This is a genomic window from Mesomycoplasma ovipneumoniae, from assembly GCF_024758565.1.
GTDB classification, from domain to species: Bacteria; Bacillota_I; Bacilli_A; order Mycoplasmatales; family Metamycoplasmataceae; genus Mesomycoplasma; species Mesomycoplasma ovipneumoniae_B.
This window is the reverse complement of sequence record NZ_CP079199.1, coordinates 775,858-833,528: the sequence shown is the minus strand read 5'-3', so window position 1 is coordinate 833,528 and position 57,671 is coordinate 775,858. Positions and strand designations below refer to the sequence as shown.

The window sequence follows — 57,671 nt, the reverse complement described above, 5'->3', positions numbered from 1 at the left end:
ATTCATCTTGATTTGGGGCGGTACTTTGAATTTCTGGACGAGGCTCAACAGGAACTTTGTCATCAATTCAACGGAATTGTGATTTTCTTGGAGGAACTACTTCTGGTGCTGGTTTTTTCTTGTCATAAATTGAATTAGCAAGAATTTGTAAATGACCAAATTTTTCAGCATCAAGAATTAATGATTGACTTGAAAGTGGAGCATCATCAATCATTTGGTTTAAATTATTTCTTTGTTTTACTTGTGCCTCAGATTGTCCTGATGTACGAACAAAAATAGTCTGGGGTGTTGATGAAATAACATCATCAACAAAATTGCCAGCATTATCGTCAAAGCCAACAACATATTTGATACTTAGACCAATTATGTTTGAATCTTGAGTGTTAGAAGTCTGGGCATCTTCTTGAATTTCAAATTTAATTGAAGGACGTGCTCCTGAGTCTTGATATTCATTTCAATTATTAGTTAAAGCAGCTTGGGTATAAAAGGCAAAAACTAAATCTTTAAGACTAGCAATTTTACTAAATTGACTATCTTTAAATGGAACTTGAGATGAATTACCATCAAGAGTATTTCAAAAAGCTGGTTGTTTAGCGATTTTAATTGCTTCTTGATAATTATTAAGAATTTTAGTTGTTAGTTTTTGACTGTTGTCTGGGGCTTTTTCTTGGCCAATAATTTTATCCCAAATTGCAAAAGGTAATTGGGCTAATTGGTCGCCAACAAGTTTATTAGTAATTTCAGTTTTTCAGTCTTGTTGAGTGGTTGAATCACCTGAACTTGGTTGGCTTGAAGTTGACTGAGTTGAACTAAAATCTAGACTTGAAGGTAAAAATAAAGCCATTCCTTGATTTGGACTTTTAATATCATTAGCAAAATAACCATTAAAATCAAGAAGCTTAAGACCAAATTTTGTTACATTAAAGTCTGTTTCTTGTTGGTTAACAAAAGCTTGGGTGTGTTGGTAGTTATCAAATTGAGTATGAATTTTTACTTTTGCTAAATCAGCCAGAGTTGGATTTAATGGTAAGTCTTGGTAGCCTTCAAATTCAAGACCAATTTGGCTACCTATATCAACAAGTTTTTTAACTGCTTCTTTAGGATCTAATGATAAAAGATGGCGAAAATAAGCAAATAAAGAAGCACGATTTTTAAATGCTGAAGTTGAAACTGAATAAATATCAGCATTTTTTAATGCCTGAGCTGAGTCAATTGTTACATTTAAATTAGCAATTTCTGTCTCACTAGGAACTTGAATACTTTGGTTTGCTAAAGTTGAACCTAATTTAAAGTCAATATTATAACTATTTGTAGCACTTAAGAGCTCAATTAGTTTTTTATAGTCTTTTTGGTTAATTAATTGTTGAATTTCGAATTTTGAAAGTAAATAAGACTCAGGTGCACCTTGACTGATATCATAAGGATTTTCTTTAGTTGCCCCAAGGGTTTTGCCTTCTCATTGAGACTGAATTGGCGAAGTATCAGCAAGTTGCTGAGCTTGTTGGCCGCTTTGAGCCTTTTTAAGTTCTTTGAGTTGCTGACTAAGTTCAGGATAAAGGCTAGCTAAGGCATCTTCGATACTTTGGTCACGGAAATTATCAAGTTTAAAACTTACAGTTTTTTCCAAAACAGTTTTAATGTCTTGGCCGCTGTCGCCAAAAATTGAAGATTTAAGTTTAATTTTAATTGGCAGTTCAATAAATAATTTTTTTGAAACTGAATTTTGACGAATTTTAGCATTTGAAACTAAAAAGTCATAATCAAGATGTTGGCGTAAATTATCAAAAAGTAAATCGTATTTACCAAATGAAAAAGTTAGACCGCGACTTAGGCTAGCATCAACTATATCTTTAATTGCTGCTGGCTTACTTACAAGTTCTTGAAGTTGTTTATAAAAATTAATTGCATCATAACGAAACAAAGAAAATTTACCAATTGATCCAGAAGACTCTCTTAATGAATCACGTTGAAAAAGACTAAGTGATGAAGGAAGTAAAGTCTCAGGTTCTTGTAGTGCATCAGTCTGAGGCTTATCTGGATCAACAAAATAATCAGAAGCATCAAGTAAATTAACATCGAGTTGATCGCTTAGATCTTTGGTATTAGCAAATCAAGTAGACTTATCTTTGCCAATTAAGTCAATTGAAGTTAAAAATGACTCGTCTTTATTTTTGTAATTAGCTAGTGTTGCTTTTGCCTGACTAGTAAATTCAGTTTTTAAATATAATCTAACAGAAGGAACTTCTTGGTTGAGACTTGTTGCTCACTCATTTGGATTTTGTGGATTTTTAACAAAACTAAATTCAAAAGGCTCTTCTAAGTCACCTTTGGCAAAACCAAAACCTTGGGACTCAAGACGAATTTTAGCTTTAATTGCCTGAATATCAAAAAATTTGCTTAAATGAGACTCAAAATCCTCAAGTGATTGAAATTCATTTAATGTTTTTGCAAAATCATCAGCACGAGTTAAGGCTAAAGGTCTAACAGAAGTAGATGAAAAATGAGAAAGCGGACTTGGGACTAAATTAGCAAAATTTGAGTCAACAATATCACTAAATTGAGCCAGAGCTGCACGCGGGGCATCAACTACCGAAAGGTAAATTGATTTTGTTGCCGAGCGGGCAACATTTTTGTCTTCAAGAGTTTCTTCCAAATGAAATGAAAGGAAAAAACGTTGTTGTTCGTCTTGGGCTTCAAATTTTTCAATAACTACTTTATATTTGTTTGGAATTGCTAAAACACTACGGCCATTATTAGTTAAAAAATTGAATTTACTTGCAAAATCGCTAAATTCACTGCTTTGGGCATTAAAAGTTTTACCGCCTAAAAGTGCTTGTTTAACAGTTTTATAATCACTTGTAAAGTGAGCAACAGTGGGCTTAAAGCTGACTGAATCAATTAGTCCAAGTTGACTAACAACACCTTGGGTAGGATTAACTCCGCGATATCTAGTTTTAGCAGCAAGGCCGGCAACAGTTCCAAAGACCGTCGACATTAGTACAATTGCAGCGGCACTACCGATCAATATTTTTGCCTTATTCTTTTGCATAAAAACCTCCGGGTTTTTTTACTATATTATTCTTTTAATTTAGTTATTTTTTAAATAACTAAATACTTAATTTAAATTTATCACTTTTATTATTAACAATGTTAATTAATTTCTGATTATTTAAAATATTGATCAATAAAAGCTTTACGTACCTCAAGACGAGCTTTGTCATCTTTAAGTAGTCTCTCACCTTTAAAGACAGCAAGAGATTTGAATGTGATTCCATCACGTTCATTGGTTGAAGAATCATCAAGACTATTAATTATTCGATCTCCAATTTGGGAATAATCAATTCCACGTCCAAACAATACACCAATTGGGGTATCAGGGTTAATATTGCGTTTAGCATCTTTATAAATTGATTTTAGTTGACTTGTTCAAACATATGGATCTTGGTTTGGTTCTCTTTGGGCAATCAAACTAAATGTAACTGAAGAATCATCAATACGAACTTCTAAAATTAGGGTTTTATCTAAAAATGACTCAAGTGCAACATTTCCGTTTGGTCTTGTGTGATTAAATCAGATACCATCTTGATACAATTGTCCTTGACCTTGGGCGAGGAGGGGAGTATTGTGACCTTCAGGTCAGAAGTTTTTAAAAATTTCATTTACGTCTTCAGGTTTAATGTTTGCTGATGGTTGAGAAGTTTGGGCGCCGGGTGCGCTGCCTGCGCTTCCTGAACCCCCTGCACCACCTGCGCCACCTGAACTATTTGTACTTCCAAACAATTTAGCAGACTCTTTGAGTGCTTCAAATTCACCTTGCTCTAATTTTTCAATTGTTTCTTTTCCATAATCATAAAGTTTAGATGAAGCATCTGGACTTGTTGCATCTGCATCACGGAAAACAACTAGTCCTTTTGTTTGTCAATCATGTTCAGTTGTTGGAATTTGACTCTTGTCAATTGACAATGAACGAGCTTTATTAATTGTTCAACCTAGATTTAGTGTTGTAAAAATTCCAGTGTCGTCTTTTTGATCAAAAGTACGGAATAATTCAAGATGAGTTGCACCAAATGCACCATTTATGGCATCTGGAGCAGTTGATAATAATTTATATGATTGATTTAGGAGTGTATCTGGTTTTGCTAAAACATCGCTAAGTTTAAAGGTGAAATATAAAACCCCTTTATCCATTGTTGATTTCTCAACTTGGCGTCCGAGTCCTTTGGCAATTCGTTTACTTTCACCGTCAAATTCATAAATAAGCGGTTGCTTAATTGCTAGGCCTTTTCCGTTAGCGGCTCTTTGGTTATAAAAGCCATTGTCTTGAAGTAAATTATCAAGTGCACTATTGTCAGTAAAATTATTTACTTTAAATTGGAATGCTGTGTTGTTTGCTGAGCTAATATTAGTTAAAATTGGCTTAGATGGAGTTCCATCATGAGCATGATATTCAAGCCCTGAACTTCCATCAATGAAAACATCTGGTCCATATGGAAGCGATTTTCTTAGGGCGCCATTATTTTTATTTATACCAACAAGTCCAAATACTGATGAGGCAATTGCATCATTATCGCTATCACGAACTTCAAAAACAAAATTATATGAACGATTTTTTTCGTCATATTGACTTGATATTGCTAATTTTTGACCTTGTGCTAATGTAAATGTTCCAAACTTATCAAGATAATTAATTAAATAATCACCAAAAGCAAATGTTTCTTCTTTTTCTTGAGCTGGAGGAGTTGCTGAATCTTGGAAAGGTGTTGCACTATTTGCTACCGAAGATGCAGAAGTTGCTGCAGCGGTTGAACTTGAGCCAGAAGAAGAACTTGAACTTGAACTTGAGCTAGAAGAAGCGTCTGAACTTGAGCCAGAAGTTGAACCTGAAGCTGCTGAACCACCTGAACCTGAAGCCGGTGGATTTGCCGGAGCCGGTGGATTTGCCGGTGGATTTGCCGGTGGATTTGCAGGAGCTGCCGGTGCCGGAGCTGGGGCAGCTTCAACTTTAGGTTTTTGCAAGCTAGTTGGATTACTAATTGGATTTAGTGTTGATTTTAAATAAGCTTTGGCTTGATTTTTTTCACTATCTGAAAGACTAAATCATGAATCAAGTTTTGCAGTTTTGAAAATATTATCTAAATCTGATTGGAATAATAAATAAGGAAGTGAATTATTGAAATCTACTTTGTGATTATTACCAACTAATTTTTCAAGTTCTTGTTGAGTTTTAGAACCTTTAAAATCGATTGTGATTGGAAATGTTCAACCTGTAAATTTATATGATTCTGGAGCTGTAGTTGTTGCAACAGCAACATTTACTGTTTGAGACTCAGTGCTTTGAACTTTTGGTTTTTCAATACCCTCATAAACTTCTAAATATGGAACATTTTCAGGACTTACTTCTAATTTGAAATTAGAATCAGCTTGAAAATTAACATTAAGTTTTAAAGTTTTAGCTGAACTTGGCTCACCTTGATTTTGATCTATTGAAAAATCAAAATTATAATCACCAACTTTAAGATTACTGTTAGTTTCAAATCAAAAATCTATTTGATCTGGGGTAACTAAAACAGATTTGTCTCCAGACTGCATAGTTGGTAATTGATAATTATAAATTTCAAAATAAGGTGCGTAAAAGGCTTTATCTTTTTTAGCTATGTCTTCAGCAGTTGGCTCAGTTTGTTGCTGTTGAGTCTGAGTTTCTTGTTGTGCTTGCTGTTCTTGTTGTTCTTGAACTTGAGATTCCTGTTGTTGCTGTTCAACATGCACTTCTGGAACTTGAGATTCTTGTTGCTGTTCTTGCTGTTGAGCCTGAGGTTCGGTAGTTGAGCTAACTGCTGCAACTGAAGCTTGAACTGCAACAGGTTGGGTTTCAGCACCCCCACCAGAAGTTGAGGTAGTTGAATCTGGGACATCAATATTATATTCATCTTTTAAATATTTTTTGACTGCATCCTGTGAATTCTTTTCTCCTGCTGAAGCAAGTTCTTTTAATTTTTTGTCAAATTCACTTTCAGAAGATGCTGATTCAGACCCAGTTGTAGACTCAGGCATAAGTGCTTTCTTGATTTTATCATTATCTTTATGATATTCTTCAAAAACTTTAGCCACCATTGAGCCTGCAGCTGAACTTTGTTTTTGATAATCAGAAATTAATTTAGCAAGACTTTGGCTTGGATTTTTTCTAAAATATTCCGCAACTTGTGGTTTTAGACTAATATATTTATTTTGATTTTTGTTTATTTTTGCAAATATTTTATTTTGAACTGATTCAACTGAACTAAGACCAGTAATGTCTAGTCCAATTAATTTTTCTTTGTTGGATTGATCCAATAATTTTAGTCAAATTTTTGCAGTACCTTTTGTGTCATCAATATCAATTTTAACTAGTGATTTTTCAGAAGTAACTGGTAATAAAGTATACTCATTTGGAATTAAACTTTGTAGTCCAGAAGCAGCAATTAATTCAAGTCCACCAAATGATTCTAAAGTTTGTTTAAATGCAAGTTCAAGATTAGAATTTGTTGGTTTTAATGTAGAAACTAAAGGAACTTCAGGAGCCTTAGGTGCTTTAGGAGCTTCAGGTGAAGGAGTGCTTACGCTTGGTTGATTTGCACCATTTTGGGCTCCAGCGCCTGCTCCGTTTGAAGCAGTGTTACCATTTGTTCCTCCGGTTGCTCCGGTTGATGCTCCATCTGTCCCACCTGCGGCTGTTCCTCCGCCAGTTCCTGCTCCTGTTCCTCCATTTCCACCAGATCCGGTTGATCCAGTTTCTTGAAACTGAGTTGCCACTCCAGAAGCAGCACTAACTGGGCTGGCAGTTGCTCCACTAAAAATTTCAGGAGAAATCTTACGAAGATTGGTTAGTAATTGATCTTGAAATTTAAGGGCAAAAGCTGAAGGAAAAATTGAATCTGAAGCAAACTTTTTAGTTAGTTGAGATTTATCAAGATTGTATTTTGAAGACTCGGCAATGAAATTTTCAAGAAAATCTTGGTTGGCAATAGCACTAAATCCAGAAAGACTAGCACTAAAAGCACGACTTGCTACTTCTTTTTTTGTTTTTTTATCAAAAACAAAAACGGTTAGGTTCTTAATTGAATTTGACTCAACCTTTGTTTCTTCAGTTACTTGAATGTCAAAAAATAAATCAGAAAATTTATTATCAACTTTTGAAAAATCAACTGCTTGACTTAATTTAAAAGCATATAATGGATCTGTATGTAATTTAAATGCTTGTGAAGCTGAAATTTTGCTTCATTCAGGTTTTAGACTAAAATTGCTGATGGCAGCGACCAAATCAGCATCGTTTATTGGCGGGTTTAATTTCGTTTCGGACTTATCATTATCAAATAATGCTTGATATGACGAGTTAAGTGCTGATCGTTGAAGACCAATACCAACTCCGGCTGTAATTCCGATGAAACTAAGTCCCGCTAAAACTATTAATACTTTGTTGCGAATTTCTTTTTTCATAATGTAAAAAATTATACCAAAAAAAATTAATTTTTTTTATTTTTGAAATACTTAATTATCCTTTTTTTTTTTTTTTTGCAGGTTGTTTGAATTTCGAAACATATTATAAATTATTTTTTTGACTAATGAATGATTTTCTCCTATTTTTTTAAATTATAATTTTCATAAATAGTAAAATTATACCAAAAAGAAAATTATTTTTTCCTTTTTATTAAAAATATGCTAAAATTAAGGCATTTTCCACGCTCATAGTAAGACCAAAGCCAAACTAAACAAGCCAAAAACTAGCCTAATAAATAAAATAAAAATAAATTATATATTATTTTAAAAAAATGGTATAATTCTAAACGGTTAATAAATGCAAGAAAAGAATGAGTTAATAAATTAAGGGGCAAAGCGATCTAATGAAAAATGTTATCAATTTTTTTAAGACTTCTTCAGAACTACGGCTTGCATACCGTCTTTTAAAGCAGATTAACCAAAAACGCGGTTATTATGGTTCAATGACCGATCAGGATCTTTCAAATCAAACAAATGTTCTAAAAAAGCGCCTGGCTAATGGTGAAAAACTTAAAGATATCAGGGTTGATGCCTTTGCCGTGGCTCGTGAGGCAACAAAAAGAATTCTTGGAAAAACCCCATATGATGTCCAAATTCTTGGTGGACTAATTCTTGACATGGGTTCGGTTGCTGAGATGAAAACTGGAGAAGGTAAGACAATTGCCTCAATTGCGCCAGTTTATCTTAATGCACTTTCAGGTCAAGGAGTTATTGTCTCCACTGTAAATGAATATCTATCTGAGCGGGACGCTGAAGATAATGGTAAAGTTTATAATTTTTTAGGTCTTTCTGTTGGAATTAACAAAGCTGAAATGGATCCGGAAACTAAAAGAATGATGTATGGCGCTGATATTACCTACTCAGTTCATTCAGAATTAGGATTTGACTATTTGCGGGACAACATGGTCTATAGTGCTGCTGAAAAAGTTCAAAGAGGACTAAATTTTTGCCTTATTGATGAAATTGATTCAATTTTAATTGACGAAGCTAAAACCCCTTTGATTATTAGCGGCGGAAAATCTAACCTTCCAGCTCAATATTTATCTGCCAACCAATTTGTAAATACACTTGTAAATGAAGATTTTTATATTGACCAAGAAACAAAAGGTATTAAATTAAATGACAAAGGTATTGACAAAGCTAATGCTTTTTTTGGTTTGCGCAACCTTTATGAAATTGAAAACTCTGAGCTTGTTCACCGAATTCAAAATGCCCTTCGTGCCAATAAGGTAATGAAAAAAGACGTTGAGTATATTGTCCAGGACGGTAAAATCGAGCTTGTTGACCAATTTACCGGGCGGATTATGGCTGGAAGATCTTATTCTGAAGGTCTCCAGCAAGCCCTTCAGGCAAAAGAAGGAATCGAAATTGAACCTGAAACAAAAACCTTAGCAACAATTACTTACCAAAACTTTTTTCGTCTTTTTAAAAAACTCTCAGGAATGACCGGAACTGCAAAAACCGAAGAACAAGAATTTATCGATGTTTATAATATGCGTGTAAATGTTATTCCAACAAACAAACCACTGGCCCGTAGAGACGAAAAAGATGAAATTTTTGCCACAATTGAACAAAAAAATAAAGCAATTATTGCCGAAGTCCAACGAGTTCATAAAACTGGCCAGCCAATTTTAATTGGAACCTCCCAAGTTGTTGACTCTGAGACTCTATCAGAAATGCTTAACCAAAAAGGTCTGTTTCATACAGTTTTAAATGCAAAACAAAACCAACTTGAGGCTGAAATTATCGCAAAAGCAGGCCGTAAAAATGCAATAACAATCGCAACTAATATGGCCGGTCGGGGAACAGATATTATTCTTGAACCTGGAGTTATTGATCTTGGCGGACTTTATATTTTAGGGACAGACAAGGCTGAATCAAGAAGAATTGACAACCAACTTCGTGGTCGGGCAGGTCGCCAAGGTGATATTGGTGTCTCAAGGTTTTTTATTTCCCTTCAAGACCAGTTATTGCGCCGTTTTTCCAATTTTGAACAAATTTTTGATAGCTACGGGCAAACTGCTGGGGCAATCAAAGGAAAATATATTCACTCGGTTTTACTAGCGGCCCAGAAAAAAATTGAAGGCTTTAACTTTGATATGCGAAAAACCGTGCTGAGCTATGATGATGTTATTCGCCAGCAACGTGATTTAATTTATACCCAACGTGATATTTTGCTCCAGATTGAAAATTTTGACCACTATATTAAAAAGATGATCTTCAGAGCTGTTGAAGTTATTTTAGGTTATGACTTTATTTTGCTACCAAACCAGGAAATTCACTATAAAAATTTAATCAATTTTCTTAATGATAACCTTTCAAGAATAACTAGACTTGATTTTGCCAAGAGCGGAATTGAAAAATACCCTTTTGAAGAGCTTAGTAACTTTTTAGTCCAAGAACTAAATAAAATTTATTTTGAAACTCTCCAGCCAACCTTAAAAGAAAATATTGGCCAAAACTATTTTCAATCCGAGCGGCACATAATTTTATCTGTCCTTGATAATCACTGGCAAAATCATATTGACACAATTGACAAACTTCGCTCTTCGGCAAATTTAGTCCAATACTCACAAAAAAATCCTTACCAAATTTTTACCGAACAAGCTACTTCAAAATTTAACATTTTAATTTCTGAATCTGCCTATCAAGCAATTGTTGCCCTTTTTAATAATTCTAATGCTGAAAAAATTGAATATGTCCAGGCAATTCTTTCTGATGGAAGTGCAATTTCTTATCCAGCTAATACTCCTGAGCACATTGTTGCCCAGTTGATTGCAACTAATGAAGACCGAATTGCTTATGCAAAACAAATTGAAAAAGAGTCCCAGCCTGAATTTATTTATGAACAACTCAAAAATAATAACATTCAAAGACTCGATGCTAGCGGCGGATTTGAACTTTGACAAATTGCCAACAATAAACTTGTTAATCTCAAAGAAGATATGCCACTCGAGGAAAAACGCAATATTTTACTAAGGATGAATCAAGAACAACTCGAGCTTCTGTCTCAAAAAGAGCTCCAAATTGACTCAGAAATTCCTGAACAGAGACAAAATACTCAAAACCTTTTTGAGACAAGCGACCAAAACCAAAACAAACAAGCCAACCAAGATGACTTTTTACCTTCAAACTTCTTTTTTGATGTAAAAGACGACCCTGATGCGCTCATGAAAATGTTAGAACTTGACAGACAAAAAGAAATGGCCAGAGCTGAGCAAAGCAAGCAGCAAGACTTAGAAAATCTGGAAAATCCAGAAAAACCCGACCCAGATCAGGGTTCTGACTTGCAAAATTCAAGCGACTAGGACCCCCCCTAAAATTAAAGAAAAACTTTAGAATGCAAAGAAAATAAGAAAACTTGCTTGTTTTTACTTTTTTCCTTGTTTTTCATTAAAAAGCGCTAAAATTGGCAGAAAGGTTAAAATCAAAGGATGCTAAAAAACACTAATATTTTGCTTTTATTGGCGAAAATTAGCTATTTTGTGTCGCTGCTGGGTTTTATCTTTTCTATTGTAGAAAATTTTTTCTACTACTGGTTCTTTCAAAACTTCACCTTTGCAATTTTTATTGGCCTTAGTGGTCTTGCTAGTTTTTTTGCTTTTTTGTTGATTTTTTTGCTGCTTGTGCCAAAAATTGCGCCAATTTATTGAAAAAATAGTTTATTTAATGACAAAAGATTTCAGAAAGATTTGTGCAATTTTTGACAGAAAAAAAGTAAATCCTTTTTAATTGTAGTTTCTTTAACTTTTTCATGTTTAATTATTTTCAATTTGGTTAATTTATTGTTGTATGGGATTGTTTATTATAGTTTTTCGATTGTTTTTGGTTCTTGCTTTAGTCTCTTTTGGATTAAGTTTCGAATTTGCGCAAAATGTTATGCTGTTTAGAAATGATTTTTAACATTTGCAAAAAAAATAAAAAAAATGTTTGGTCTAAAAAAAATTTATGTTATAATAACTTTCACTAAGAATAAATTAATAAATTTTGAAATTGAATTAAGGGGGGAATTGATTATTTTTTTTGCAATGAAAAAATCAGAAAATGCGAATTTTCCATTATATTTTTAAATATGATGGAATGCCTTAAATTTAAGTGTTTAGAAATCTATATAAATTTAGGGCTTTTAGTTATTGTTCTTTCAAAACTTCATATATTTTTTAGGCTCAATTTAAATAAAAGCGAGTTTTCTATTTACATTGAGTTTAAATAGTAGTTGTACTTTTTATGGGTTTTGTTATTTTATCCATAAATTGATTTTTGCCAGTGTTTTAGCTAAAAAGGTAGGGATTATTTATTATAGTTTTTCGATTGTTTTTGGTCTTGCTTTAGTCTCTTTTGGATTAAGTTTCGAATTTGCGCAAAATGTTATACCGTTTAGAAATCATTTTTAACATTTGCAAAAATTTAGTGGGCAAAAAATTTTTTTATATTATAATATGCCTAAGAGGAGAAACATGACACCACATATTGAAGCTAAGAAACATCAGATTGCGCCAGTTGTATTAATGCCCGGAGATCCACTTCGTGCAGAATTTATTGCTAAAAATTTCTTAACTGACGCCAAACTTGTTTCAAAAGTCCGTAATAATTTAATTTTTACCGGCAAATATAAAGACAAAGAAGTAACTATCGCTGCCTCAGGGATGGGTTCTGGTTCTATTGGTATTTATGCCTATGAACTGTTTAAATTTTATGATGTTGAGAAAATAATTCGGATTGGATCAGCTGGCTCTTATGATAAGGATCTTGAAATTTTTGACCTTGTTATTGCAAAATCAGCTTGATCAGATTCTTGTTCATTTCCGGCACTTTTAGGTCAGGGTCAATCTCATTTAGGTTATCCTGATTTGGAACTTGTAGCAAATTTATTTCATAGTGCTGAAAAATTAGGTTTGAGTCCGACTTATACAAATATTCACTCAACTGACGTTTTTTACTCTAGCCGCGATTTATCAAAAACAATCCAACTTTCAAGAGCACAAGCAGTAGAAATGGAATCTTTTGCTCTTTTTACAATAGCTAATCATTTGCAAAAAAAGGCAGCATCAATTCTTACAATTTCTGATAGTTTAATTACCAAAACTTCACTTGATCCTTTAGCAAGACAAGAAAAATTTGAAGAAATGATTGAAATTGCCCTTGGAGCTATTTAAAATGAATTTATTTGAAATTATTGAAAAAAAAGTCAAAAAAGAACATTTAAGCGAAGAAGAAATTCACTTCATGATTAATGGGTTTTTGTCTGGTCTAATTGCCGACTACCAATTTTCTTCTTTTTTAATGGCAATTTTAATTAATGGCCTTGATGATGATGAACTTTATTTCTTTACTCGCGAAATTATTGCATCAGGTAAAACAATAAATCTCAGAAAAATTAACGGAGTTAAAATTGACAAGCACTCAACAGGCGGAGTTGGTGATAAAATATCACTAATAATAGGACCAATTTTTGCTGCTCTTGGCTACAAAGTTGCCAAAATGTCTGGAAGAGGTCTTGGATTTACTGGTGGTACAATCGACAAACTTGAGTCAATTCCAGGTTTTCAAACTCAACTAACTGAAGCTAGTTTTTTGGATCAAGTTCAAAAAATCGGAATAGCAATTACCGCACAGTCAAATGCAATTGTTCCTGCTGATAAAAAAATTTACGCGCTTCGTGATGTTAGTGGAACAGTTTCGTCAATTCCGTTAATTGCAAGTTCGATAATGTCAAAAAAAATTGCTACTGACACAGATGTTATTTTAATTGATGTAAAATGTGGTAGTGGCGCTTTTATGACTGATCTTAGTCAGGCAAAAAAATTAGCAAGTAAAATCAAAATGCTCGGAAAAAGATTTGGGAAAAAAACAATTGTTAAAATTACCAATATGGAAGCTCCACTTGGAAGAATGATTGGGAATAAAAATGAAATTATTGAATCATTAGCGATTCTTCAAGGTCAACAGTCCCAACTCGCTGACTTTGCAAAAGAGTTAGTGGCCCAAACACTTTCTGAAATTGAAAAGCTAAAAATAGAAAAAGCTCGTGAAAAAGTTACTAAAATTATTGAGTCAGAACTTCCAAATGAAATTTTCCTAAAAATGGTTGCAGCCCAAGGTGGAAATCCGGCAACAATTCAGTCTTCAAACTTCTGAATTCCAGCATATAAGGAACAAATTTTTGCACCACAAAGCGGATATATAAAATGGGAAAATGCAATAAATTTTGGGAAAATTGTTGCATTTTTAGGCGGAGGTCGTACTAAATTAAACCAAAAAATCGACTATGAAGCCGGAATTTGTCTAGAAGTTGAATCTGGAACATATGTTCAAGACGATCAGTTAATTTTTAGCCTTTATTCCTCTAATCCGATTGATTTGAGCAAAATTCAGGATTTAATTGCAAAAACTTTCTCAATTAAGCCTAAACCAGAAGTTGAAAATATGTTTTTAAATTAGCCTAATTTAAAAACATATTTTTTTATTTTAAAAGGAGATTTATGAATTTCAATAAATTAATCGATCACACAATTTTAAAAGCCCAAACAACTTCTCAAGATATCAAAAACCTAATTGCCGAAGCAAAAAAATACAATTTTGGCGCTATTTGCATCGCACCTACTTGAGTTAAATTAGCAAAACAAGAACTAAAAGACACTGATATTAAAATTGTCACTGTAATTGGCTTCCCGCTTGGAAATCAAGTTAGCGCTGTAAAACAAAAAGAAGCCAGTCTTGCCATAATGCACGGGGCTGATGAAATTGATATGGTAATGAATATCGGCAAATTTAAGGAAAAAGAATTTGACTTTGTTATCAATGAAATTAACCTAATAAAAAAAGAAATTGGAACAAAAATTCTTAAAGTTATAGTCGAAACTGCACTTTTATCAGCGAATGAAATTGCCGAAGCTACTAAAATTGTAAGCAAATCAAATGCAGATTTTATTAAAACATCAACAGGATTTTCTTACCGCGGGGCAACTATTCAAGACATTGAAATAATGAGTGCTAATAAAAGTAAAAATTTACAAATAAAAGCAGCAGGCGGGATTTCGACAATTGAAGATATTAAAACATATTATAAATTAGGCACTACTCGTTTTGGGACTTCTAAATCTGTAAGTATTATTGAAAATTTGGACGATAAAAAATCTGAATATTAGTCTTCGAATTTTTTAAATTATGTTATAATTTAAAAAATTCGAATTTCAAAGTTAATTTTAAATTTAAAGGAAGAATTATGCAAGTAAATGTTAGTCATCCTATAATTGCTAGTGAAATTGCTAAAATAAGACAAAATGTTTCCTTAGTTGATTTCCGGGCTGCAATTGAGAAAATTTCCTATTTACTTGCCTTTCCTGTTTTAGCCAAACTTAATTCAACAAATTTTAATGGCACATCTGTTCTTCAAGAGCCTTTTTCTGGAACAAAAATTAGTGATTCTGTTGTTTTTGTGCCAATTTTACGTGCTGGATTTGCAATGTTAGATCCTTTTTTGAATCTAGTTCCTGATGCAAAAGTTGCACCTGTGGGAATGAAACGGAATTTAGATCTTTCAAATACAACTTACTATCTAAATTTGCCTAAGGCTAGTCAAAATTCAGTTGCAATTATTTTAGACCCTATTTTAGCAACAGGAAATTCGATAATTAGCACGATTGACTACCTTATTGAAAAAGGGTTTGACAAAATAATTATTGCCACAATTTTAACTGTTCAAGAAGGTCTTGATAAAATTGCCAAAAAATATCCGCAAGTAAGTATTTTTTTTAGCCAAAAAGATGAAAAACTTAATGAAAAAGGTTACATTATTCCTGGAATTGGTGATGCCGGTGATCGTTTTTTTGGGGATTAAAGTTGAAAACTTCGATTTCTTGAAATTCAAATTTGAATTTCAAAATAGCAATTACTGGAATTTTATTTAGTCTTTCGCTACTTTTTTTTAGTTTTTCACACAATTATTTGTCCTGACCGTTTTTTCAAAGTCTTGGACTAAAAATTGACTTATCTACCCTTTTTTTAGTACCAATATTCTTACTGGCTAATTTTTGGTTAGGTTTTTGTTGCCTTTTGGTTAGGTTTGCAATAGGTCCTTGACTTATTTTTAACCGTTTTGGTGGAATTGATATTATCTATTTTGGCCATTTTGTACTATTTTTAGCTTCAGTAATATATATTTTTTCATTTTTAGGTTTTCGTTATCTTTTTATCAAAACTTTTAAAAACTTCTCTAAAATAAAAATGTTTATTATTTTATCGCTAATTATCTCAATACTTACAACCGATTTAATGATGACTTTTTTAAACGGGATTTTGATTTTTCCAATTTATCTAAAACTTTTTAATGTAATAAATTCAGTATCGCTTAACTTAGTTTATAAAAAGTGAGATGATATTCAAAAAAGTTTTTCTGAAAACGCAAATTTTTCGTATTGGTCTTTTATATTTAGTGTTTTTATTCCTTTTAATCTTGTAAATTTTGCTGTCCCATCAATTTTAGCCTTTCCTATTTACATGATTATTGAACATTTTCACAAAAATAAGATGCTAAACTAAGTGATTTATAAGCTACAACTTCTTTATAATAAAAATATTTATTTATAGTTTTGCTAATTTTTTTGAGTTGTTAAAATTTTTTAGTTTTTGCGATATAACTATCTAGAAAAATTGAAATAAACAATCAAGGCACATTTGAGAAGTTTTTATTATACCAGTTCATTCATACCGATTTTTTTCTGAGTTTTCCAGTTTGATGAGATAATCTTTAAAACGTGTCCGGTTTTTGGGCACTTTTTAACTTTTTTGTCAAAAGTTAATTACCTTTTTTTCTGAGTTCACCAGTTTGATGACAAAAAATTCAATTTTTAGTGATTATAAAAAGCAAAAAATACCCGTAAATCCTGGTTTTTTGAGGCTAAAATCTTAATTATTATCATTTTAAAATTAAGATTTTGCAAAAAAAAAAAAAAAAATGCTTGGTCTAAGAAAAAATTATGTTATAATAACCAACACTAAGAATGAATTAATAAATTTTGATATTGAATTAAGGGGGACTTGATTATGTTTTTTGTCTAAAAAATCAGAAAATGCGAATTATCCATTATATTTTTAGATATGATGGAATGCCTTAAATTTACCCGTTTAGAAATCTATAAATTTAAGGCTTTTAGTTATTGTTCTTTCAAAACTTCATATATTTTTTTTAGGCTCAATGTAAATAAAAATGAGTTTTCTTTTTGCATTGAGTTTAAATGTAGTTGTATTTTTTTATGATTTTTGCTTTGATAGTTATTTTCCTTGAGTTTGCCAAAAAAAATTAAAAAGCACTCAAAAACCGGACACTTTTTAAGATTATCTCATCAAACTGGGAAACTCGGGATAAAGATATTTATTTATAATTTTACTAATTTTTTGAGTTGTTAAAATTTTTTCAATTTCTTTAGTTTTTGTGCTATAATTATCTAGAAAAATTGAAATAAACAATCAAAGGACATTTGAGGAGTTTTTATTATGCCAGTTCATTCATACCGATTTTTAGTTGCATCAGATGATATTTATTTCCCAAACACCGCTCAGCAAACTATTAGTTTTAGTGACCCTGAATCAATTAAGATTCTCAGGGAAATTTACCATTCAACTTCACGAACAACCTTAACAAACAAAGAATTGTTAATTGTTTACCGTAAAGAAAATGAAGAAGTAGATTTGTTTGAAGAAGAAATTATTGATGAACAACTTGACAAAAAAGGTGCTGAGCAAAACAAACTAGGTGTTGCTGATGCTTCTAAGTCTAAAACTTTAGAAAACGAAAAGATAACTGTAGATCGCAAAATTGAAAATGACTTTTCGCCAAGAATTGTCGACATTGATGAACTTTCTAAATATGCTTCTCTAATTAGAGTTCAAAGTTATCGCGCAAAAACTAGACCTGATAAAAGCGATTGACAAACCGTAATTTTAGATTTTACTGTTCTTGAAAAAGTCCAAGTTGTAGATTTAATAACTGACCCAAATAATGTAAAAGTTGACCAAATAAGTATTAAATCAACTCGCGAAATTATAAAAAATCGGGAAATTCATGTAAATTTAATTAATGATTTACTTGAATTTGGGCGAAAAACAAAAAACTTTAAGATGCCAGGTGAACTTCTTTTGGTTGTTGATAAATTTCAAAATAGTAACACCGAAGTTGAAAAAAATGAATTCATCAAAGGTGTAACAAATACATTATCTTCATCAGTTAGTCTTAGTTATCAACAAAAATACCATTTATTTGCTCTAAATTCTTATGCTTCTAAAATTAAAAAATTATACGAGCATGTTCATACCTTTAATGAACAAATTAGACTAGAAGATGAAATTAATGTTATTCTTAAATCTAACCTTGACAAACAACAAACAGAATTTATCCTAAAAGAAAAAATTAAAGCAATCCGTAAAAAATTAGGCGAAGATTCCCGTTATGAAGATGAAATTGAAGAGCTTTTACACTCTGAAATTGGAAAATTAATTTTCCCTAAAGAAGTTGCAAAAACAATAAAACGTGAAGCTAACCGTTTAAAATCAATGATGGCTACTTCACCTGAATCTAATATTACTAAAAATTATCTTGATTTACTAGTTGCCTTACCTTGAAGACGTGTAAGAAAAGACATTTTAGATATTCAAAATGTTCGCCAAAAACTTGAAGAAGCACATTATGGACTTGATGAAATTAAAAAACGAATAATTGAATATCTTGCTGCTCTAATTCACCGGCGTTCACAATCAAATGAAGAGTCAACTCTTGAGAGAATCGATGGTGATTATTGTGATTCAAATTTATTTCTTAGCTCTAAAGTTCAAAAAGGAAGAACTAACTCAATTCCAATTTTAACTCTTGTTGGACCTCCAGGAACCGGAAAAACCTCAATTGCAATGGCAATTGCTGAATCAATTGGCAAAGAATTTGTTAAAATTTCACTTGGAGGTGTTCGGGACGAGGCCGAAATAAGAGGTCACCGTCGGACATATGTTGGTGCTCTTCCTGGAAAAATTATTCAAGCTCTAAAAAAAGCTGGCGTTTCAAATCCATTGATTTTACTTGATGAAATTGACAAAATGGGTTCAGATTTTAAAGGTGATCCGGCCGCTGCAATGCTTGAGGTTTTAGATCCAGAACAAAACCGTTTTTTCCAAGATCATTATTTAGAACTTGAATATGACTTGTCACAAATTCTATTTGTTGCTACGGCTAATGAAATTCATGACATTCCTGAGCCTTTACTTGACCGGGTAGAAATAATTGAGCTTTCATCTTACACTTTTCTTGAAAAACTACAAATTGCAAAATCACATTTAATTCCTGCAGTTCTAAAAGAAAATGCCTTAGATCCAAAATATTTCCCAATTGATGATCAAACTATCGACTACCTAATTCGCTACTATACTCGTGAGGCAGGTGTTCGGGGACTAAAACGTGTTCTTGATAAGATTGCAAGAAAAATTATTGTAAGACTGCTTGAAAACAGGCTTGCTGAGAACTTTAAAATTGATGTTGAATTTGCCCGTGAACTTTTAGGAATTGAAAAATTTGACCCCGATCCTGTTGATGTTAGTCCGCAAATTGGAACTGTAAATGGACTAGGATACTCTCCACTTGGTGGTTCAACTCTCCAAATTGAAGTTAGCACAATTCCTGGGCGCGGCGATATTAAACTAACTGGTTCACTCAAAGATGTAATGCAAGAATCAGCCCGAATCGCCCTTTCGTATGTCCAGTCTAAAGCTAAAGATTTTGGAATTGACTTTGATTTTGAAAACACTTTAATTCACATTCATGTCCCAGAAGGTGCTGTTCCAAAAGATGGTCCTTCAGCAGGAATAACTTTTACAACCGCAATAATTTCAGCCCTTAGCCAAAAACCCGTTTCACATGACATTGCAATGACTGGCGAAATCACTCTGCGTGGAAAAGTGCTTGGAATTGGCGGACTAAAGGAAAAATCACTTGGTGCCTACAAAAGCGGAATTAAAACAATTTTTATCCCTCAGTCAAACGAAAAAAATCTTGTTGACTTACCTGATGAGGTTAAAAACTCAATCAAATTTATTCCGGTTGAGACTTACCAACAAATTTATGACTTTATTTTCAAATAATTAGGACTTTTGTTGTATAATTATTCTTAAAAGTTCGCTCATTATTTGTTAAAAAAGGTATAAAATGAAAAACATAAAAAATTCTCAAAATAATTTTCGATTTTTTGGTATAATTAACCTTGAAAATTAAATTGAGAATTTTTGAAAATTTCTAGCATTTAAAACTAACTAAATAGGATAGGAAATAGTTGCAAGGCTATTCAATGGTGGTTTTTAGTTTGTTTTAAAACAAGTAAAAGAAAGGAAAAATATGGCAGTTGTTAAAACTGGTGCAAAAAAAGATTTTGACCGTTCAAAAGAGCATATCAATATTGGGACAATTGGTCATGTTGACCACGGAAAAACCACTCTAACAGCGGCAATTTCAACTGTATTATCAAAAAAAGGTCTAGCTGAAGCAAAGGATTATGCTTCTATTGACGCAGCCCCTGAAGAAAAAGCGCGTGGAATTACAATAAATACAGCCCACATCGAATATAGCACAGATAAGCGTCACTATGCCCATGTTGATTGCCCTGGTCACGCCGATTATATTAAAAATATGATCACAGGAGCAGCGCAAATGGATGGAGCCATTCTTGTTGTTGCCGCAACAGATGGTCCAATGCCCCAAACTCGTGAGCACATTCTTCTTTCAAAACAAGTTGGTGTGCCAAAAATGGTTGTTTTCCTAAACAAAATTGACTTACTTGAAGGTGAAGAAGAAATGGTTGACCTTGTTGAGGTTGAAATTCGTGAACTTCTTTCTTCATACGACTTTGACGGAGACAACACCCCAATAATCCGTGGTTCAGCTCGTGGTGCTCTTGAAGGAAAACCTGAATGAGAAGCTAAAGTTCTTGAACTAATGGATGCAGTTGATTCATATATTGACTCCCCAGTTCGTGAAATGGATAAACCATTCTTAATGGCAGTTGAAGACGTCTTTACTATTACAGGTCGTGGAACTGTTGCTACTGGTAAAGTTGAAAGAGGACAAGTTAAACTAAATGAAGAGGTTGAAATTGTTGGGTATCGTCCTGAGCCTAAAAAAACAGTTGTAACCGGAATTGAAATGTTTAACAAAAACCTTCAATCTGCAATGGCCGGAGATAATGCTGGAGTTCTTCTTCGTGGTGTTGACCGTAAAGATATCGAGCGTGGGCAAGTTATTGCAAAACCAAAAACAATTATTCCCCACACTAAATTTAAAGCAGCAATTTATGCGCTCAAAAAAGAAGAAGGTGGAAGACATACTCCATTTTTCAAAAATTATAAACCTCAATTTTATTTCCGTACAACCGATGTTACTGGTGGAATTGAATTTGAAGCTGGCCGTGAAATGGTAATTCCTGGAGATAATGTTGACCTTACTGTTGAACTTATCGCCCCTATCGCTGTTGAACAAGGAACTAAATTCTCAATTCGCGAAGGTGGAAGAACTGTTGGAGCCGGAACAGTAACTGAAATTATTAAATAAAAAATCTTTATCTTAATACAAACTTTGGGGTGTTGCCCTAAAGTTTTTTTTTTTTTTTTGCAGTCAAAATTAGTCAGTATTGAGACTAGAGTTTAGAAAAATAAATGTTGGTTCTGAGTTTGCCAGTTTGATGGCGAAAATTCACTTTTAATGAATGTAAATAGCAAAAATAACGGTAAATCCTTGTTTTTTGATGCTAAAATCTTAATTTTTACTAGTTTAAAATTAACCTTTTGCAAAAAAAAAAAAAAAATGCTTGGTCTAAGAAAAAATTATGTTATAATAAACATCACTAAGAATAATTAATAAATTTGATATTGAATTAAGGGGGGGTTAGTTATGTTTTTTGCCATACAAAAGTAGAAAATGCGAATTATCCATTATATTTTTAAATATGATGGAATGCCTTAAATTTAACCGTTTAGAAATCTATAAATTTAGGGCTTTTAGTTATTGTTCTTTCAAAACTTCATATGTTTTTTTAGGCTCAATTTAAATAAAAACGAGTTTTCTTTTTACATTGAGTTTAAATAGTAGTTGTATTTTTATGATTTTTGCCAGTGTTTTAAACTAATTTATCTAAATAATTTGGACTTTAGTTTTTTTAGTGTATAATATTTGATTTTAAAAACGATTTCAAAGGTGGCAAATATGATTTTTTGTTCCTAAAAGCGTAAATTTACTACTAAAGTCAGACTTAGTTGGTAAAATTTATTATAAGTATTATTAAAATCAAACATTTATAATAAATAAGAAAATTTGGAGGCAAGTATGAAACTATATTTTTCCCGTCGTCGAAAAGTTGTAATTGTAGCAATGGCAACCGCTTTGTTATCTTTAAGTTTGTTTTCAATTAATCAAACATTAGTTAATTTTGATTTTTTGTCCAATGAAGTTAGTTATTCAACTCAAGCGCCTTCAATAATTTCAAAAAATCAACCAAATGACACTGCATTTAATTCACCAGTGGCTAATACAGTTTTTGTTCCACCAAAAGTAGAAACACCTAAAGAAAAAATTGAAAATCCGGTTAAACCACAAATAGTAACACCAAAAATAGAAAAAATTGATCCCTTACCTGAAAAAGTAACACCTAAACCTATAAAAAGAATTCAAACTATTGAATCAACTATCCCTATTCGAACAACACCTGCGCGCCAAAGCCCGACTAGAACTATATCTTCGCGACCAACAATTACAACTTCAAGAACAGTAAGTCAACCACAAGTTCAAAATAGAAATAACTCTCGTGCTGTTAATTTTGGTGATTCAGCTTATCAACGTGCACTTGGTTTGTGAAGACAACAGCAAGACCGAAAAATTGCTGAGGTTAAACGCGAAAGAGATAAATATCAAGCCGAAGTTGCTGAAGCTGAGCGTGTTATTTCAATTATTGAAGAGCACTGAAAAACATACGCGCCAGTTGGAGAAGATGGTAAGCCAAAAGTTACTCTTGAATCCTATCTTGAGGGTTATAAATACACTCGCTGAGTTGCAAATAATTACCTTGAGCGCGAACAAAATTACTTAAAAGTGATTGAGCAACGAAGACAACTAGACCAACCTTTTACAGAACAAGAATTACAAATGATAAAAGATGGTTATACTCCTGATCCTACAACCGATGGATGAGAACCAAAAGTCAATATTGTCGTAAATGGAATTAGGGCAGATAATAAAAGAAGATTAAATGCCGTTGATTCAAAATGAACAAGATATGATGCAACACAAATTGGTTCCCTAAAATATGAAGGATGAAATAACACTGATGTAAGTTCAGAAATTAGTAGTCTTACCAATGGTAAAGGATTTTCTAACGGTAGCATTTCACTTATAAAATACACTCGCGCCCCTGGAAATACCGCTGGTAATCTTTCAGAATTTAAAACTTTAGTTCTAAATGCCGATGATGATGTTGCCTTTAAGGCTTTTGCTGAGATTATGAAAAATGCCACTAATAAAGACAATTCAATTAAGGCAATTGTTCTTAAAAATGTCGGAGCAATACATAAAACCCAAAACATAAAAGAAATTTTAGAACTATTGCCACCACAAATGCAAAAAGTTTCGCTCTTTTTAGATGACCACCAAGCAGTTAATGGTCTTCGTGGACTTGAAAAATTCACCAAACTAAGCGAACTAGAACTCTATACAAATTCACGAACCAACGAAAGTAATTGAGCAATTAATCCTAACGCGCTAAAAAATGTGGACTTTATTTCTTTTGATTATATAAATAAAGGTGATATTAAGTTAGTCCAACCTGGAGAAAAAATTCCTGGATCAATTATTTTTGATACTCTCCGTTGAGATGAAGGCGATGATACTACCAAAGTTAATGAGGGACTTGAAATTGCTTTTAGTTCAAAAATTAATCAGCGTGTTTTCCAAGGAACTTTTGGTGGACGAGGAGGATATCCATTACATCTTGATTTTTCTTCATCTAAGAAAATTAAGACACTAAAAGGGATTGACTTTGCTAAAACAGAGAGACTTTTTAATGAAAAACTCCAAAGTTGGGAAGTTGAAGCTGAATCACAAAAAAATCCTGGCCATGTTAATTTGCTTTTCCAATATTTATATTTTGGCGCTTCAAAAGTAAGTGATTCTAGCTCAACAGGCACAAATTATGTATATAAAGTTCAAACAAGCGACTTTGAAAATTCCCAATTTACTTCAAGACTTGTTAATGGTCCTATCCAACAACCGGGAATTTACATAAAAGATGAAAATGGCAAAACCCTTTCAAATATTCCACTTTATATAACTGGTAGTTCATTTTCTGGTGATGCTTTAAGTCAATTATCCAAATTTGTTGATGTTGCAAAGAAAAGCGCCACTTTTAACAAAATTTATGTCGAAGACTCATCACTTCAAAGTCAACTTTCAAGTTTAGGTCTGCCTGTTGAAACAAAAAAAATTGAAACAATAGACTAAGCTAATAAAAAGTAAAAAAAAAAAAAAAATAATTATTTTTTACTTTTTATGCCCAAGACGTCTTTTTTACTTAATTTTATTGAAAAAAGCACAATTAAAATTTTAATAAAAGGGTAAAATGGATCCAATTAATCATTGAGTTGATAAAATTCAAGAAAATCTGCTAAGATACCAAAAGGTCGTTGAACAATATCGAACAATAGCAATTTTTTGCAATCAAATTGAAAAAGTTTTTGCAATTAAACCAAATTTACTTGATTTTCCACACGGAATTGGCCTTAAAAAAATACCATTTTTAAAAAACTGGCCAACAAGAAAAATAGTGCATCTTATTGAAACCGGAAAATTAACAAAAAAATTCACTAGTTTTCAAAAGTGAAATATTAATACAAATCGGAGCTTATTTAATCAAATCAAAGCTAAATTATTAGTTTGAGACTATTATTTATCTTTTCTTGAAGGAAATTATTGTAAAACTTGAATTATCGAAGAAGTCTCATACACTAAAAATTTATATTTTTTTCGTGGACTACTTTGAAAAAACAAAAATTACACAATGATAGTTGGCCTTAATAAATTTCAAGGAAATAAAAAATATGCCACTGACTTTTGCTCCTTTTTTACCGCACTTTTAACCTCAAAAGAAATTAGTGATATTGCAAAAAAAATTGATAAAATTTCAAAAATAGACCGAATTTGGTACAATTATCAAAAGAAGGAAGTAAATCAATATTCCAAACTTTAGGGAAAATATGTCATCTTTTTTTATAATATTATTCTAAATTATTTTATAATTATATTATACTAATTTATATTGGAGGGTGTATGGTTTGAGAAAATCCATTTGGAAAAAATAAAGTTCCATCAGTGGCAGAGTTGTGAAAAAATGAAAAAAAGCAATACCGAATTTGAATTTTTTCTTATCCGGTGTTACTCCTTTTGCTAAGTGTTTTTTTAAGTGTTCAACTTTTTTTAGACTTAGATATTAAAAATATTGGTCGAGCTTTATCAATTTTATCAATTTTATTTACTGGTGCAAATTTATTTTTTTATGTATATTCTGTTTTTACATCATATAAAGCAAAAGATTTTACACCTATTGGCGATCGTTCCTTTTTTTTCGCGTTCGTCTCATTTTCCAGCGCTGCTATTTCAATTATAAATTCAACAGTAGTAATAATTGGAAATTTAAGCCTTAATAGTCAAAATTTTGCCGCAATATTAACTATTCAAGTAATTCTTATTGGGCTAATTTTTATTTTAATTCCATTTTTCTATACAAAAGTGCTTAAAATTAAGTCAATATTCAAACTTTCTCGCACATTAGTCATTATTGAAAAACGTATTGATGAAATGAAAAAAGATCCTAAAGCATTTTCTGAATTTATGAATATTTTTGACTTAGGACATCAAAATCCGATGAATTCACAACAAGCAAATAACCCTGAAAACACACAAACCCAAGAAACTCAAAACAAACCTCAAACAAAAGAAGAAAAAATAAAAATTGCACTTGAAAAATTAGAATTAGCACAATTACACGAAATTGCCCAAAAATTAGAAATTTCCGGTTTTGAACAGTTAAAAAAACAAGAATTAATTAAGCTTTTAACTCAAATACTTGCACAACAAGAATCCGAAAAATAGTTTGGTATTTTAAGGCAAACTATTTTCTAGAAAAACAAAAAAATGAAAAATTTCTTTGTTTTAAATTAAAATCTGCTATAATTATATATGATGGTTTTTAGGCAATGGCACCATAGCCAAATGGTAAGGCATAGGTCTGCAACACCTTGATGTACCGGTTCGAGTCCGGTTGGTGCCTCCAAAATGTAATGCGCCCGTAGCTCAATTGGACAGAGTGTTTGGTTACGGCCCAAGAGGTTGAGGGTTCGACTCCTTCCGGGCGCGCCATATATAATATAATTAGATCAAGAAAAATTAACTAAATTATTTTAGTTAATTTTTTTATTTTTTTAGTTTTTTATGTTATAATTTTAAACTAGTTTTAAATTTAGTAAAACATCCTTGGTTATTTTTATAACCCACAAGCCCATAAGGAGAATTAATATGCCAAAATATGAAATAATGACAATTTTAGACCCAAAAGCAGAAGCTACAATATTAGAAAATTTGTTGTCTACTACTTTTAGTCAAAATTCGTCATACAAACTTGTTAAGCTTGAAAATTCAAGTCTTGCTTACCCTATTAAAAAATCAAAAACCGCACAATATTTTTTAATTAATCTTGATTCGCCTGCTAATTTAATTGAAGAATTTGTTCGTCGTGCAAATATTACCAAATCAATTTGACGATACTTGATAATTAACCTTGACTCTGAAAAAGGTTTTAACCAAAAACCAAAAAATACTGATCGCCATAAAAAAACAAATGCAAGACGTGATCATTCAGATAGACCTAATTTCAAATCAGCACCACGAACTCGTCAAGACCAAAACTCACCTAACCAAGCAGAAAAAACTGATAAACCTTTTCAACGTCGAAATTTTAGACCTAATGCTCAAGGTGGTGCAAAACAGGGTTTTGCCCAACAACCATCAGATAAGGCTAACTCACCTCAACGCGGAAAAACTTCAAATTCATCAACAAACCAGTCAGAAACTGCTGTTGATAATGCTAAAAAAGTGCAGGAATCACAGTAGTTTTTATCTTTTTTAGTCAATAAATAAAAATAGGTAAAAACTATAAAAATAATTATGAATCGAATTATTTTAATTGGGCGCGTTTCTTCTAAACCTGTACTTATGACAGCAAAGTCAAATGTTAATTTTATTCGATTTAACTTAGCAATTGATAGACGAAAATATAATCAAGATTCGCCTACAATTACTGATTTTATTCCCGTAGTTGCTTGACGACAAAATGCAACATCGCTAGACAAACTAATTACCATAGGAAGTTTGATAGCAATCGAAGGTTCTTTACAATCTTATCGTGTTATGTCAAATACAACAAATTATCTTACTAATTATGAAGTAAATGTTGAGAACTTTCATTTATTAGAAACTAAAGAACAATTAGAAAAACGTCGTCAAAAATTAGCTCAAAAAGTTAGTGAACCAACTTTTGAACCAATATTTGATGATTTTCAACTTCCCCAAAATAATAAAAGATCATTTCATGACGATAATATTTTTCAAACAGAACCCTCAGTAAATTTTGATGAAACTAATATTGAAATTACTGGTGAAGATAACGATCCATTTGCTGATTGAGAAATTGATGATCTTGATCCTAACAAATAAAATTAAAAAGGAATGCAAAAATGAACAAAAAATACGCTAAAAAATTCAAAAAAAAAGTGTGCCAATTTTGTGAAGCTAAACTTTCTTACATTGACTATAAATCAATTGAAGTGCTTCAACGTTATATTAACTCTTTTGGAAAAATTCAACCTTCACGAATTACAGGTAATTGCGCAAAACACCAACGTAAATTATCACTAGCAATTAAAAGAGCACGTTTTGTCGCTTTACTTCCGTTTGTTGGTGATAGAATCCGTGGAAGTTACGATAAAACTCGAGTTTAATTATAAAAATATAATATGAATCTAAAAGCAGGTCTTATTGGACTTCCTAATGTCGGAAAATCGTCGCTTTTTTCAGCACTGACAAAAATTAATGTTGAAATTGCTAATTATCCCTTTGCAACAATAGACTCAAACATTGCAACTGTTGAAATACGTGATCCAAGACTAATTAATTTAGCCGATATTGTTAAACCAAATAAAATTGTATTTTCTACTTACTCTTTTGTCGATATTGCTGGTTTAATAAAAGGAGCTTCACTGGGCGAAGGATTAGGTAATAAATTTCTCGAAAATATTCGAAATGTTGATTGTTTAGTTCATGTTGTTCGCTGTTTTGATGATTCAAAAATAATTCATGTTAACAATCAAGTTAATCCTATTTTTGACATCCAAACGATAAATTTAGAGCTAATTCTTGCCGATTTAAGTTCAATTGAGTCAATTATTGCCCGACTTAGTAAAAAAATCAACAACACAAACGACAAACAAGCAAAAATTGAATTTGAACTTGCTAAAAAAGCAAAAGATCATTTGCAAAAAGATAAATCATTACGTGATTTAGCTTTAGACAATGATGAGCGTCAAATAATCAAAAATTGGCAACTTTTAAGTATAAAACCAATTTTATATGTTGCTAACATTGATCAAAAATCTGTTAGCGATCCCTTGAAAAATCCATATTTTTCTGAACTTAAAACATATCTTGAAAAAGAAAATGCAATTTTAATCCCAATTTGTGTTGCCTTAGAACACGAAATTTCCCAACTTGATCAAGAGGAAAAACAACTCTTTTTACAAGAATTTGGACTTGAGAAGTCATCTCTTGATTTTCTTGTTCTTAATAGTTTTAAACTACTTGACTTAGCAACTTTTTTTACTGTTGGAAAGAAAGAAGTTCGCTCATGAATATTTAGGAAAAATACAACCGCTGTTGATTGTAGTGGGATTATTCACTCTGATTTTGTTAAAAAATTCATAAGAGTTGAAATTATTGCATATGAGGATTTTATCGAGTTCAAAAGCGAAAAAGCACTTAAAGAAAAAGGCAAAATTCGTCTTGAGGGAAAAGAATACTTGATTAAAGATGCAGAAATATGCCATTTCCGAATAAGTAATTAGTTCAAATAAAATTTTAAAAAAAGCCAAAAAATTATACATCAAAAAATTTATTTATAAATATTGATTGGTATAATTTTTTGGTTTTTTAAATTATCAGTTATTTCCAAAATAACAGCATTAAATTGGCAATCATTGTCCGAAGTTTGAAATTTTGTGCTTTTATTATAGCGAATTCTATTATAAACATCAAGGAATTTTACACCAATTGCATCATTTGCAGGACCTGTCATTCCAACATCAGTTATAAAAAGTGTTCCAAGTGATAATTCTCTGGCATCAGAAGTCTGAACGTGGGTGTGAGTGCCTAAAAGCGCATTAATTTTACCATTGAGATAAATTCCAAGTACATTTTTTTCACTTGTTGTCTCAGCATGAAAATCAACTATATGAAAATCAGCATCGTCTTCGACAATAACTTTGTCAATTGCATCAAAAAAATTATCAGCAAATTGGTGATTTCAAGGTTTGACTAACTTATTAAATGCTACACCTAAAAGCGAAGTTATTCTGAATGTTTTTCCATTTTTTAAAATTTTAGTAGTACCTTTGCCACTATATTCTTTGTCAATATTTAGCGGCCTAACAATATCTGGATTATCAATAATTAAAGCAATTTCAGGATTGGATCAAACATGATTGCCAATAGTAAAAATATCCACACCAAGCTCTTTTAAATACAAATAATCCCTTTTATTCAGCCCTTTTCTTCCGGTAATATTTTCAGCCTGAACTATTATTAAGTCAAAATTATAGTTTTTTCTCAAAATATTAAGTTGATTTTTAAACATTTCTATACCAGGCGCGCCAAAAATATCACCAACAAATAAAACAGTAGCAGATTTCATTCAATTCCTTTAAATTTTTCAAATATTTTATTTGAAAAATTATTAAAAAAGATGCTTTTATTTTAGCATCATTGGTCAAAAAGATATGGTGCCAACAACAGGAATCGAACCTGCGACCCCATCCTTACCATGGATGTGCTCTACCGACTGAGCTATGATGGCGCTTAATGCTTTAAAATTATAGCACTTTTTTAATATTTTTAATTAAAAAAATATTAAAAAGTCAAGCAAATTTAAAGACAAAAACAAAAAAATACTTTCCAATACAAGCAAATATTAAGTTTTGAAAGAGCAAAATTATTAATTCTTATTTGTTTTTGCATTATACCACAAAAATTTTAAAAAACAAGTTTTTTTTTACATTTCTAAAAAACTTGATGTATAATTTAGTTTGTAAAATAACGAAAAAAATTTGACTCACAAAATTGTGAGAACTCCCAAAAAAAATATATTTATACACTATCTGTTTTAAATTGTTAATTGCTCTTTTAAAAATTAATACTACAAATTAGTAAATTAATGATGATAGACTTATTTGAAAACTTGTTATAAAAACAGAGCTTAATACAAAAAAACAAGGCTAAAAATAAGCAAAATCAAGGTGTTATTTAATGAAAAAAGGAAATGAAAAAAAATTAATAAGTTCATTAATTTTTTCAAAATATTTAAAAACTAATCTTCGAAAGAATTGATTTTTATCATTTTTCCTTATAATTTTTTCAATTTTTTCAATTTTACTTTTTTTATTTTTATGAGAAGCTGGTAAAAATTTTGATTTACCCGTTTATAATTCGCAAAATCAGCGAATAACTATTGTCAAAAAAAATGGCAAAGAGTTTGCAAATAACGAAATTTCAGAAATAAAAAACTTAAAATCTGTTAAATATATTTCAAATGGTGAATCAGAATTAGATTTCGGCGATTTTATGAATGAAAACTCATCTAGTCCCATCCCTTATGTACCAACTAAAATTTTGCCAGTTGAAATCAATGATTTTTTTAAAAATGATATGAAAAACTATACTAATTTTCAAGGTAAATTTTTAGAAAATAATGACGAAATAATAGTTTCACAAGATTATGCTGATTTAAAAAAAGTTAAAATTGGCGATTACATTGATTATAGATATCAAATATTGAACCGCGCAACTAATAAAAATGAATTAATTTATACTAAAAAATTTAAGGTTGCAGGAACAGTAGGATTTGTTAATCGTCATCTAGATTATTCTGTTTTAATGTCCAATGATTCCTATAAAAATTTAGTTGAAAATATTTTTAACAAATCAAAAATATTTCTGAATCAAAACCAAGGTCAAAATTGGTTTTTTGAATCTTTAGTTAAAAAATTAGCATACAATAGTGTAAAAACTTCAAATACAGAAAATGCTGTTGATCCAAAAGTTTCTGCATTTTATGGCTTGCATTCTAATAAAAATTTTAATATTGATAAAAAAGATAAAAGGCTTAAAGCGGGTCATTTTACTGAAAATAAAAACGAAATTCTTGCTAGTCAAAGTCTAATTAATAATTTAAGTAAAAATTTCAATTTCAATTTAAATGTAGGTGATGAAATAACTTTTAAAATAGAAAATATTAATTTTTTATTTCTCAAAGATCATCTTTTTACTTTTAAAATTAGTGGAATTCTTGAAACTGATGAACCAAATAAAATAGAATTTAACCAAAATGTAGCTCAGTTTTTTGCTGACTCAATAAATGAAAATAAACCTTTAAGACTAAATCTTTTTTATGATCAAAGCGAGCAAAATTTATTGTCAAAACTCCAAGAAAAAGGATTTGAATTGGCACCAAAAATTGATTATGGAGATCATTGAGGTGCTGCTAATATTTGACCAATAATTTCATCAATTACAGTAACTATAATTTTACTTTTAACTACTGCTATTATTTTTGGTTTTACTTTGAGAAATTTCAAAATAAACAATGGGACTATTCAAAGTTTTGACGTTGATACAAACAAAAAAATATTCTTTAAAAAAGAAAATTTATATTGAATTTTTATATCATTATTTATTCTTATTGTCAGCTTTATACTGTTTTTTATTTCAATTAAATTGCCATTTTTTAGCGATTTTGTTGCAGATAGATCAGCAGGTTACATAATTGGTCGCATTAGTTTAGATCTTGTTTGAATCTCATTATTGTATATTATATTTTCTACTATTATTTTTAAAGTCACTAGTCATTTTTTAAAAAATAGAAAAAAATATAAACCAATTAAAAATAAATTAGTAAATTAATTTACTTGAAAAATTTCAGCTTTTTATTTAACTAGCTAGTAGCTAAATAAAATTTGTGGTTTTGTCTCAATAATTAACATTGCACCATAATAAACAAAGTTAGCGTTTTTATGCTAACTTTGTTTAATTTCCAGTCATTTTTAATTTTTTGGCACGTTTTTCAAAATATAAATGCATTAAGTGATATAATTTATAATTTTTGTAATTAATAAAAACATTAACTTAGTGAGAATAAAATGAATAAAAATGAAGCAGTTGAACAACTTATAAAATTTATTCAAACAAAACAAGCTGGACTAAAAAGAAACCAAAAAATTGCTTATTATGGTGCTAATGCTGTTAAATGGATAACTTTTTTCGCAAATATTATAGTAATTTCCTTGGCAATTTGGGTAATTATAACCGAAATTAATCGTTATCAGTTAATTAAATCTGAAAATAAATCAGTTATTAATGACCTTGGACTAACTATTGTTTTGGCTAGTTTTATTTGCCTTACTTTTTTTATTAATTTATTTCTTGCTGTTTTTCGTGAAGTTATGAAGTATAAGGAATATAAAAAAGCGCAAAGAGAACTAAGTTATTTGTATTTTCAAATTCAAAATGATCCAAATTATACTCTTGAAAAATTTGAACAGGACTATCAATTGATCTCTGATTTTTATTTTCAAAAAAAAGATGTTTCAAAAATAAAAATTCTTAAAAAAATAGTTTTTGGAGGTAAAAAATGGTTATAAAAAATGTGCGACTTGATTCAGATTCTTATGAATTTGCTAAATTTTTATACAGAAAAACGCTTGTAAAAGCAAGGTTTTTTCAATTTTTATTTTGAACAGTTTCCATTTTTAGTATTTTTTTTGGATTTTTTTCGACCTTAATGGGTATTTTTAAATTAGCTTCACCAAAATTAAATGAATTTGAACCTTTTGCCAATTTTTTTATTTCAACTGATGAAAATGGTGCAAAAGTTGACCAATGACCGATTTTTGTCTTATGAATTAACCTTTCAATTTCAATTATTAACGGTCTTTTTGCCCTTTTTCTAGTAAAACCACGCTGAATTCGCAACCAAGAAATTAATGATTTTTTAAAAATTGAAATAATTTTATTTGAAACAAAAACAGGAAAATATGCAAAATCTAAAAATTTGCAAATTGAACTTTTTAATTCAATTTGCAAATTTTTAGGAATTCTTAAAGCGCTTGAAAATAAACAAAAAGAGCAAAAAACTAACATTAATAAAGAGGAACAAACTAATGAATAAAGAACAATTGCTTTCAAAAATTGAACTTGATGTTATAAAATTAACGGCAAAAGCACGTGTTTCTAAGGGTATTTTTTTGTTTTGCAGCATTGCCTTAATTTTAATGTCAGCTTTTAATGGTATTTTATCTGCCTATGCAATTACTAAAAACCCTAATCCAACTGCGGTTAAGTTATTTGTTGCAATTGCTTTTATTAATGCAATTATTAGTTTTGTTAGCTCACTTTCTTCTTTTTTTGTTTTTGAAAATGTTTATAAAAAGTCAACAGAAAAAATTAATTTTTATGAAGAAAAGAAAAATGAGCTTTTATCTCAAGATGCAAACATTGATGAGATTGCAAAACAATTAGGGAATATAAAAATTGAAAATTAGTTTGTAATATTTTTAAAAAATGTTAAAATGTATCTATAATTTAACTTAAATTTTATTTTAACAATTTTTTTTATAACACTGATACCGTTGTTATAACCCTAAAAAAACATTCATTTAAAGGAAAAAATGCCAACAATTTCTCAATTAGCAAAAGGTTGCCGAGTTAAGAAAACTTGAAAGTCAAAAGTTCCTGCATTGAATATGTTATATAATTCTTTGCACAAAAAAGAACTAAAAATTAGCTCGCCCTTTAAACGTGGAGTTTGCACAAGAGTTGCAACTATGACTCCTAAAAAACCTAACTCAGCATTACGTAAATTTGCAAGGGTAAAACTTTCAAATGGAATTGAAGTTAATGCCTATATTCCCGGTGAAGGCCACAATTTACAAGAACACTCAATTGTTTTAATTCGTGGTGGAAAAGTTAAGGACTTACCTGGTATTCGTTATCACATTGTACGTGGAACTCAAGATACAACTGGTGTTGCAAAAAGAGCCCAAGGTCGTTCCAAATACGGAGCAAAAAAACCTAAAACTTCAAAGTAAAAATCTAAAAAAGCTATAAAATACGATATTTTTTAAAAGGAGACTAACATGTCACGAAAAAAACAAGCCCCAGTGCGCGACGTGCTTGCTGATCCAGTTTTTAACTCAAAACTGATTACAAAAGCAATAAATTGCGTTATGTTAGAGGGGAAAAAAACTACTGCCCAAAACATTCTTTATTCATCATTTAAATTAGTTGAAGAAAAAACTCAAAAAGATGCTCTTGAAGTTTTCCAACAAGCTGTAAAAAATGTAACTCCCCTAACTGAAGTTCGTTCACGTCGAATCGGGGGAACAAACTATCAAGTTCCAATGGAAGTTCGCCTAAAACGTCAACAAACTCTTGCTTTGCGTTGATTAATTCTTTTTGCCAGAAAACGCAACGAAAAAACAATGGTTGTTCGTCTTGCAAATGAAATAATTGATGCTTATAATAAAACAGGCGGGGCCTTCAAGAAAAAAGAAGATACTCACAAAATGGCCGAAGCAAACCGCGCTTTTGCACACTTTAAATGGTAGGAATTTAGAAATATGTCACGAAAATTTGAACTAAAAGATTACCGTAATATCGGAATTATGGCCCATATTGACGCCGGAAAAACAACAACAACTGAAAGAATTTTATTCCACACTGGTAAAATTCACAAAATTGGTGAAACTCACGATGGAGTTAGCCAAATGGACTGAATGGAGCAAGAAAAAGAACGCGGAATTACAATAACTTCTGCGGCAACAACTGCTTTTTGAAAAGGTAAAAGAATTAACATAATTGACACCCCAGGACACGTTGATTTTACCGTTGAGGTTGAACGTTCACTTCGGGTTCTTGATGGAGCAGTTGCTGTTCTTGATGCCCAATCAGGTGTTGAGCCCCAAACTGAAACTGTTTGAAGACAAGCAACAAATTATGGCGTTCCACGTGTTGTTTATGTTAATAAAATGGATAAAGCTGGAGCTAATTTTGAGGCTTCAATTGAATCTGTGCGCACTAAATTAAACGGTAATGCCGTGGCAATTCAACTTAATATTGGTGCTGAATCTGATTTTAGCGGAATTATTGACCTTGTTGAAATGAAAGCTTATAACTACGATGGTCAAAAAGAAGAAGTTGAATATGAAATTCCGATTCCTAGCGAATTACAAGACAAAGCAGCAATAATGCGACTTGCTCTTGCTGAAGCTGTTGCTGACTATGATGAAAATTTATTTAATGATCTACTTGAAGAAAAAGAAATTTCAGTTGAACAACTAAAAGCAGCAATTCGTAAAGCAACAATTAGTGGTGATTTTTTCCCGGTTGTTTGTGGTTCATCTTTTAAAAACAAAGGTGTAAAGAAAATGATCGATGCTGTCATTGATTATTTACCTTCACCACTTGATGTTCCACCAGTTAAAGCTTTTCGCGATGATCAAGAAATTACAATTCAAGCTGATGATAATGAAGAATTTTCTGCCTTAGCTTTCAAAATTATGAACGACCCTTTTGTTGGATCACTAACTTTCTTCCGTGTTTATTCAGGAAGCCTGACAAAAGGAACTTACATAATTAACTCAACTAAAGGTAAAAAGGAACGTGTTGGCCGTATTTTAGCAATGCATGCCAATTCTCGTGAAGAAATCAATGAAGTTCGTACCGGTGATATTGGTGCTTTTGTTGGACTCAAAGACACAACAACAGGTGATACACTAATTTCGGAAAAGTCCAAAAGTTTTGTGCTTGAAAGAATGAGTTTTCCCGAACCTGTTATTTCCCAGTCACTTGAACCTTTTTCAAAAGCTGAAGTTGAAAAACTAGCTAATGCCCTCCAAAAACTTGCAAACGAAGATCCTACTTTTAAAACTTGAACCGACACTGAAACTGGACAAACAATTATTGCTGGAATGGGAGAATTGCACCTTGATATTATTGTTGATCGGCTAAAACGCGAGTTTAACGTGCAAGCACGTGTTGGAAAACCACAAGTTTCTTACCGTGAAACAATTACAAAATCCGCTGAAGTTGAAGGAAAATACATCAAACAATCCGGTGGACGTGGACAATATGGTCATGTTTGAATTAAATTTGAACCTAATCCAGAAGAAGGCTTTGATTTTATTGACAAAATTGTCGGTGGAAAAATTCCAAAAGAGTATATAAAATCAATTCAAAAAGGTCTTGAAGAAAAAATGCAAGTCGGAATTTTGGCCGGATATCCTTTAATTAATGTTCGAGCAACCTTGTTTGACGGATCATTCCACGAAGTTGACTCTTCAGAAATGGCCTTTAAAATTGCAGCTTCAAAAGCCCTTTCACGTGCTCGTGATGCCGTTGGAACTGTTTTACTTGAGCCAATTATGGACGTTTCTGTTTTTGCCCCTGCTGAATATGCCGGAGACGTTATGGGTGACTTATCACGTCGTCGTGGACTTGTTCGTGAACAAGAAACTAGATCTGATGGAGCAAATGTTATTCGTGGACATGTTCCATTAGCAGAAATGTTTGGATATTCAACCCAATTACGTTCAATGACATCAGGACGAGGAACTTACCAAATGCAATTTGATCATTATGAAGTTGTTCCAAAAAATATTTCTGATGTAATTGTTAAACAACGGGCAATCAAATCTGACGACTAACAGTTATCCCCGAGTTTGACAGTTTGATAAAATAATCTTAAAAAGTGTCCGGTTTTTTGGGCACTTTTTAACTTTTTTGGCAAAAGTTAATCACCTATTTTAAAACACTGGCAAAATCAATTTATGGATAAAACAACAAAAATCATAAAAAATACAACTACTATTTAAACTCAATGTAAATAGAAAACTCATTTTTATTTATATTGAGCCTAAAAAAACATATGAAGTTTTGAAAGAACAATAATTAAAAGCCCTAAATTTATAGATTTCTAAACGGTTAAATTTAAGGCATTCCATCATATTTAAAAATATAATGGATAATTCGCATTTTCTGATTTTATCATGCAAAAAACATAACTAATTCCCCCTTAATTCAATATCAAATTTATTAATTATTCTTAAGTGATGGTTATTATAACATAATTTTTTCTTAGACCAAGCATTTTTTTTTTTTTTTTTTGCAAAAGGTTAATTTCAAAAATATAAAAATTAATATTTTAGGTCAAAAAAACCGGATTTACGAATATTTTTGCACATTTATATTCACTAAAAAGTGAATTTTTGCCATCAAATTGGGAAAAGGAAAAGTTATTAAGAACTTTGCAACAAAAAAACTACCAATCGGTAGTTTTTTTGTTGAATTTAAAATTTAATTGAATAAATGATTTTTAAATTAAATTTTAATAAAAGGAGCAACATTTGAAAAATTAAATAAACTTGGAGTTGATCCTAGATCCATGACTGCTTGAGAAACAACAGCACCGGTAGTGCTAGTTCCTTGTGTAGCTTTTATAGTTTGTAATGCTTTTGAAAGTTCTTCAACAGATTTTAGCGCTTTTTGTAATTTTTCTGGCATATCTTTTAATGCTTCAACTTGTGTTTTAAGCGAATCTAGATCTAAATTTGCAAGTTTATCAAAACCCTCTTGAAATTTTTTAATTTGCGCAGAGTCCAATTTGGAAAAAGTTTTTTGAAATTCTTCAAATGACGCCTTGATTTTATCAATTTCAAAACTTTCAATTTGCTTTTTAAATAAAAAGTATAAAGTAGCAATTATTATTGCAAATAAGAGAATATTCCCAATAATAACAGCCAAGACTGTCGATATAAATCTTCCGATTTTACTCACTTATGCCTCCATAAATTTGTAAATTAAATTTTAATTTTTGTTCTTTTTTTATGATTCACCATCCTTATTTTCATTTACTTCTTTATTTGGTTCTTCATTAGTTTCATTTTGTTTCTCTGTTGTTTCAGTTTTTTCTTCAGTTTTTTCTTCAGTTTGCTGTTCAATTTTTTCTTCAGTTTTTTCGCTATTATATTCAATTAACTTATCAACAACTTTTTTGTTTGTTATATTAATTTGAATTTCGCTGTGAGGGATTGTTTCGTTTAATTCTTCGACAGATTTACCGGTAAATCTTGACAACATGGCAATTTGTTCGTCATAATCTTGCTGGGTTGGAACTAATCCTTCTAGTTTTGCAATTTCAGCAAAAATGAAAGAATTTTTAAGCAATTTTCTCGCTTCGGCTTCTAGTTGATTGTAAATATCTTGCTCAGTGAATTTTGTAATTCGGCAATATTCCTCAAGAGTAAAGCCTTGTTGTTTTAAAGTTGAATTAAAAGTTTCATTTAAACGATTAACTTCAGCATTAATTAATTTAGTTGCAAGTGGAATTTCAACTTGGTCAACAATTTCTACAAGTGCATTTTTTTGAAACTCAATTCGCGCTTTTTCAATATTTTCACGTTTTGTAAGATCTTCAAGATAAACTTCAAGTTGGCTAATTGTTTCAACATTTGGAATTTTTAATGAAGCAACAAAATCATTAGTCAATTTAGCAGGTTGACTTTCTTTGATTCTGTTGATTTTTACATGAAATCTTGCCTTTTTACTTGCATAAGCTGGAACATGGTAATCTTCAGGGAAAACCACATGAATATCGGCTTCTTTTTCAATTTCTAACCCAACTAGTTGTTCTTCAAAACCGGAAATAAAGCTATTTGAACCAATTCGAAGTTCAAAGTCTTGCGCCTCTCCACCTTCAAAAGGTTCATCATCAATAAAGCCTTTAAAATCAAAATTAATAATATCTCCCATTTTTACAGGACGATTTACATTAACAAATTTTCCTTTTGATTCTAAAAGTTTTTGCTTTTGAATTTCAATATCATCTTTTGTCACTTGTTTTACAGCATATTTTGTTTTAAGATTTTGATAATCAGGAAGCTTAATTTCAGGATAAACAGGATAAAGAAACTCGATTTCTAAGGTATTTTTGTCCATTTGAACAATATTAAAGACTGGAGATTCAATAACATTGTCACTATCAATTACATTAGAAAAAGCTTGTTTTTCAAGCTCAGGTAAGTACATTCTAAGCGCTAATTCAAAAACTGACTGTGGATTTAAATATGGGCGCGCTTTTTCTAATGGCACTTTCCCTTTTCTAAAACCGCGTAATGAAACTTTTGCAACTTGTCTCTTTTCAGCTTTTTCGTAAAATTCAACTCATTTTTGCGGATCAGCTACTAACTTAATTTTAAGTTCGGCACTATTAGGTAAAAATTCACGTGTTATCATTAATAATAATCCTTAAATTGTTATATAAAAGTAAAATAAAACTAATTATAATTTAAATTATGATAAATTTGTTTAAAATTTAAAAAAATAATAAAAAATTTAGCTTTTTCTCTTAGTTTTTTAAGTAGATGTATTTATTTAAAAACTAAGGCTAATAACTTATTATTATCTAGGTTTTTATTTTTACTTAAATTATAATTTATTATTGTAAAATTTAGAAAATTTTTATGCTGTTTTTTGAAATTTCTTTTATTTTTTTAATGGCAAAATCTAAACTTGCTTGTATGATTTCAGATCTACTTCCGGTAAAATTCAGCTCTCAGACTTCATCATTGATGGCAATAAATACTTGTCCTAGCTTGCCATCTTGAACTGTAGGGCCGGCATTTCCGGTCAAGGCGATTGCGTATTTAGTTTGAAAAAAATCAAGGCCGTATTTGGCCATTTTTAGGGCTGTTTTTGCATTAGTTACACCATTTTTTGTATCAATACCAATTTTTTCCTTAATTTCGTTTTGGTAACAAACAAGTCCACCGGCAAAAAATTTACTTGCACCGGGCTTTTTTACAATTTCAGCAGCAAGGGCGCCTCCAGTTAAAGATTCAACTGTAGCGATGCTAAATGGTTTATTGGCCATTAATCAGTCCTTTTTATCAAATTTTTTACTATTTGAACAAAAATTACATTTAAATTCAATTTTTTTATATTTTTCAATTAAAAAATCAACATCTTCTTGACTTAAAAGTTTTAAATTTGCTTCAAAATTTGCCTTTTTACAGTTACAAATATAATCCCATTTTTGGAAATCAACCTGATTAAAACTTGAAAAAAAGCTCATAAAATCCGCCATTTTTTCATTTTCTAGTCAAGATTCTACTTCTTGTAATTCTTCTTGAGAATGATTAGGTAAAAGCTGAATAATTAAGGATTGGGCTTTTGTTATTTTTGCATTTTCATCAAGTTCAATTAAATTTTTTACTACTGAATTAATTTGCTGAGATTGGTGAAAATAAAACGCTAAATCTGTTATAAAATCACCTTTTTGAAGTTTGATCTGACCTGAATAATTAGTTTTTTTTGTAAATTGGTTAATTTTTAAAAAACCATAATTTCCAATATATGAACTTACAAGTTGGTTTGTGTTGTAATTTTTGAAAACATTAGCCGGAATTTCAAAACTATTTGCTGAAAAACTAGCGCGAATTTGGCCTTGCTTATTTGTTTCAAGAACTAATGATTCAACATTCTCAGAATTAATTTTAACAGAAAATCCAGCTGTTTTTTCCTTAATCAAAGTTGGAAGTGGTCCAAAAACATTAATAAAACTTGCTAAAATAAGCGAACTAATATTGCTTAACTTGTGAATATTAATCGCTTTATTAACAATTTCAGTCATCTCTGAGACAACTATTAGAATATTTTTGTGCAAATAAATTTTAGAATATGATGACATGATTATATTTTTTTATTTTGTTTAGATATTGAATCTGTTCATTTTTCTCAAAGTTGTTTTCACTGTTGTTCATTTTCACAACTTAAATACTCAAGAATTTGAGCATCAACTATAGGATCAAAATTTGGCGAAATACCTAACTTTGTATAAAAATTATACCATTTTTTAATTTTTTCTATATCATCCATAACTTGAGATTCATTAACATCAAAAGTATAAGATTTTATATGTCTTTTTTTTATAGGAAATTCTTTGGGATTTTCGTAGTCATCTTGCTCTAAAAATGTTGCTACAATTGAATATTTTTCGGCATTTTTTAAAAATGCATATAATTGGGCTTGTTTTATGTATTTTTGCGGTAAATTTTCGCCTTTTTTGCCTCACCTTTCAAAATTTTTCAGACCGGTTGTTTTAATTTCGATTATTATATTGCTTTTTTTGATAAAACCATCAGGAATTCCGCCTATAATTGGATCTTCGCTAAAATAATCATAATTATATTTTTCAGGAGGAAAAGTTTCAATTTCTAGATCTAATTTTTCAGAAATAGCTTTAATGACAAGAGGTTCAATTGCAACTCCGGCATCTATATATTTAGTGTCTAAAATTGGCATATCCAATTTTGAAATTTTGACAAAAGCTCGAAATGGCGAACTAAAACTATCCAGTCCAAGCACTTCTCCAATTAAAGTTCCACCAATTTTTTTAAAACCGGTGTTAAAAGCAAACTTTTTGTTAAGTAATTTTTCATGAAAAGCAGGATCAAGAATTAAAACCTGTTTTTCATGGTCAATAAAATATTCTTTTTTATTGTAAAATTTACGATTTGTATACATGTGTATCCTAAAGTCAAGGTTGTAAACTAATAAGTGAAAGTAAAATTCCGATAATAATTAACAGAAAAACATTTACTTTTCGCAAATACAAAATAAAAACTATTATAGACCAAAAAATTGCAAAAGAAATAAAAACTCAAAGTCTTCAGCCGCTTATAAAAACATTTATTTCTTTTGTGACAAAATATCCATCATTAGAATTAAAAGCATAATTTACAAGCACTAAATTGATAAAAAGTTGAAAAGCAAGCGCTAAAATAATTCCAATAATTGCCGGTCGAAAAATTTGTACTATTTTTGTAAAATGTGAGCCCTTTTTTTGCGAAACTCTATTTAAGGCTTTTAGTCAAATTACAACTAAAAAAATTGCCGGTAGTATAAATGCCATTAAAAAAATAAATGAAAGAAATCAACCTAAAACTCCAAAATCTGCAATTAAAAATCCAGTAACTGCGGCCAATTTAATTGAAAAAACACCTGGTGTTGAATTTGCGACAGTGAAAATTTGATTAATTTTTTCTTGATCAATTTCAAGACCTAGCTCTCCAAGTTGTAATCAAAATCAATTAAAAACAGGCATAAAAACTTGCCCGCCACCAAAGACAATTAAACTAATAACTGCTATCCCCAAAATTGTTAAACTAATTAGTAAAATCACGGTTTTTCTTTCATTTTTTAAACAAAAATAAAACTGAATATATAAACATAATTACTAAAATTGGGACAATCGCTAAATTATACGGACTTGGGACAAACAAACAATATGCAAAACTTAATGATAAAACGGTGTAATAAACTAATTTATTCTTTGAATTCTTGTCTTTTTTTCAATAAATATAACAAAATCCAAGTAAAATTCCGATAATTGTTGAGAAAATTGCTAAGTTAAAAGTGACTAAATATCTTGGAGGTAATTTTTTTACTAAAATAAATAAAGTAAAAAATAATAAAATATGCGGGAAAATTCCCAAAACTGTTGCTAAAACACCCCAAAAAGCGCCTAATTTTTTAATGCAAACTAATGCCATCATTTGAAGTGATGAAGGTCCGGGGAGTAAATTGGTCAAAATTAAACCTTGATCAAAATCACTTTTTGAAATCCATCCTTTTTTGACAACTGCCTGACTAAAAATAATAGGCATTAAAGAATTTCCTCCGCCAAAAGAAATTAAAGAAATTTTTACAACAAACCATAAAAGTGTTAAAAAATCTCTCATTTTCATATTTTTAATATTTTTTGTATTCATACTTAATAAAATAATATATTATTTTTTAAAAATATGGTATAATTAAATCGGCCTAGAGGTGTAGTTCAATGGTAGAACAACGGGCTTCAACCCCGTATGTTGCGGGTTCGACTCCTGTCACCTCTGCCATTTTTTTATTTTTTAAATTAAAAAAATGGCAGTAAATTCTAAATTTTTGACAAAAGATTTAGAATTTATTTAAAAGATACCCGAGTTTCTCAGTTTGATGAGATAATCTTATAAAAGTATCCGGTTTTGGGAGTTTTTTAACACTCATCAAAGAAAAATCTACTTATTAATCAAATAAGGCAAACTAAAAAAGCTAAAATTTTGACTTAAAAAGCAAAATTATGAAATTTTTAAACTGCTTTTTTAGTTTAAAACACTGACAAAAATCATGAAAAAATACAACTACTATTTAAACTCAATGCAAATAGAAAACTCATTTTATTTACATTGAGCCTAAAAAAACATATGAAGTTTTGAAAGAACAATAAATAAAAGCCATAATTTTGTAGATTTCTAAACGGTCAAATTTATGGCATTCCATCATATTTAAAAATATAATGGAAAATTCGCGCTGTCTGATTTTTTAAACAAAAAACATAACTAAGTCCCCCTTAATTCAATATCAAATTTATTAATTAATTCTTAGTGAGACTTATTATAACCTAAAATTTTTTTAAACCAAGCATTTTTTTTTTTTTTTGCAAAAGGTTAATTTCAAAATAACAAAAAATTAAGATTTATCATCAAAAAACACGGATTTGTCGGTGTTTTTGCATATTTAGATTCACTAAAAAGTGAATTTTTGCCAACAAACTGCCAAACTCAGGAAAAAATAAAAAAATAGCAAAAAATTCTAAATTTTTGACAAAAGATTTAGAATTTTTTTAAAAGATATTAAAAAAACAATTAGTCAAGATAATTTTTACCTTTTTGAACCTCAAAGCAAGACAGCCCGCTAAAATCAAGTTGACGATAAATTTCGTATGCCATAATAACAACAGAATTTGCTAAATTAAGCGATCTAGCATGAGCAGACATTGGAATTCGCAAGCATTTTTCCTTATTTGATTTTAGAATTTCAATTGGAATTCCGGTTGATTCCCTGCCAAAAATGAGGAAAATCTCGCTATTTTTGTTAAATTCGGTTTTAAAATCAATTTGCGAATAAACTTTTTGGCCATAACGGGTTATAAAATATAAATTTTTTGTGCTATATTTTTTTGCAAAATTTTGTCAATCACTATGAATTTCATGTTGAATTTCTGACAAAAGAATTCCAGCTGCTGGCCTTTTTAAGTGTTTTGGATCTAGGTCAAATGCAATAGGCTTTATTATATGCAATTTCATATTCAAAACAAAACAAGAACGGATGATATTGCCTGTATTTGGACCTATTTCGGGCTGAAATAGCACAATGTTAATCATTTATAAACTCCAAAGTGGTAAGATATGTTGAAATTTTTGAATCTTCTGAACCATTATTTTTGAGAAAAAGGTCATATTCAATCTTAATAAATTCTGAATTTATTTCTAATTTTGTTAAAAGAGTATTAACAATAAATTCTACTTCATTATTAATAAATAGATTTTCAACATAGTTGTTTAATTCAAAAAATAATGTATTTTCACCAGAAAATACTGTTAAATTTTTGTCAAAAATTTCTAGTCTAATCATCATGTTATTTTCAGGATTTTGCGTTTCATAAACATCAGTTTCAGTGTTATTAATTATTTGCTTTGAAATATAAATTGTATTGATAAATTCGACCATTTTTTTGTTTTGGTCGTCAATAATAGTTCTAAGAGAAAATCTTACTTTCATTTTTTAAGCCTTTTTTGGATTACTTGTGGACCTAAAAGTCAAATTGCCCTTGCTAATTCAGGGCCTGATTCAGCTCATGTTGTTGCCAGTCGTAAAGGTAACAATAAATTTTTACCTTTTATTTTTAAGGTTTGGCCAATTTCCTTGATTAAATTTTCAATTTTTGAAAATTGTCAATCATCATAGTCAATTTTTTGTGAAAAAAGTTCAATTGGTTCCTGATTTGACTGCTCTAGTAAATCGATTATTTTTTGGCTCATTGAGTTTTGAGGTTTTGCGAAAAAATCGAGATTTTCAAAAAAGTCGCTGTATTTTACAGCACTTTTTTGAAATGTTTGAACAAAAAACCGGTTTCATTCAGAGTCTATTTGAAGATTTAGATGCGGTAAAATTTGGTCTATCTCCATTTTTGAAATATAAGATTTTGAAAACCAGTTTAATTTTTCAGTATCAAAATATGAAGGCGCTTTTGAAAGTCTTTTAAAATCAAATGCCTTAATTAATTCGTTGTGCTCAAAAAATTCGCGAGAATCAGTGCTAGTTCAACCTAAAAGTGCTAAAAAATTAAAAACAGCATGGCTATGATAACCTTGATTTTTATAGTCCTCAATAAATTGGAAAAGTGATGAGTCTCTTTTTGAAAGTTTTTTACCATTTTTATCAGTAATTATTGTAAGGTGACCAAATTCTGGTTTTTCAAATGAAAAGGCCTCATAAAGCGCAATTTGTTTTGGAGTATTTGAAATATGCTCTTCTCCGCGGAAAATATGAGTAATTTTCATATCATAATCATCAACAACAACAGCAAAATTGTATGTTGGAAATCCGTCAGATTTTATAATAACTCAATCACTAATGGCAGAACCTTCAAAGCAAATTTTTCCACGAACTAAATCATTTCAGCAATAATTCTTGTCTTTGTCAACAGCAAATCTAATAACAAACTCGTTATTTTCTAGACGTTTTTGTTTTTCCTGGCCAGAAATTTTAAGTCAGTTTCTGTCATAGCGAAAACTATAAATACCTTGTTTTTCTTGCTCTTTTTTTTGCAGTTCAAGTTCGTGGGCGTTGTCAAAAGCATAATATGCAAAACCTTTTTGAACCAATTCTTGGGCTAATTTTTGATAGCGCTCAATTTTTTCTGACTGACGGTATGGACCATATTCTGAAACTGTGCCAGGTTTTTCATCTGGAAAAATTCCAAGTCATTCTAAATTTTCAATTTGGGAACGCTCACCATCTTTGATATTTCTTTGGGTATCAGTGTCCTCGATTCGTAAAATAAAATCACCACCGTGATGTTTTGCAAAAAGATAATTAATAAGCGCAGTCCGAGCTCCACCAATATGCAAAAATCCCGTTGGCGAAGGGGCATAGCGTGTTCTAATTTTCATTTTTTCCTTTCAATTTTTAGAGTACAAAACTCAAATTATCCTATAAATTTATAGGATAATTTGAGTTTTTTTGCCAATAAGCAAATCTTGGTTTTTGATTTATATCATTTTCAATTTTGAATTCAGGGAAATTTTTTTTGAAAAAATTGACACTATCTTTGTCAATTTCAAAAAAAATTCAACCTTTATCATTAAGAAAATTATCGATTTGTTCCATTATTTTTTGATAAAATGAAAAAGGTTCGGGTTCAGAAAATAATGCAGCTTCAGGTTCAAAATTAATAACTGACTCATCAAGTTTTTGCCTTTTGAGATAAGGAGGATTTGAGACAATAATATCAAATTTTTGGCCAATAATATTGCTAAAAAGGTCAGATTTTACAACTTTTACATCTAAATTGTTGTATTTTGCATTTAATTTTGTTTGCAAAATCGCCTCATCACTAATATCAACCAGAGTAATTTTTGCGCCGCTAAATTTGGCAAGAGCAAGGCCAATAAATCCTGAACCACAACATAAATCAAGAACAAAACTATCTTTTTTTATTACTTTTTTGACTTTTTGCAGTAATTCTTGTGTTTCATAACGGGGAATAAAAACTTTTTGGTCTAAAAAAATTCGAACATTTTCCATTTCAATAAATCCGATGATTTTTTGGACTGGATAGTTCATTTCTAACTTTAAAAGTTCAAGTTTGGAAACTTCTAAGGGCAAATTATAACGTTGTTTTTCCTTTAAAAGTTCCAATTTTCTACTATTTATCTCCATAGCTTTGCAAGATTAACTCAGCTCTTTCTTGAGATAATAAGGCTTCAATTATTGGATTTAGACTTCCTTGGATGACCGGTTTTAAAGAACAAGAAAATCCTATTCGATGGTCGGTCAGCCTATCTTGAGGGTAGTTATAAGTTCTAATTTTTTCAGAACGAGCCCCTGATCCGGCAAGTTTGCGAAAATTAGCTTGTGTTTCAAGTCTTTTTTGAACTTCAAGGTTATAAATTTTTGACCTCAGAATTCCCATCGCTATTTCTTTGTTGCCAATTTGGGATCTTTCATCTTGAGAAGTTACAACAATTCCGGTGGGAATATGAGTAATTCTAACTGCCGAATCGGTCGTATTTACAGACTGACCGCCGGCTCCTGAGGATCGATAAGTATCAATTTTAAGATCAGAAGGGTTAATTTCGACTTCAATTTTGTTGTCAATTTTTGGCATCACGGTAACTGTGGCAGTTGAGGTGTGAATTCTGCCCATTGTTTCGGTCTCAGGAACCCGTTGAACACGGTGGACACCTGATTCAAATTTAAGTTTTGAGTATATATTTTGACCAGAAATTTGAAAAAAAATCTGTGAAAAACCGCCAGCAAGTGCAAGCGATGAGCTAAGAATTTTAACTTTTGCTCTTTGGGAATCAGCTCATTTTTGGTACATTCGAAAAAGATCGCCAACAAAAATATTAGCCTCGTCACCCCCAGCAGCGCCGCGGATTTCAACAATTACGTCTTTATCGTCATTTTCATCTTTTGGAAGCATTAAAATTAAGAGTTTTTCTTCGAGTGCTTCAATATTTTTATTAGCACTTGCAATTTCAGATTTTGCTAAATGTTGTAATTCTGGATCTTTTTCTTGACTAAGAAGTGTTTTTGCTTCTTCAAGTGTTTGCTGATTTTTTAAAAGTAAATCAAATGTCAAAGAAATTTCTTCAATTGAAGAAATTTCTTTTGCTATTTCTAAATATTTTTTTTGATTATTAATTATTTCATCAGTTAACAAAAGCTGACTTAAATCTTGATATTTTTTATGAATTTTTTCTAAAGAGTCTAAAAATTTTTTTTCCATTTTTACTTCAACCTGTGTTTTTATTTTTAAAATTTTAATTTTTTTATAAATTTTAAAAATAAAAGTTAAACATCAGGGGTTGTTTGGGAATTTTGACCGTTAGAAAATTTAAGCCAACGCGCTGAGTGAGCAAGTCTTTCAATTTGGGCTGGATCTTCAAGGGAAAAAACTTTTTCTGAAGTTTGATCCAAATCAGTTTGAACATCCTTTGTTTGCGCAAGCCATTTTGCTAAAACTGTTGGATTATTGTCAATTTTTACACCAATTGGGTCAAATTGACCAATTCCTTTAACAAGAGGATTTCTCCCTGGTACGGTTTGAGGGAAATATCCACCCCAAAAAATACCGATAACTTGGTTATATTCATTTACAACGAGCGAACCAGACATTCCTCGACCACCACGAAGTCCAGGAAGTGAAATTGAAGTTGCACCTTGGAAAGATTTAGGAGAATTATCCTGTTTGAACTGGTTGTCTTTTTTTAGCTCATCAATTGTAACAAATGAATTTTTATTATCAGTAATTCAGGTATATCCGCCTAAAAAACCACCTAAATAAGCATGCAGTGGTAAGGCTGATTCAATTTTTGAGGTCTTAAGTTGAGTTCCTTTTGTAAAAGTAGGAAGAAATTTATCTGTTACTAAAACATCAAGTGGAGCTTCGTTGTAATGTCGAACAGCATCGGGAACATTTTTTATATATGAATCTCTGCCCAAAAAGGTACGATCTAAAAAAGGAATTCCAAAATTAAATGGATTGTTTTTATGTTCATCTTCAGGAAAAGTTACTTCAATTATTGCAATATCACGAAATTTTCCTCGATCGGGCATATCTAGGCCAATAGGATTAATTTTTAAATTATTCCAGAATTTTTTTGACTCAGAGTTTATATACTGAAATCCTTCAGGGGGTAAAAAATCTCTGTTGGCTTCAGTTTTTGAAATTCGATCAAAACGGCGAAATAAATTAGTATCATCAAAACTAATATCATCTAATCTTTCCAAATTTCCGTCGAGTAAATAGGAAAATGAATAAATTTGATCCGGTTTGTTAATTAAATCTGAAATAACATGTAAATTTGTGGCTAGATAATAAGTGTTGGTAGGTAAAAATTTTCCTTCATTATTAGGGTCAGGTTTTAATTTTCGATCAAAAACTCAAGCTGTCCCTGAGGTAATTCGGGTTGTATTTGAATTAGTTCTTGGGTCAAAAGCATTTGAGCGCAATTGAATTACCATTGATCTTGAACGCAATGAGTCATTAATTATATTTTTTCCAAGTACTTTTGTGCCAAAATCTTCAACAATGTTTTTGCTTTCTCTAGTGTTAGTAAATTTTACGTTAATTTGGTAATAGTCTTGAACTGAATTACCAAAGTAAAATGAAACTCCTGTCTCAGAAATTTTAAATTCAGCTAATGAACCAAAACTATAATTTAATTGTTCAAAATTACTTAATTCTCCAGTACTTTTAAAAAGTGTCGCTTCTGATAGTGTTTTTTTAACTGCTTGACCAAAAAGTGGCCACAAAAGTGCATCACCTGAGGAGTTTAAACTTTGAGAAATATTTTTTAATTTTTCTGAAATATTTGCTGTAGTTGGTAATTTATATCAAGAATCAATAAAGTCAAAATTTATTTGACTTGTAAATTCACTTGAGGCAAAAATCTTATCATATGAGTTAAATCCGTCAACTTTAATAATTTGACCAGGACTTGTTGGGCCTGAGGTTAAATCGTTTTCTTTTGGACTTAAAATTAGGTAAAATTCACCATTTTGGTCATTTGAAAGTGAGGGAACTTTTTTAATATCATACTTTTTGTGATCTAAACCACCAAAATCGATATATTTAGATAATTCCTCACCTGAATTTTCGGTGGAATTTATTAAAAAAGATGGCAAAAAGTTAGAATACTCGTCTCTAAGTTTGAAACTTTTAATTTCAGTTAATTTTTTTAGATTTTGGTGTTGCTTAACTTTTAATTTTACAATTTTTGAGACATAATTATGGTATTGATCATGATAAATTGACAAAACAACATCGACAGTTCCGTTTTGGGAATCATATGAGTCTTTTAAAATTGTTGCTTTTAAATAATAGAAATTTTTAACCTTTAAACGGTAAGGATTTTTGGCAATATCTTGAATACTTGGGACTGATTGTGGTTGATCTGGAACATCAAATTCATCGGAATTTCTAAGTTTATCTACGTCCATTTTTTCAAAATTTGACGGTAAATTTATATACTCCCAAATATCTGAGTCAGATTTTAGTGAGTTAATATCAAAAGTGCTTTGATTTTTTAATTCTAAGGTTTCTATTTTTTCAAAAGCGGTATTAATTCTTTCTTTATAAGCATAAATTCCGGTTTGATCAGTTTCAAAGCCGGTAATAACAAACTCTTTTGATTGAACCAAAGTTTTTGTGTCTTTATTATAAGAGTCAACCTTAACTTTAATTGAACCGTAAAAATCATTAGCAGAATTTGTAAGTGGGGTAATTTTTAATTCAAATTTTGCATTTAAGTCAAGATTATCAACACCTGGGATAAAAGTTCAAATAATTGCTGAATCTAAAAATGAACTTCTACTATTTATCGCACGGCGAGATATTCTGCTTGAATCATCATCTAAATCTAAGGTTGAATACTGTTTTAAAAAATCAGATGCCTTAAGTTTGCTACCTAAAGCCACTCTACCTATAATTATTGAATCTAAAGGCTTGGTTTGATCAAGTTCTTGATCTCAAGGGTTTGCCTGGCCAATTTCGAGAGTTCGCTGGACAATATCTCTGACCGCACCAAGCGGTGTGCAAGAAGCGATAAAAAATGTAGTTGAAATTCCAACTATTGGGAGAATTTTTGTTAGTATTTTTTTTAAAGATTTATTTTGTTTTTTTGCCATGATTGATATAATTATAATATAATTATCGTTAAAACAATAAATTTTAATAACTTTTTAAGGCTCATTGGTGGAATGGTAGACACGGCAGACTCAAAACCTGCTGCAGCAATGCGTATCGGTTCGAGTCCGATATGAGCCACCAAATATAATATACCCTTATTGTTTTTTATAATTAAAAAAATTAAAGAAATGCGCTCCAAATTGGAGTGCTTTTCTTTAATTTGAAGTGTTTGACTTTGAAAACTAAAGATTTTTCATAACGTCTTTGTAAATAATATCGATAATTTGAACTGATTTTGCAAATTCCTAAGTTTGGCAGTTTGGATGGCAAAAATTCACTTTTTAGTCAATATAAATATGCAAAAATAGCCGTAAATGCTTGTTTTTTGATGCTAAAATCCTAATTTTTACTATTTTGAAATTAACCTTTTGCAAAAAATTTTTAAAAAAATGCTTGGTTTAAAAAAAATTTAGGTTATAATTACTTTCACTTAAGAATGAATTAATAAATTTTGATAGTGAATTAAGGGGGAATTAGTTATGTTTTTGCCATAAAAAATCAGAAAATGCGAATTTTCCATTATGTTTTTAATATAATGGAATGCCTTAAATTTAACCGTTTAGAAATCTACAAATTTATGGCTTTTAGTTATTGTTCTTTCAAAACTTCACATTTTGTTTTTTAGGCTCAATGTAAGTAAAAACGAGTTTTCTATTTACATTGAGTTTAAATAGTAGTTGTATTTTTTATGATTTTTGTTGTTTATTCATCAATTGATTTTTGCCAGTGTTTTAACTAAAAAAGGTAGTTTAGACATTTTATAATTTTGCTTTTTTAGTTTGCTTTATTATTAATAAGTAGATTTTTCTTTCGTGATTGTTAGATTTAAAATTCAGTGTTTTTGCTTTGATAGTTATTTTTCCCTGAGTTAGCAAAAAAGTTAAAAAAGTGCCTAAAACCAGACACTTTTTTAAGATTATCTCATCAAACTGGGAAACTCGGGAAAAATTAAAGAAAAGCACTCCAATTTGGAGCACCTTTCTTTAAATTTGAAGTGTGTGACTTTGAAAACTAAAGATTTTTCATAGCGTCTTTGTAAATAGTATCGACAATTTCGACTGATTTTGCGAATTTTTCTTTTTCTTTATCATTGAGCGTAATTTCAATGATTTTCTCAATACCATTTGCACCAAGGACAGCTGGAACTCCAATATTTACGCCATCGAACCCGTACTGACCACGTAAATTCGCACCGACAATAAGAATATTTTTTGAGTCTTGGATAATGTTGCTAACAATTCGGGCTAATGCAGCACCAATTCCGTAAAATGTCGCTCTTTTTCTGTTAATTATTTCATAAGCACGACGTGAAACTGGATATTCGAGCTCTTTCTCGTAATTTGAACTATTAATTCCGGTTAGTTCTGAAAAATGACAAAAACATTCACCTGCAATTTTAATATTAGAATAGGCAACAAAAGATGAATCACCATGCTCACCCATTACGTAAGCCTGAACTGAATTTGGGGCAATTTTTGCTCTTTTTGCAATTTCAAATTGAAGTCTTGCAGTGTCAAGTATTGTTCCTGTTCCGATAACTTTTTGGTCAGAAAATCCTGAGGCATCACGATAAGCGCGAGTAATAACATCAACAGGGTTTGAAGCAATAACGGTAATTCCGCTAAAGCCACTTTCTTTAACTTTAAAAGCAATATCACGGATAATTCGAATATTATCAGCAACTAATTCAAGTCGAGTTTCACCTGGTTTTTGAGGTCTTCCTGCTGTAATTAAAATAAAATCTGCATCTTTTAGATCGCTATAGTCATAACGGCGAACTGAAAAAGGACGCAAAAGTGAAGCGGAAGCATCCTCAAAATCAAATGCATTTCCTTCTGCAAAATCAGGGTTTATATCGATAATTCCGTATTCAGATGCAAGACCTTGATTCATTGCTGCATAAAGAAATGAATTTCCAACGTTTCCTGCGCCGATTAGAACGATTTTGATTGGCTTCATATTGTATCTCCTAGTTTTTACTATATTGGTTATAACAAAAATATTAAATATCTTTGTTATGTCTAAAATTTTAATACATTTTTAAATAAAAACAAGCAAAAATATACTTTTACTTGTTTTTTTTAAATTAATTTAAAAAAATGAAATTTTTTTTATAATTGAATACTTTAATTTCTGAAAGTTTACCATGAGTTTCGCAGTTTGACGGCAAAATTCACTTTTTAGCAAATCTAAATAGCAAAAATACCCGTAAATCCGGGTATTTTGATCTAAAATCTTAATTTTTATTATTGTTAATTTAATCTTTTGCAAAAAAATGCTTGGAGCAAAATAAAATTATGTTATAATTACTCTCACTAAGAATAAATTAATAAATTTTGATATAGAATTAAGGGGGAATTAGTTATGTTTTTTGCATGATAAAATCAGAAAATGCGAATTATCCATTATATTTTTAAATATGATGGAGTGCCTTAAATTTACCGTTTAGAAATTTACAAATTTAGGGCTTTTAATTATTGTTCTTTCAAAACTTCACATATTTTTTTAGGCTCAATGTAAGTAAAAACGAGTTTTCTATTTACATTGAGTTTAAATAGTAGTTGTATTTTTTATGATTTTTGTTAATTTGTCCATAAATTGATTTTTGCCAGTGTTTTAAAATAGGTAATTAACTTTTGCCAAAAAAGTTAAAAAACCACACAAAACTAAACCAGGACACTTTTTAAGATTATCTTATCAAACTGGGAAACTCGGGATATTAAATATCAGTGTTATACTTAAAATTTTAATACATTTTTAAATAAAAAAGCAAGCAAAAATATACTTTTACTTGCTTTTTTAAATTAATTTAAAAAAATGAAATTTTTTTACAATTGAATTCGTTTAATATCTGAAAGTTTACGGATTCTTAACAATTTTTTATAGCTTGGATGAGGCTCTTTTAATAAAGCAAGACCGATTGCCGAAGCTAATGAAAAAATTATAATTAAAATATAAGCACCTAAGGCATATCCATCAACATTTCCGGTAACTGTTTTTGTATCCACCCCTGGAGGCGTATTAACCAACGAAGTTATTATTGTTGCTAATGTAAAGGCTGTATAACCAAGTCCCCAAATAAGTCCAAATTGGAATCCGACTCTTTTAGGATTTGCGCCTGGATATTCATGAGGTAAATTAAGCATTACTCCTTGAATTCCCCAGAGACAAATTCCCATTAAGAGACCAAAAATTAAAAATAATCAAGTTCAACCATCAGTATAAGTTTTTGCACTTAGAGGGTCTTTTCCTACTTTTGTAACAAAAACAACGGTAGCAAGAACATAAAAAAGAACACCTAAAGAAATAACTGTTGTTATATATTTACGTCTTTGAAGTTGATATTTTGAAAACAATCCAATTGTAAATGGGCCAACAAACATTCCTGATAAGAAAACAATTAGGAAAACTGAGATTTTTTGGTTAAAAGTTGTTCCGGCAGCATCACCAACTAGACGAGCAAAAATTGGCTTAGAGAATGTAAAGGGGAAAACAACTGCAATAAGTCATGAACCATAAACAATTGTTCAATATCAAGTATCTTTTTGTTTAAAAAAGCTTGATAAAGTTAGTTTTTCTTGTTTAGGTTGTTTTGCTAAAGCAGAAGGATATAGGTCAAATTTTGTTCCTAAAATTATGTAGCCAATTAAAGGAATAAGTGTTAAAAGTCCAATTACCAAGAAAATTGTTTGTCAATGAGAGCGAACAGAATCTTGAATTTCGCCAGTCATTATAAAAGGAATAAGTGTTATTATTGTTCCAATTGGGTAAAAAAACGGTGAAAACTGTGAAATTACCGCTTTTTGACGTGAATTTAAATAGTTTGAAACAACTGGTTGAATTAAAACAATTTGCATTGTTCCACCAATTGCAAAAATAGTTCTTAAAATTATGAACCCTGCATAAGTTGGTGAATAAGGCGCTGCTATTCCAAAAAGCATGAAAATGAGCGACAATACAACAGTATACTTATGCGAAATTTTTACAATAAATCAACCAACTAGAATCGATCCAATTCCACGACCGATTGTAATTCCTCAGTTAACTGCTTGATTAACTACAGTTCCAGGCGCGGCACTAGCATCTGGGAAAAAATGTCCTAAATATCCACTTTCACCAGCTTTTCCGTTGAGTCCAGCTGATGCAAATCCTCAATTTATGACAAAAATCATATAAGCAAAAACAATTAATGCTCATAGAATTAACCCGGCACTAAAAGTTAATTTTTTTTCTTTTATGTTTTTTTGAGCAAATTTTAAAATAAAATTATCATTCATACAATTTAGTTCCTAAATTTTAAAAATGTATTAAGAGTTAATAACTCTTCTTAGAATTATATAGCAAAAATTTAAAAAAATATCAAACTGGAACTTTTTTGTCGAAAATTTAAAAAAATTTCAATTTTTAATTCATTATTAAAAATAAACAGCCAAAATTTTTTAATAATCTTAATTATGACTATTAAAAAATTTTGGCTGAATTTAAAAAGTGCTAGTAAAAATGTCTCAACTAAAAACAAAAATTAATTAAATAGTGAAAAATTTAATTAATTTTTGTTGCATCAAAACGGTCCGTTGTTTGTAAGATTTTAGTTGCTGAATACCAAAAACCAACGTTTGCTTTTGCAATTTCTTCCAAGATAGCATTTTTTTCAATTATGTAAATGATTGTTTCAACTCTTCATTGTTTTTGACCAGTATATCCAGAAACACCTTCTCAAATGTTATATGAGTGCCAATATTTTATTGATTTAAGGTGTTCAACAATTTTTTCGGGGTGATTAGTATAAATTTGTAAAAGAATTTTTCCGTATTTTGGATAAATTCGGCTAACAATTGACGAACTTACAATTAAATAAAGAAAAACAGATGCTAATTTTTGACCAAAAAGTTGTCCATCAACTTGTGAAGGTTCAAGAAAATAAAGAATAATAATTGAAAAAAGTCCAAAAAATATCGAAATACTAAACATTATTTTGCCTATAGGTTTGCGATATTTTAGTGCAATATAATAAGTTATATAATCAGTTCCCCCACAAGAACCACCGAATTTTCATGCAATTCCGATAGCTCAACCAGACAAAATGGAACCAATTATTGTATAATAGAAAATAGTCCAAGAACCTTCTTGGTTTGGAATTAAGATATTGTTAATTAAAAATGTTCTTATTGGGGTATCTAAAGAAAAAACCTGGTTTCAAACAATTTGGAAAAAAAGTCAAATAAAGGTAAGATAACTAAAACTTTTGTTCGGAACTTTAACAAGAATAAAAATTATTAAAGGAATATTAATAACAAAATAAATTATTGCAAAACTTCAGCCAATATTTACCTCATATTGAGAATTAATTATTATTATAGTAAGCGCTGGAATTGCCGATACACCTGTTGGGACAGTTCTTGCGACTCCTAAGAAAAAAATAACACCTAATGTAAATAATAATGCTGAAAAAGCCATCATTATGATTGAAAGGGTTCGCTTTTTTCAGAAATTTTTCAGGTTTATTTTGCTTTGATTATGATAAAAAATTTCACGTTCTGCACGTAAAACAAGTTGATTTTTTAAGCATTTAGCTAAATTATGGTTTTTCTGATTAGAACAAGAACAATGAACATTGCTTGATTTATTAGATTGCCGAGAAGACATAGTGTTTTTTTACCTTTTCAAATATAAAAAAGACCACTAAACACAATACTTCTCGATATGGCTGCTATATTTCTATCCTGACCAGGTTACAAGGTTATTATTTTAGTGGCGAATAACATTATATCACTTTTTATTTTTTTTGAAATAAAAAGTTAAAAAAAATTTTTTATTTTATAATTAATTTTAAATAAGCAAAAAATTTATTTTAAATACACATTTAAATACACAAAAAATCACAAAGGAGATCAGAAAATGTCTAATTCAGTTTGACCATACCCTTTTATTATTAATCAAAGCCCATACAACAAAATTAATATTGTTTTTTGCCATGGTTTTAACTCAAGCCATAATGTTTTTAGCACTGTAATTGAGTCTATTAGCAAAAAAATTGGCGTAAATTTTTATGCCTACACACTCCCAGGAAATAATTTAACTCCCGCAAAAGAAGAGCAACTTTATGTAGATTATTATGCAGATTTGACAGTTGAATTTATTAAAAAATTAAACCTTAAAAACGTTGTTTTGGTTGGCCACTCAATGGGAGGTGGATATGGCGCTTTAGTTTATAAAAGAATTCCTGAATTAATTTCAAAAATAGTTTTCATTGGTCCAATGAATAAAGCTAATTTACCATTAAAAGATTTTTTTTACGAGAAATTCTTCCCAAAAACACCTGAAGAAATGTTAGAATTTTTGCCAATTTATGAATATGATAAAGATAAATATAAAAATCCTAAATATATAGAATGAGCAAAAGCCACCTTTAATTACGAATATTTTAATAATCACAATATTGTAACCCTTAGTAAAAATTTACTAAAAAATAATATGATGGATCAAATTGAGGACGGAATTAAATCAATAAAATGTCCAACACTTCTTGTTTTAGGTGAAAAAGATGGAATTGTTCTACAACAAGAAACTAAGTCATATTTTGAAAGTCTAATACCGCACGTCCAAACCGAAATCATACCAAAAACTGGGCATTTGATTTATACAGAAAATCCTGAATATTTTAATAAAGTTTTTATTGATTTCATAAAAAAATAGTTAATTTTTGGTAAATCAGTTTAAATTCTTAAACAAAAAAAGGTGATTTTCACCTTTTTTTGTTTAACTGTTTTTAAATTATTGCAAACTTTTTTCCACTAAAAGTTGTAATTTTGCATTTAATTTTTTAGCGGCTTTAGAAGTTTTAAGTCTTCGTGCTTCTCGCCTTTTTTGCATTTGAAGTTTTCTAAT

The 57,671-nt window shown here is 30.4% G+C and carries 42 protein-coding genes, 5 tRNA genes and 1 other RNA gene (2 of these 48 only partly in view); 27 read left to right on the top strand and 21 right to left on the bottom strand.

The genetic code is table 4. The annotated features are described in order from the left end of the window. Together KW512_RS03130 and KW512_RS03125 are read right to left on the bottom strand one after the other, a co-directional pair. A protein-coding gene (locus KW512_RS03130; RefSeq protein WP_258841346.1) for a P97 family adhesin crosses the window boundary here: on the bottom strand, positions 1-3,049 show its 5' portion. Its footprint begins 2,423 nt before the window's first position; 3,049 of the gene's 5,472 nt are visible here — the first part of the coding sequence; the start codon lies at positions 3,047-3,049; its stop codon lies off the left edge, out of view. Positions 3,050-3,165: 116 nt separating this feature from the next. Beyond that, positions 3,166-7,473 (bottom strand): P110/LppT family adhesin N-terminal domain, encoded by a 4,308-nt coding sequence (locus KW512_RS03125; RefSeq protein WP_258841345.1) that lies wholly within the window; start codon positions 7,471-7,473, stop codon positions 3,166-3,168. Positions 7,474-7,877: 404 nt separating this feature from the next. On the opposite strand from KW512_RS03125, the gene secA reads away from it, so the two are divergent. The 17 genes from secA (at position 7,878) to ychF (ending at position 28,722) form a co-directional block, all read left to right on the top strand. Next, complete coding sequence (secA, locus tag KW512_RS03120) at positions 7,878-10,841, top strand: preprotein translocase subunit SecA (RefSeq protein ID WP_258841344.1); 2,964 nt, start codon at positions 7,878-7,880, stop codon at positions 10,839-10,841. Positions 10,842-11,990: 1,149 nt separating this feature from the next. After that, entirely contained in the window at positions 11,991-12,689 is a 699-nt protein-coding gene (deoD, locus tag KW512_RS03115) for a purine-nucleoside phosphorylase (protein ID WP_258841343.1), read from the top strand. A gap of 1 nt (position 12,690) precedes the next feature. Then, positions 12,691-13,974 (top strand): thymidine phosphorylase, encoded by a 1,284-nt coding sequence (locus tag KW512_RS03110; protein ID WP_258841342.1) that lies wholly within the window; start codon positions 12,691-12,693, stop codon positions 13,972-13,974. Positions 13,975-14,015: 41 nt separating this feature from the next. Next, a complete protein-coding gene (deoC, locus tag KW512_RS03105; protein WP_258841341.1) occupies positions 14,016-14,681 on the top strand; it encodes a deoxyribose-phosphate aldolase in 666 nt (221 codons plus the stop codon). Positions 14,682-14,758: 77 nt separating this feature from the next. After that, a complete protein-coding gene (gene upp, locus KW512_RS03100) occupies positions 14,759-15,373 on the top strand; it encodes a uracil phosphoribosyltransferase (protein ID WP_258841340.1) in 615 nt (204 codons plus the stop codon). Positions 15,374-15,375: 2 nt separating this feature from the next. Continuing rightward, positions 15,376-16,074 (top strand): MPN527 family putative ECF transporter permease subunit, encoded by a 699-nt coding sequence (locus KW512_RS03095; protein WP_258841339.1) that lies wholly within the window; start codon positions 15,376-15,378, stop codon positions 16,072-16,074. Positions 16,075-17,028: 954 nt separating this feature from the next. Beyond that, entirely contained in the window at positions 17,029-19,656 is a 2,628-nt protein-coding gene (gene lon / locus KW512_RS03090) for an endopeptidase La (RefSeq protein WP_258841338.1), read from the top strand. Between the two features lie 250 nt (positions 19,657-19,906). Continuing rightward, positions 19,907-21,115: an elongation factor Tu gene (tuf, locus tag KW512_RS03085; protein ID WP_010321121.1), complete on the top strand. Its 1,209-nt coding sequence runs from the start codon at positions 19,907-19,909 to the stop codon at positions 21,113-21,115. Between the two features lie 771 nt (positions 21,116-21,886). Next, positions 21,887-24,052, top strand: coding sequence for a putative immunoglobulin-blocking virulence protein (locus tag KW512_RS03080; protein WP_258841337.1), 2,166 nt, complete (start codon positions 21,887-21,889; stop codon positions 24,050-24,052). Between the two features lie 118 nt (positions 24,053-24,170). Further along, a complete protein-coding gene (locus KW512_RS03075) occupies positions 24,171-24,797 on the top strand; it encodes a hypothetical protein (protein ID WP_258841336.1) in 627 nt (208 codons plus the stop codon). An 80-nt stretch (positions 24,798-24,877) separates the two neighbouring features. Beyond that, entirely contained in the window at positions 24,878-25,699 is an 822-nt protein-coding gene (locus tag KW512_RS03070; RefSeq protein ID WP_258841335.1) for a Rho termination factor N-terminal domain-containing protein, read from the top strand. Between the two features lie 106 nt (positions 25,700-25,805). Then, positions 25,806-25,880, top strand: a tRNA-Cys gene (locus KW512_RS03065). 9 nt (positions 25,881-25,889) lie between these two features. Beyond that, positions 25,890-25,966, top strand: a tRNA-Arg gene (locus tag KW512_RS03060). A gap of 156 nt (positions 25,967-26,122) precedes the next feature. Next, complete coding sequence (gene rpsF / locus KW512_RS03055) at positions 26,123-26,716, top strand: 30S ribosomal protein S6 (RefSeq protein ID WP_258841334.1); 594 nt, start codon at positions 26,123-26,125, stop codon at positions 26,714-26,716. A 54-nt stretch (positions 26,717-26,770) separates the two neighbouring features. Next, positions 26,771-27,319, top strand: coding sequence for a single-stranded DNA-binding protein (locus KW512_RS03050; protein ID WP_258841333.1), 549 nt, complete (start codon positions 26,771-26,773; stop codon positions 27,317-27,319). Between the two features lie 20 nt (positions 27,320-27,339). Next, positions 27,340-27,603 (top strand): 30S ribosomal protein S18, encoded by a 264-nt coding sequence (gene rpsR, locus KW512_RS03045; protein ID WP_010321115.1) that lies wholly within the window; start codon positions 27,340-27,342, stop codon positions 27,601-27,603. A gap of 15 nt (positions 27,604-27,618) precedes the next feature. Then, positions 27,619-28,722 carry a redox-regulated ATPase YchF gene (gene ychF / locus KW512_RS03040; RefSeq protein WP_258841332.1) on the top strand — a complete coding sequence of 368 codons (1,104 nt, stop codon included), beginning with the start codon at positions 27,619-27,621 and terminating at the stop codon, positions 28,720-28,722. A gap of 47 nt (positions 28,723-28,769) precedes the next feature. On the opposite strand, the gene KW512_RS03035 is transcribed toward ychF, so the two are convergent. Together KW512_RS03035 and KW512_RS03030 are read right to left on the bottom strand one after the other, a co-directional pair. Beyond that, positions 28,770-29,567 carry a TIGR00282 family metallophosphoesterase gene (locus tag KW512_RS03035; protein ID WP_258841331.1) on the bottom strand — a complete coding sequence of 266 codons (798 nt, stop codon included), beginning with the start codon at positions 29,565-29,567 and terminating at the stop codon, positions 28,770-28,772. Between the two features lie 86 nt (positions 29,568-29,653). Then, positions 29,654-29,729, bottom strand: a tRNA-Thr gene (locus KW512_RS03030). 449 nt (positions 29,730-30,178) lie between these two features. On the opposite strand from KW512_RS03030, the gene KW512_RS03025 reads away from it, so the two are divergent. From KW512_RS03025 to fusA, 7 genes are all read left to right on the top strand, one after another. Then, complete coding sequence (locus KW512_RS03025) at positions 30,179-31,831, top strand: hypothetical protein (protein ID WP_258841330.1); 1,653 nt, start codon at positions 30,179-30,181, stop codon at positions 31,829-31,831. A 236-nt stretch (positions 31,832-32,067) separates the two neighbouring features. Next, positions 32,068-32,568 carry a hypothetical protein gene (locus tag KW512_RS03020; protein ID WP_069097288.1) on the top strand — a complete coding sequence of 167 codons (501 nt, stop codon included), beginning with the start codon at positions 32,068-32,070 and terminating at the stop codon, positions 32,566-32,568. Beyond that, positions 32,559-33,095 carry a DUF4231 domain-containing protein gene (locus KW512_RS03015; RefSeq protein ID WP_258841329.1) on the top strand — a complete coding sequence of 179 codons (537 nt, stop codon included), beginning with the start codon at positions 32,559-32,561 and terminating at the stop codon, positions 33,093-33,095. The genes KW512_RS03020 and KW512_RS03015 overlap by 10 nt, the downstream gene beginning before the upstream one ends. Further along, entirely contained in the window at positions 33,088-33,468 is a 381-nt protein-coding gene (locus tag KW512_RS03010) for a DUF4231 domain-containing protein (protein ID WP_069096918.1), read from the top strand. Before KW512_RS03015 ends, KW512_RS03010 begins: the two co-directional genes overlap by 8 nt. Before the next feature lie 126 nt (positions 33,469-33,594). After that, the gene (rpsL, locus tag KW512_RS03005; RefSeq protein ID WP_010321104.1) at positions 33,595-34,014 is read left to right on the top strand and encodes a 30S ribosomal protein S12; all 420 of its coding nucleotides are present in this window, start codon (positions 33,595-33,597) and stop codon (positions 34,012-34,014) included. Positions 34,015-34,062: 48 nt separating this feature from the next. Beyond that, positions 34,063-34,533, top strand: coding sequence for a 30S ribosomal protein S7 (rpsG, locus tag KW512_RS03000; RefSeq protein WP_010321103.1), 471 nt, complete (start codon positions 34,063-34,065; stop codon positions 34,531-34,533). A gap of 12 nt (positions 34,534-34,545) precedes the next feature. Then, positions 34,546-36,630 (top strand): elongation factor G, encoded by a 2,085-nt coding sequence (gene fusA, locus KW512_RS02995; protein WP_010321102.1) that lies wholly within the window; start codon positions 34,546-34,548, stop codon positions 36,628-36,630. A gap of 673 nt (positions 36,631-37,303) precedes the next feature. Here fusA and KW512_RS02990 read toward each other — a convergent pair. The 6 genes from KW512_RS02990 to KW512_RS02965 form a co-directional block, all read right to left on the bottom strand. Next, positions 37,304-37,759 (bottom strand): hypothetical protein, encoded by a 456-nt coding sequence (locus KW512_RS02990; RefSeq protein ID WP_258841328.1) that lies wholly within the window; start codon positions 37,757-37,759, stop codon positions 37,304-37,306. Positions 37,760-37,807: 48 nt separating this feature from the next. Next, complete coding sequence (tig, locus tag KW512_RS02985; protein WP_258841327.1) at positions 37,808-39,217, bottom strand: trigger factor; 1,410 nt, start codon at positions 39,215-39,217, stop codon at positions 37,808-37,810. 214 nt (positions 39,218-39,431) lie between these two features. After that, on the bottom strand, positions 39,432-40,670 hold the full coding sequence (locus KW512_RS02980) for an Hsp33 family molecular chaperone HslO (RefSeq protein ID WP_258841326.1): 1,239 nt from the start codon (positions 40,668-40,670) through the stop codon (positions 39,432-39,434). 2 nt (positions 40,671-40,672) lie between these two features. Next, positions 40,673-41,506, bottom strand: coding sequence for an MAGa7180 family putative nuclease (locus KW512_RS02975; RefSeq protein WP_258841325.1), 834 nt, complete (start codon positions 41,504-41,506; stop codon positions 40,673-40,675). Positions 41,507-41,513: 7 nt separating this feature from the next. After that, complete coding sequence (locus KW512_RS02970) at positions 41,514-42,164, bottom strand: chromate transporter (RefSeq protein ID WP_258841324.1); 651 nt, start codon at positions 42,162-42,164, stop codon at positions 41,514-41,516. Further along, positions 42,148-42,723, bottom strand: coding sequence for a chromate transporter (locus tag KW512_RS02965; RefSeq protein ID WP_258841828.1), 576 nt, complete (start codon positions 42,721-42,723; stop codon positions 42,148-42,150). Before KW512_RS02965 ends, KW512_RS02970 begins: the two co-directional genes overlap by 17 nt. 84 nt (positions 42,724-42,807) lie before the next feature. Here KW512_RS02965 and KW512_RS02960 point away from each other — a divergent pair. After that, positions 42,808-42,882, top strand: a tRNA-Trp gene (locus KW512_RS02960). Between the two features lie 786 nt (positions 42,883-43,668). Here the strand turns inward: KW512_RS02960 and KW512_RS02955 are convergent. The 6 genes from KW512_RS02955 to KW512_RS02930 all read right to left on the bottom strand — a co-directional run bounded on the left by KW512_RS02955 (position 43,669) and on the right by KW512_RS02930 (position 50,722). Beyond that, complete coding sequence (locus KW512_RS02955; RefSeq protein ID WP_258841323.1) at positions 43,669-44,187, bottom strand: tRNA (cytidine(34)-2'-O)-methyltransferase; 519 nt, start codon at positions 44,185-44,187, stop codon at positions 43,669-43,671. After that, positions 44,180-44,584, bottom strand: coding sequence for a hypothetical protein (locus KW512_RS02950; RefSeq protein WP_258841322.1), 405 nt, complete (start codon positions 44,582-44,584; stop codon positions 44,180-44,182). Before KW512_RS02950 ends, KW512_RS02955 begins: the two co-directional genes overlap by 8 nt. Continuing rightward, positions 44,575-45,978 carry a glutamate--tRNA ligase gene (gene gltX, locus KW512_RS02945; RefSeq protein ID WP_258841321.1) on the bottom strand — a complete coding sequence of 468 codons (1,404 nt, stop codon included), beginning with the start codon at positions 45,976-45,978 and terminating at the stop codon, positions 44,575-44,577. The genes KW512_RS02950 and gltX overlap by 10 nt, the downstream gene beginning before the upstream one ends. A gap of 40 nt (positions 45,979-46,018) precedes the next feature. Then, a complete protein-coding gene (locus tag KW512_RS02940) occupies positions 46,019-46,747 on the bottom strand; it encodes a peptide chain release factor N(5)-glutamine methyltransferase (protein WP_258841320.1) in 729 nt (242 codons plus the stop codon). Beyond that, the gene (gene prfA / locus KW512_RS02935) at positions 46,734-47,819 is read right to left on the bottom strand and encodes a peptide chain release factor 1 (RefSeq protein WP_069097412.1); all 1,086 of its coding nucleotides are present in this window, start codon (positions 47,817-47,819) and stop codon (positions 46,734-46,736) included. Before prfA ends, KW512_RS02940 begins: the two co-directional genes overlap by 14 nt. A gap of 65 nt (positions 47,820-47,884) precedes the next feature. Then, on the bottom strand, positions 47,885-50,722 hold the full coding sequence (locus KW512_RS02930) for a DUF31 family protein (protein WP_258841319.1): 2,838 nt from the start codon (positions 50,720-50,722) through the stop codon (positions 47,885-47,887). 58 nt (positions 50,723-50,780) lie between these two features. Between KW512_RS02930 and KW512_RS02925 the strand changes: the two genes are divergently transcribed. Beyond that, positions 50,781-50,864 (top strand) — tRNA-Leu (locus tag KW512_RS02925). 930 nt (positions 50,865-51,794) lie between these two features. On the opposite strand, the gene KW512_RS02920 is transcribed toward KW512_RS02925, so the two are convergent. The 4 genes from KW512_RS02920 to ffs all read right to left on the bottom strand — a co-directional run bounded on the left by KW512_RS02920 (position 51,795) and on the right by ffs (position 56,542). Continuing rightward, positions 51,795-52,742, bottom strand: a complete 948-nt coding sequence (locus KW512_RS02920; protein ID WP_258841318.1) for an L-lactate dehydrogenase — start codon at positions 52,740-52,742, stop codon at positions 51,795-51,797. An 869-nt stretch (positions 52,743-53,611) separates the two neighbouring features. Further along, positions 53,612-55,060 (bottom strand): hexose phosphate transporter, encoded by a 1,449-nt coding sequence (locus KW512_RS02915; protein WP_258841317.1) that lies wholly within the window; start codon positions 55,058-55,060, stop codon positions 53,612-53,614. A gap of 265 nt (positions 55,061-55,325) precedes the next feature. Then, complete coding sequence (locus tag KW512_RS02910; RefSeq protein WP_258841316.1) at positions 55,326-56,429, bottom strand: YitT family protein; 1,104 nt, start codon at positions 56,427-56,429, stop codon at positions 55,326-55,328. A gap of 25 nt (positions 56,430-56,454) precedes the next feature. Beyond that, an RNA gene (gene ffs / locus KW512_RS02905) (signal recognition particle sRNA small type) lies at positions 56,455-56,542 on the bottom strand. Positions 56,543-56,681: 139 nt separating this feature from the next. Here ffs and KW512_RS02900 point away from each other — a divergent pair. Next, positions 56,682-57,479, top strand: a complete 798-nt coding sequence (locus tag KW512_RS02900; protein ID WP_258841315.1) for an alpha/beta fold hydrolase — start codon at positions 56,682-56,684, stop codon at positions 57,477-57,479. Positions 57,480-57,557: 78 nt separating this feature from the next. Here KW512_RS02900 and KW512_RS02895 read toward each other — a convergent pair whose 3' ends face one another. Next, positions 57,558-57,671, bottom strand: the 3' portion of a protein-coding gene (locus tag KW512_RS02895) for a hypothetical protein (RefSeq protein WP_258825113.1). It continues 9 nt past the right edge of the window; only the last 114 of its 123 coding nucleotides appear in the window; its start codon lies off the right edge, out of view; it ends in the stop codon at positions 57,558-57,560.